General features: G+C 71.3%; 51 protein-coding genes, 1 tRNA gene and 1 riboswitch (2 of these 53 cut by a window edge). Of the genes, 30 read left to right on the top strand and 22 right to left on the bottom strand.

Translation table 11 applies throughout. The features are described 5' to 3' along the window. Nucleotides 1-254: the 5' portion of a DUF3043 domain-containing protein gene (locus IEX37_RS06125; RefSeq protein ID WP_188755352.1), read on the bottom strand. It extends 337 nt beyond the left edge of the window; the window shows 254 of its 591 coding nt (coding positions 1-254); its start codon is at nucleotides 252-254; its stop codon lies beyond the left edge, outside the window. A 43-nt stretch (nucleotides 255-297) separates the two neighbouring features. Between IEX37_RS06125 and IEX37_RS06120 the strand changes: the two genes are divergently transcribed. From IEX37_RS06120 to ctaF, 5 genes are all read left to right on the top strand, one after another. Then, a complete protein-coding gene (locus IEX37_RS06120) occupies nucleotides 298-1,692 on the top strand; it encodes a dipeptidase (RefSeq protein ID WP_188755351.1) in 1,395 nt (464 codons plus the stop codon). A gap of 107 nt (nucleotides 1,693-1,799) precedes the next feature. After that, nucleotides 1,800-2,183: an iron-sulfur cluster insertion protein ErpA gene (gene erpA / locus IEX37_RS06115; protein WP_188755350.1), complete on the top strand. Its 384-nt coding sequence runs from the start codon at nucleotides 1,800-1,802 to the stop codon at nucleotides 2,181-2,183. 179 nt (nucleotides 2,184-2,362) lie between these two features. Then, nucleotides 2,363-3,277, top strand: coding sequence for an aa3-type cytochrome oxidase subunit II (gene ctaC, locus IEX37_RS06110; RefSeq protein ID WP_188755349.1), 915 nt, complete (start codon nucleotides 2,363-2,365; stop codon nucleotides 3,275-3,277). Nucleotides 3,278-3,279: 2 nt separating this feature from the next. Continuing rightward, nucleotides 3,280-5,025, top strand: a complete 1,746-nt coding sequence (gene ctaD / locus IEX37_RS06105) for an aa3-type cytochrome oxidase subunit I (RefSeq protein WP_188755348.1) — start codon at nucleotides 3,280-3,282, stop codon at nucleotides 5,023-5,025. Further along, on the top strand, nucleotides 5,025-5,447 hold the full coding sequence (gene ctaF, locus IEX37_RS06100; protein WP_188755347.1) for an aa3-type cytochrome oxidase subunit IV: 423 nt from the start codon (nucleotides 5,025-5,027) through the stop codon (nucleotides 5,445-5,447). The genes ctaD and ctaF overlap by 1 nt, the downstream gene beginning before the upstream one ends. 76 nt (nucleotides 5,448-5,523) lie before the next feature. Here ctaF and IEX37_RS06095 read toward each other — a convergent pair whose 3' ends face one another. Beyond that, entirely contained in the window at nucleotides 5,524-7,434 is a 1,911-nt protein-coding gene (locus IEX37_RS06095; RefSeq protein ID WP_229663104.1) for an ABC transporter ATP-binding protein, read from the bottom strand. 73 nt (nucleotides 7,435-7,507) lie between these two features. Here IEX37_RS06095 and IEX37_RS06090 point away from each other — a divergent pair, with 73 nt between their 5' ends. Further along, nucleotides 7,508-8,098 carry a TetR/AcrR family transcriptional regulator gene (locus IEX37_RS06090; RefSeq protein ID WP_188755346.1) on the top strand — a complete coding sequence of 197 codons (591 nt, stop codon included), beginning with the start codon at nucleotides 7,508-7,510 and terminating at the stop codon, nucleotides 8,096-8,098. Nucleotides 8,099-8,189: 91 nt separating this feature from the next. Here IEX37_RS06090 and qcrB read toward each other — a convergent pair whose 3' ends face one another. The 4 genes from qcrB to ctaE are packed head-to-tail and all read right to left on the bottom strand — an operon-like array spanning nucleotide 8,190 to nucleotide 12,504. Beyond that, nucleotides 8,190-9,932, bottom strand: a complete 1,743-nt coding sequence (qcrB, locus tag IEX37_RS06085; protein WP_188755345.1) for a cytochrome bc1 complex cytochrome b subunit — start codon at nucleotides 9,930-9,932, stop codon at nucleotides 8,190-8,192. Next, on the bottom strand, nucleotides 9,929-11,002 hold the full coding sequence (gene qcrA, locus IEX37_RS06080) for a cytochrome bc1 complex Rieske iron-sulfur subunit (RefSeq protein WP_188755436.1): 1,074 nt from the start codon (nucleotides 11,000-11,002) through the stop codon (nucleotides 9,929-9,931). Before qcrA ends, qcrB begins: the two co-directional genes overlap by 4 nt. 47 nt (nucleotides 11,003-11,049) lie before the next feature. Continuing rightward, nucleotides 11,050-11,853 carry a cytochrome bc1 complex diheme cytochrome c subunit gene (gene qcrC, locus IEX37_RS06075; protein ID WP_188755344.1) on the bottom strand — a complete coding sequence of 268 codons (804 nt, stop codon included), beginning with the start codon at nucleotides 11,851-11,853 and terminating at the stop codon, nucleotides 11,050-11,052. Between the two features lie 21 nt (nucleotides 11,854-11,874). Continuing rightward, nucleotides 11,875-12,504, bottom strand: a complete 630-nt coding sequence (gene ctaE, locus IEX37_RS06070) for an aa3-type cytochrome oxidase subunit III (RefSeq protein ID WP_188755343.1) — start codon at nucleotides 12,502-12,504, stop codon at nucleotides 11,875-11,877. Nucleotides 12,505-12,648: 144 nt separating this feature from the next. Between ctaE and trpD the strand changes: the two genes are divergently transcribed. Genes trpD through IEX37_RS06055 form a run of 3 tightly spaced genes read left to right on the top strand, consistent with a single transcriptional unit; the run spans nucleotide 12,649 to nucleotide 16,024 of the window. Beyond that, nucleotides 12,649-13,728 (top strand): anthranilate phosphoribosyltransferase, encoded by a 1,080-nt coding sequence (gene trpD / locus IEX37_RS06065; protein WP_188755342.1) that lies wholly within the window; start codon nucleotides 12,649-12,651, stop codon nucleotides 13,726-13,728. A 59-nt stretch (nucleotides 13,729-13,787) separates the two neighbouring features. Next, nucleotides 13,788-14,780 (top strand): PHP domain-containing protein, encoded by a 993-nt coding sequence (locus tag IEX37_RS06060; RefSeq protein WP_188755341.1) that lies wholly within the window; start codon nucleotides 13,788-13,790, stop codon nucleotides 14,778-14,780. Then, nucleotides 14,777-16,024 carry an MFS transporter gene (locus IEX37_RS06055; RefSeq protein ID WP_188755340.1) on the top strand — a complete coding sequence of 416 codons (1,248 nt, stop codon included), beginning with the start codon at nucleotides 14,777-14,779 and terminating at the stop codon, nucleotides 16,022-16,024. Before IEX37_RS06060 ends, IEX37_RS06055 begins: the two co-directional genes overlap by 4 nt. Before the next feature lie 21 nt (nucleotides 16,025-16,045). Here the strand turns inward: IEX37_RS06055 and IEX37_RS06050 are convergent, their stop codons facing one another. The 6 genes from IEX37_RS06050 to imuA' form a co-directional block, all read right to left on the bottom strand. Further along, entirely contained in the window at nucleotides 16,046-16,963 is a 918-nt protein-coding gene (locus IEX37_RS06050; protein ID WP_188755339.1) for a 5'-3' exonuclease, read from the bottom strand. A gap of 49 nt (nucleotides 16,964-17,012) precedes the next feature. Beyond that, a complete protein-coding gene (locus IEX37_RS06045; protein WP_188755338.1) occupies nucleotides 17,013-17,747 on the bottom strand; it encodes a PKD domain-containing protein in 735 nt (244 codons plus the stop codon). A 131-nt stretch (nucleotides 17,748-17,878) separates the two neighbouring features. Continuing rightward, nucleotides 17,879-18,394 carry a hypothetical protein gene (locus IEX37_RS06040; RefSeq protein WP_188755337.1) on the bottom strand — a complete coding sequence of 172 codons (516 nt, stop codon included), beginning with the start codon at nucleotides 18,392-18,394 and terminating at the stop codon, nucleotides 17,879-17,881. Nucleotides 18,395-18,446: 52 nt separating this feature from the next. Then, nucleotides 18,447-21,851, bottom strand: coding sequence for an error-prone DNA polymerase (locus IEX37_RS06035; RefSeq protein ID WP_188755336.1), 3,405 nt, complete (start codon nucleotides 21,849-21,851; stop codon nucleotides 18,447-18,449). 52 nt (nucleotides 21,852-21,903) lie between these two features. Further along, the gene (locus tag IEX37_RS06030) at nucleotides 21,904-23,547 is read right to left on the bottom strand and encodes a DNA polymerase Y family protein (RefSeq protein WP_188755335.1); all 1,644 of its coding nucleotides are present in this window, start codon (nucleotides 23,545-23,547) and stop codon (nucleotides 21,904-21,906) included. Continuing rightward, nucleotides 23,544-24,341 carry a DnaE2-dependent mutagenesis accessory factor ImuA' gene (gene imuA' / locus IEX37_RS06025; RefSeq protein ID WP_188755334.1) on the bottom strand — a complete coding sequence of 266 codons (798 nt, stop codon included), beginning with the start codon at nucleotides 24,339-24,341 and terminating at the stop codon, nucleotides 23,544-23,546. The genes IEX37_RS06030 and imuA' overlap by 4 nt, the downstream gene beginning before the upstream one ends. A 190-nt stretch (nucleotides 24,342-24,531) precedes the next feature. Between imuA' and IEX37_RS06020 the strand changes: the two genes are divergently transcribed. Beyond that, the gene (locus IEX37_RS06020; protein ID WP_229663103.1) at nucleotides 24,532-24,894 is read left to right on the top strand and encodes a helix-turn-helix domain-containing protein; all 363 of its coding nucleotides are present in this window, start codon (nucleotides 24,532-24,534) and stop codon (nucleotides 24,892-24,894) included. A gap of 86 nt (nucleotides 24,895-24,980) precedes the next feature. Next, on the top strand, nucleotides 24,981-25,298 hold the full coding sequence (locus IEX37_RS06015) for a helix-turn-helix domain-containing protein (protein WP_188755332.1): 318 nt from the start codon (nucleotides 24,981-24,983) through the stop codon (nucleotides 25,296-25,298). 21 nt (nucleotides 25,299-25,319) lie between these two features. Here the strand turns inward: IEX37_RS06015 and IEX37_RS06010 are convergent, their stop codons facing one another. The 3 genes from IEX37_RS06010 to IEX37_RS06000 form a co-directional block, all read right to left on the bottom strand. Further along, on the bottom strand, nucleotides 25,320-25,625 hold the full coding sequence (locus IEX37_RS06010) for a hypothetical protein (RefSeq protein WP_188755331.1): 306 nt from the start codon (nucleotides 25,623-25,625) through the stop codon (nucleotides 25,320-25,322). Nucleotides 25,626-25,738: 113 nt separating this feature from the next. Beyond that, nucleotides 25,739-26,818: a hypothetical protein gene (locus IEX37_RS06005; RefSeq protein WP_229663102.1), complete on the bottom strand. Its 1,080-nt coding sequence runs from the start codon at nucleotides 26,816-26,818 to the stop codon at nucleotides 25,739-25,741. Nucleotides 26,819-26,870: 52 nt separating this feature from the next. Beyond that, nucleotides 26,871-27,563, bottom strand: coding sequence for a phosphocholine cytidylyltransferase family protein (locus IEX37_RS06000; protein WP_188755330.1), 693 nt, complete (start codon nucleotides 27,561-27,563; stop codon nucleotides 26,871-26,873). A gap of 191 nt (nucleotides 27,564-27,754) precedes the next feature. On the opposite strand from IEX37_RS06000, the gene IEX37_RS05995 reads away from it, so the two are divergent. The 3 genes from IEX37_RS05995 to IEX37_RS05985 are packed head-to-tail and all read left to right on the top strand — an operon-like array spanning nucleotide 27,755 to nucleotide 30,919. Next, nucleotides 27,755-29,080 carry an ABC transporter ATP-binding protein gene (locus IEX37_RS05995; RefSeq protein WP_188755329.1) on the top strand — a complete coding sequence of 442 codons (1,326 nt, stop codon included), beginning with the start codon at nucleotides 27,755-27,757 and terminating at the stop codon, nucleotides 29,078-29,080. Further along, a complete protein-coding gene (locus IEX37_RS05990; RefSeq protein WP_188755328.1) occupies nucleotides 29,056-30,627 on the top strand; it encodes a hypothetical protein in 1,572 nt (523 codons plus the stop codon). Before IEX37_RS05995 ends, IEX37_RS05990 begins: the two co-directional genes overlap by 25 nt. 25 nt (nucleotides 30,628-30,652) lie before the next feature. Beyond that, nucleotides 30,653-30,919, top strand: coding sequence for a DUF3039 domain-containing protein (locus tag IEX37_RS05985; protein WP_188755327.1), 267 nt, complete (start codon nucleotides 30,653-30,655; stop codon nucleotides 30,917-30,919). A 19-nt stretch (nucleotides 30,920-30,938) separates the two neighbouring features. Here IEX37_RS05985 and IEX37_RS05980 read toward each other — a convergent pair whose 3' ends face one another. After that, nucleotides 30,939-32,270, bottom strand: coding sequence for a nicotinate phosphoribosyltransferase (locus tag IEX37_RS05980; protein WP_188755326.1), 1,332 nt, complete (start codon nucleotides 32,268-32,270; stop codon nucleotides 30,939-30,941). A gap of 107 nt (nucleotides 32,271-32,377) precedes the next feature. Here IEX37_RS05980 and murI point away from each other — a divergent pair, with 107 nt between their 5' ends. From murI to rdgB, 3 genes are all read left to right on the top strand, one after another. Further along, nucleotides 32,378-33,199, top strand: a complete 822-nt coding sequence (gene murI, locus IEX37_RS05975; RefSeq protein WP_188755325.1) for a glutamate racemase — start codon at nucleotides 32,378-32,380, stop codon at nucleotides 33,197-33,199. A 65-nt stretch (nucleotides 33,200-33,264) separates the two neighbouring features. Further along, entirely contained in the window at nucleotides 33,265-34,002 is a 738-nt protein-coding gene (gene rph / locus IEX37_RS05970) for a ribonuclease PH (protein ID WP_188755324.1), read from the top strand. Further along, the gene (rdgB, locus tag IEX37_RS05965; RefSeq protein WP_188755323.1) at nucleotides 34,002-34,595 is read left to right on the top strand and encodes an RdgB/HAM1 family non-canonical purine NTP pyrophosphatase; all 594 of its coding nucleotides are present in this window, start codon (nucleotides 34,002-34,004) and stop codon (nucleotides 34,593-34,595) included. The genes rph and rdgB overlap by 1 nt, the downstream gene beginning before the upstream one ends. Nucleotides 34,596-34,625: 30 nt before the next feature. Here rdgB and IEX37_RS05960 read toward each other — a convergent pair whose 3' ends face one another. Then, nucleotides 34,626-35,252: a LysE family transporter gene (locus IEX37_RS05960; RefSeq protein ID WP_188755322.1), complete on the bottom strand. Its 627-nt coding sequence runs from the start codon at nucleotides 35,250-35,252 to the stop codon at nucleotides 34,626-34,628. 71 nt (nucleotides 35,253-35,323) lie between these two features. Next, a riboswitch (guanidine-III (ykkC-III) riboswitch) is annotated at nucleotides 35,324-35,389 on the top strand. 9 nt (nucleotides 35,390-35,398) lie between these two features. On the opposite strand from IEX37_RS05960, the gene IEX37_RS05955 reads away from it, so the two are divergent. Both IEX37_RS05955 and IEX37_RS05950 read left to right on the top strand, forming a co-directional pair. After that, nucleotides 35,399-35,725 carry a DMT family transporter gene (locus tag IEX37_RS05955; protein ID WP_188755321.1) on the top strand — a complete coding sequence of 109 codons (327 nt, stop codon included), beginning with the start codon at nucleotides 35,399-35,401 and terminating at the stop codon, nucleotides 35,723-35,725. A gap of 106 nt (nucleotides 35,726-35,831) precedes the next feature. Beyond that, nucleotides 35,832-36,752, top strand: coding sequence for a cation diffusion facilitator family transporter (locus IEX37_RS05950; protein WP_188755320.1), 921 nt, complete (start codon nucleotides 35,832-35,834; stop codon nucleotides 36,750-36,752). A gap of 24 nt (nucleotides 36,753-36,776) precedes the next feature. On the opposite strand, the gene IEX37_RS05945 is transcribed toward IEX37_RS05950, so the two are convergent. Continuing rightward, entirely contained in the window at nucleotides 36,777-39,305 is a 2,529-nt protein-coding gene (locus tag IEX37_RS05945) for an ATP-dependent DNA ligase (protein ID WP_188755319.1), read from the bottom strand. A gap of 78 nt (nucleotides 39,306-39,383) precedes the next feature. Here IEX37_RS05945 and ku point away from each other — a divergent pair, with 78 nt between their 5' ends. Continuing rightward, nucleotides 39,384-40,283 (top strand): non-homologous end joining protein Ku, encoded by a 900-nt coding sequence (gene ku, locus IEX37_RS05940; protein ID WP_188755318.1) that lies wholly within the window; start codon nucleotides 39,384-39,386, stop codon nucleotides 40,281-40,283. A 52-nt stretch (nucleotides 40,284-40,335) separates the two neighbouring features. Here the strand turns inward: ku and IEX37_RS05935 are convergent, their stop codons facing one another. Further along, entirely contained in the window at nucleotides 40,336-41,082 is a 747-nt protein-coding gene (locus IEX37_RS05935) for a DedA family protein (protein WP_188755317.1), read from the bottom strand. 93 nt (nucleotides 41,083-41,175) lie between these two features. Beyond that, a tRNA-Leu gene (locus IEX37_RS05930) sits at nucleotides 41,176-41,257 on the bottom strand. A gap of 151 nt (nucleotides 41,258-41,408) precedes the next feature. On the opposite strand from IEX37_RS05930, the gene IEX37_RS05925 reads away from it, so the two are divergent. From IEX37_RS05925 to IEX37_RS05890, 8 genes are all read left to right on the top strand, one after another. Beyond that, entirely contained in the window at nucleotides 41,409-47,882 is a 6,474-nt protein-coding gene (locus tag IEX37_RS05925; protein ID WP_188755316.1) for a Spy0128 family protein, read from the top strand. A gap of 86 nt (nucleotides 47,883-47,968) precedes the next feature. After that, nucleotides 47,969-49,141, top strand: coding sequence for a TadA family conjugal transfer-associated ATPase (locus IEX37_RS05920; protein WP_229663101.1), 1,173 nt, complete (start codon nucleotides 47,969-47,971; stop codon nucleotides 49,139-49,141). Continuing rightward, the gene (locus IEX37_RS05915) at nucleotides 49,138-49,998 is read left to right on the top strand and encodes a type II secretion system F family protein (protein ID WP_188755315.1); all 861 of its coding nucleotides are present in this window, start codon (nucleotides 49,138-49,140) and stop codon (nucleotides 49,996-49,998) included. Before IEX37_RS05920 ends, IEX37_RS05915 begins: the two co-directional genes overlap by 4 nt. Next, a complete protein-coding gene (locus IEX37_RS05910) occupies nucleotides 49,995-50,939 on the top strand; it encodes a type II secretion system F family protein (RefSeq protein WP_188755314.1) in 945 nt (314 codons plus the stop codon). Before IEX37_RS05915 ends, IEX37_RS05910 begins: the two co-directional genes overlap by 4 nt. A 122-nt stretch (nucleotides 50,940-51,061) precedes the next feature. Continuing rightward, entirely contained in the window at nucleotides 51,062-51,262 is a 201-nt protein-coding gene (locus IEX37_RS05905; RefSeq protein ID WP_188755313.1) for a hypothetical protein, read from the top strand. Nucleotides 51,263-51,296: 34 nt separating this feature from the next. After that, complete coding sequence (locus IEX37_RS05900; RefSeq protein ID WP_188755434.1) at nucleotides 51,297-51,701, top strand: TadE/TadG family type IV pilus assembly protein; 405 nt, start codon at nucleotides 51,297-51,299, stop codon at nucleotides 51,699-51,701. Nucleotides 51,702-51,738: 37 nt separating this feature from the next. Further along, on the top strand, nucleotides 51,739-52,182 hold the full coding sequence (locus IEX37_RS05895; protein ID WP_188755312.1) for a TadE family protein: 444 nt from the start codon (nucleotides 51,739-51,741) through the stop codon (nucleotides 52,180-52,182). Continuing rightward, complete coding sequence (locus IEX37_RS05890; RefSeq protein ID WP_229663100.1) at nucleotides 52,179-52,607, top strand: pilus assembly protein TadG-related protein; 429 nt, start codon at nucleotides 52,179-52,181, stop codon at nucleotides 52,605-52,607. The genes IEX37_RS05895 and IEX37_RS05890 overlap by 4 nt, the downstream gene beginning before the upstream one ends. Nucleotides 52,608-52,628: 21 nt before the next feature. Here IEX37_RS05890 and IEX37_RS05885 read toward each other — a convergent pair whose 3' ends face one another. Next, on the bottom strand, nucleotides 52,629-53,942 hold the full coding sequence (locus IEX37_RS05885) for an MFS transporter (RefSeq protein WP_229663099.1): 1,314 nt from the start codon (nucleotides 53,940-53,942) through the stop codon (nucleotides 52,629-52,631). A 74-nt stretch (nucleotides 53,943-54,016) separates the two neighbouring features. Between IEX37_RS05885 and prfB the strand changes: the two genes are divergently transcribed. Continuing rightward, a complete protein-coding gene (gene prfB, locus IEX37_RS05880) occupies nucleotides 54,017-55,126 on the top strand; it encodes a peptide chain release factor 2 (RefSeq protein ID WP_188755311.1) in 1,110 nt (369 codons plus the stop codon). A gap of 28 nt (nucleotides 55,127-55,154) precedes the next feature. Here prfB and IEX37_RS05875 read toward each other — a convergent pair whose 3' ends face one another. Further along, a complete protein-coding gene (locus IEX37_RS05875) occupies nucleotides 55,155-56,285 on the bottom strand; it encodes a hypothetical protein (RefSeq protein WP_188755310.1) in 1,131 nt (376 codons plus the stop codon). 135 nt (nucleotides 56,286-56,420) lie between these two features. Between IEX37_RS05875 and IEX37_RS05870 the strand changes: the two genes are divergently transcribed. Further along, nucleotides 56,421-56,701 carry the 5' portion of a DNA polymerase III subunit gamma/tau gene (locus IEX37_RS05870; protein WP_188755309.1) on the top strand. Its footprint extends 232 nt past the window's final position, so the window shows 281 of its 513 coding nt (coding positions 1-281); the start codon lies at nucleotides 56,421-56,423; its stop codon lies beyond the right edge, outside the window.

The raw sequence follows: 56,701 nt of genomic DNA, 5'->3' as shown, positions 1-56,701 counted from the left end.
TTGTCGCGCGGGGGCAGGTAGCGCTCCTCGCCGTTGGCCATGCCGCGCCGGGCGCGGTCCTGTCGCTCGCGCAGCTCTGCGCGGGCGCGTGCCTTGGCTTCCTTGGTGTCGGCGACCAGGGGACGCCTGCGTGCCGCCTCGCGCTCCGCGCGGGTCGGCGTCGGGCGGCCCTTCCCAGAGGTGCGGACCTCGCCGGTGACCTCGCCGTTCAGCGCGTTGCCGTCGGGCGGGGTGGGGGTCTTTCTCACGGTCATGCACCTCGAATCGGCGAACGGTTATCCCCATAAGATTACCCGCATGACTTCGGAGCCTTCTGTGGACGACCGGTTGCTCGAGGCAGCGGAGGGCGGAATCCCCGCGGCGCTCGCGGACCTCGGCCGCCTCGTGCGGATCCCCGGCATCGCCTGGCCTGCGTTCGACCAGGAGCAGCTCCGCCTCAGCGCGCGCGCGATCGCGGACCTCGCGTCCGGGGCCGGAGTGTTCGACGAGGTGCGCGTGCTCACGGCCGAGATCCCGGGATCCGGCGAGCAGGGGCAGCCGGCGGTGCTCGCGACCCGACGCGCGCGGCGCGGCCGGCCCACCGTCATGCTCTACGCGCACCACGATGTGCAGCCTCCGGGCGACGAGTCCCTGTGGGACACGCCGCCGTTCGAGCCGACCGTCCGAGACGGACGGCTGTACGGTCGCGGCGCCGCCGACGACAAAGCGGGGGTCATGGCGCACATCGCGTCCTTGCGGGCGCTGCGCGAGGTGCACGGCGACGACCTGGACCTCGGCCTGGTGCTGTTCGTCGAGGGGGAGGAGGAGTACGGCTCCCGTTCGTTCGGCCGGTTCCTCGCCGACAATGCCGACGCCATGCGCAGCGATGTGATCGTCGTGGCCGACTCGGGTAACTGGGACAGCGACACGCCGGCCGTGACGGTGTCGCTGCGGGGGAACGCGAAGTTCCACCTGACCGTGCGGACGCTCGATCACGCGTCGCACTCGGGCATGTTCGGCGGGGCCGTTCCCGACGCGATGCTCGCGACGATCAAGCTCCTGTCCACGCTGTGGGACTCCTCGGGCGCCGTGGCCGTGCCGGGTCTGGCGGTGCGTGACGCCGACACGCCCGAGTACTCCGAGGAGAAGCTGAGGGACGAGACGGGTCTGCTCGAGGGAGTCCAGCCGATCGGCGAGGGCAGCATCCTCTCGCGCATCTGGAACAGGCCCGCGATCACCGTCACGGGCATCGATTTCACGAGCGTCGCCGCCGCGTCCAACACGCTTTCGCCCGAGGTGACGGTCGTCGTGAGCGCGCGTGTGGCCCCCGGGCAGGACGCACGAGAGGCCTATGCGGCGATCGAGGCGCACCTGCGCGCCCACGCCCCGTTCGGCGCGCAGCTGACCTTCAGCGACGTCGACTGCGGCGACGGCTTCCTCGTCGACACGAGCGGATGGGCCGTCGCCGAGGCGCGCGAGGCGATGCGCGACGGTTACCGCAGGGATCCCGTCGACCTCGGCGTGGGCGGCTCCATCCCGTTCATCGCCGACCTCGTGCGGCAATTCCCCGGATCGCAGATCCTCGTCACGGGCGTCGCGGATCCGCACTCCCGCGCGCACAGCCCCAACGAGTCGCTGCACCTGGACACGTTCCGCAACGCCGTGCGGGCGGAGACGCTGCTGCTCGCACGGCTGAACGGCCGGACGGTCTGATCCTCGACCGCCGGATCCGCCGCCCCGGTGCGCTCCCCGGCCGGTAGAATCGTGGCATTCGCCGCATCGTCCCGTTCGCGGGGCGGCCGCACCCCGTAAGGAGCGTCATGACCGACACGACAGTCGCCACCGAGAACTCGGTGGCCGCCGACACCGCCACGCGCGAGCACGGCGTGAGCCTGACGGATGCCGCCGCGGGCAAGGTCAAGAGCCTGCTCGAGCAGGAGGGTCGCGACGACCTGCGCCTGCGCGTCGCCGTGCAGCCGGGCGGCTGCTCGGGCCTGATCTACCAGCTCTACTTCGACGAGCGCTACCTCGAGGGCGACGAGACCGTCGACTTCGACGGTGTCGAGGTCATCGTCGACAACATGTCGATCCCGTACCTCGACGGCGCCACGATCGATTTCAAGGACACGATCTCGGAGCAGGGGTTCACGATCGACAACCCCAACGCCTCGGGCAGCTGCGCCTGCGGCGACAGCTTCCACTGAGCGGTCCGACGAGGAGCCCCGCGCCGACGGTGCGGGGCTCCTCGTCGTGCCCGCGGGGAAGGGCGCGTGGACGTCCGCGCGAGGCCGCTGAGGCGGCGCGCGCTGGGTGCATGGCCTGAAAGGGGTGAGAGGTTGCCCTAGACTGGCATACGCCCCATCCACGTTCGAAAGGTGAATTCGTGCCCTCGAAACGCCGTCTCCGCTGGGCAGCGATTCCGGTCGCCGCAGCCGCAGCCGTGGCCCTCGCCGGATGTACTCCTCGTGAGCTGCACGGTTATCTTCCCGGTTTCCAGGAGGACGGCGTCCCCACCACGGACCAGGTCGAGACCATCGCGGCGCTGTGGACCAGCTCCTGGATCGTCCTGCTCGCCGTCGGCGCGATCACGTGGGGCCTCATGCTGTGGGCGATGGTCGCCTACCGCCGCCGGAAGGGCCAGACCGGCCTGCCCGTGCAGCTGCGGTACAACATGCCCATCGAGATCTTCTTCACGACGGTGCCGCTGATCCTGGTCATCGGCCTGTTCGCCTTCACGGCGCGCGATCAGGAGATCATCGAGACGCAGTGGGAGGACCCCGACGTCGAGATCGTCGCGATCGCCAAGCAGTGGGCGTGGGACTTCCAGTACAACGGCGAGCAGGAGGACAACTCCGACGCCGTGTGGACCATGGGCATCCAGGCGCAGCCGGACGCTGACGGCAACATCGACGAGTCGCAGCTGCCGACGCTGGTGCTCCCCGTCGACCAGCGGGTGACGATCCACCTCGAGTCGCGCGACGTGATCCACTCGTTCTGGATCCTCGACTTCCTGTACAAGAAGGACATGTACATCGGCCGCGACAACTCGTGGTCGTTCACCCCGACCCGCGAGGGGACCTACGCCGGCAAGTGCGCCGAGCTCTGCGGCGAGTATCACTCGATGATGCTCTTCAACGTGGAGGTCGTCAGCCAGGCCGAGTACGAGCGTTACCTCACCGAGCTCGAGGCGCGCGGCAACACCGGCGACATCAACAAGGCGTACCACCGCCTCGCGAACGCTCCCGGCAACACGAGCGGCGGGCCCGACACCTCTGAGATCGAAGGAGAAGGGCACTGACCATGGCGACGACCCTTCAGGAGCACCGTCCCACTCTTCCGGCCCGCCAGGCCGCTCTGCTCAGCGCGTCGCGCACCGAGCAGAAGGGCAACATCGTGGTCAAGTGGATCACCTCCACCGACCACAAGACGGTCGGGTACCTGTACCTGATCGCCTCGCTGATGTTCTTCGCGCTCGGCGGCGTCATGGCGCTGATCATCCGCGCCGAGCTGTTCGCTCCCGGCATGCAGGTCCTGCCGACCAAGGAGCAGTACAACCAGCTGTTCACGATGCACGGCACGATCATGCTGCTGATGTTCGCGACGCCGCTGTTCGCGGGCTTCGCGAACGCGCTCCTGCCGCTGCAGATCGGCGCCCCTGACGTCGCGTTTCCCCGCCTGAACGCGTTCGCCTTCTGGCTGTTCCTGTTCGGCTCGACGATCGCCGTCGCGGGCTTCCTGACCCCGTCGGGCGCCGCCTCGTTCGGCTGGTTCGCGTATCAGCCACTCGCCAATGCCACGTTCTCACCGGGCATCGGCGGCAATCTCTGGATGCTCGGCCTCGGTCTGTCCGGTTTCGGCACGATCCTCGGCGCGGTGAACTTCATCACCACGATCATCACGATGCGCGCCCCGGGCATGACGATGTGGCGCATGCCGATCTTCACGTGGAACACGCTCATCACGAGCCTCCTGATCCTCGTGGCGTTCCCCGTGCTCGCCGCCGCGATCTTCGCCGCGGCCGCCGACCGCGTGCTCGGCGCGGACATCTACAACCCGGCCGCCGGCGGCGTGCTGCTGTGGCAGCACCTGTTCTGGTTCTTCGGGCACCCCGAGGTGTACATCATTGCGCTGCCGTTCTTCGGCATCGTGTCCGAGATCTTCCCGGTGTTCAGCCGCAAGCCGATCTTCGGGTACAAGACGCTCGTGTACGCGACCATCGCGATCGCCGCCCTGTCGGTGGCGGTGTGGGCGCACCACATGTACGTCACGGGCGCCGTGCTGCTGCCGTTCTTCGCGCTCATGACGATGCTCATCGCGGTGCCGACCGGCGTGAAGATCTTCAACTGGATCGGCACGATGTGGCGCGGATCGATCACCTACGAGACGCCGATGATCTTCTCGCTCGGCTTCCTCATCTCGTTCGTGTTCGGCGGGCTCACCGGCATCATCCTGTCGTCGCCTCCGCTCGACTTCCACCTGTCCGACTCGTACTTCGTCGTGGCGCACTTCCACTACGTCGTGTTCGGAACCGTCGTGTTCGCGATGTTCGCGGGCTTCTACTTCTGGTGGCCGAAGTGGACGGGCCGCATGCTCAACGAGCGCCTCGGCTACGTGCACTTCTGGATGCTGTTCATCGGCTTCCACATGACGTTCCTCATCCAGCACTGGCTGGGCGTCGACGGCATGGTCCGCCGCTACGCGGACTACTCGGAGGCGGACGGCTGGACCTGGGAGAACCAGCTCTCGACCGTCGGGGCGATGATCCTCGGCGCATCGATGCTGCCGTTCCTCCTGAACGTGTGGATCACGGCGCGCCACGCGCCCAAGATCGCGGTCAACGACCCGTGGGGCTACGGCGGCTCGCTCGAGTGGGCGACCTCCTGCCCGCCGCCGCGCCACAACTTCACGTCGATCCCGCGCATCCGCAGTGAGCGCCCGGCGTTCGACCTGAACCACCCCGAGGCCGGCATCCCGGTGGGTGTGGGCCCGGCGAAGGACGCGCCTGACGCACCGGTCATCGACGCGGCGGACGGAGAGGTCAAGTAATGCGCTCGCACATCGGCATCTGGTGGCTGCTGGCGGTCTTCTTCGCCGTCCTGACGGTCGGCTACACCGTCTGGAACCTCATCTCGCACGGCGAGGTCGAGTGGGTCGGCACGATGGCGCTGCTCTTCTCGATCTTCATGGCGGCGATGGTCGCGTTCTACGTGCAGCTCGTGTACCGCGCTCAGAAGGGTGTGGAGCTGCCCGAGGACCGTGACGACGCCGACATCGACGACGGGGACTCCGAGATGGGCGAGTTCAGCCCCTGGTCGTGGTGGCCGATCGTGCTCGCCGGAAGCGCCGCGGTCGCGATCGTGGCCATCGCCGTGGGCGCGACGTTCCTCCTGCCGATCGGCATCGGCGTCCTGGTCATCGCGATCGTGGGCTGGGTGTACGAGTACTACCGCGGTTACTTCGCGCGCTGACATCGCGCTCTGACGGCCCCGGCTGGACCTCTCGGTCCACCGGGGCCGTCGTGCGTCTCGCCGGGGTCGTCGTGTCCTACGTCCCGGCGGCGATGCGCAGCGCGGAGACGAGGTCGCGGTACAGGCTGTCTTGTTCCAGGAGCTCGGCGTGCGTACCGCTCGCGCGCACCTCGCCAGCCTCCATGACCACGATGTGGTCGGCATCGATCACCGTGGAGAGCCGATGAGCGATCGTGACGACCACCGCCCGCTCCGCGATGTCGGCGATCGCCTCCTGGATGGCCGCCTCGGTGACCCCGTCGACCTGCGCGGTCGCCTCGTCCAGGAGGAGGATCTCGGGTCGCGCGAGGAGCGCCCGGGCGACGGCGATGCGCTGACGCTGCCCTCCCGACACGTTCGTATCGGTCAGCCGGGTGTCCAGCCCGTCGGGGAGCTCGGCGATCTTCTCGGCCAGCTGCACGCGTTCGAGCACCGCTTCGATCTCGTCCTCTCGGGCGTCCGGATTGGAGAACAGCAGGTTCTCTCGGATGGTCCCCGGCACGACCGGCGTCTCCTGCTCGACGTACGCGAAGGCGGAACGCGTGGCGGCGGGGGAGAGCTCGCCATAGGGCACACCTCGCAGACGCAACTCGCCCGACTCAGGTTCGAGGAAGCGCAGCATCAGCGACAGTGCCGTCGTCTTGCCCGCCCCGGAGGGGCCCACCAGAGCCACATGGCCGCGACGTGGGATGCTCAGGCTGACCTCGCGCAGGGCGGCTTTCGCATCCGGTGCGTAGCGGGCGGTCACAGAGCGCAACTCCACGGCAGGTGCCTCGTTGGCATCCCGGTCACGCGGTGGCGCGCTGGCCGGTCGTGCGAGGTGCTGCTCGGCCAGGCGCACCCGCGCGTCGTCCCGTCCGCCGGCCACGCGAATGTCCGCGCCGCCGGACTCGACCTCCAGCTGCTCGATCTGCGCGATGCGCCCGGCTGCCGCCATCCCGGACTGCAGAGCGGTGAGGTTCTGCGTGAGCTCCATGAGGGGCCCCGTCAGCCCCCACACGTACAGGAGGAAGGCGACCAACGCGGAGACCGTCATCTCGCCGGTCGAGATCCGGTAGGCGCCGATCGCGAGCACCATGATGACCGCACCGTCGAGGCCGATGCCCGCGATGGTCCAGGCCCCGGCCTGGATGCGCACCGACCGAAGACTGAAACGGCGGGATTCTGCGACGTGCTCCATCAGTGAGCCGAAGCGGCGCGCCTCGGCCGACGAGGACTTCACCGTCTTGATCGCGCGGACGGTGCCTTCCAGCTCGGAACCGAGGTCGCTGAGCGCCGCTTGCGCCTTCTCCTCGACCTGGGAGATGCGCGGCATGAGCACCGCGAAGAGCGCGAAGACCACGACCACGGCAGCGAGCGTCGCGCCCAGGAGCAGCAGATCGAGCTGAGCCATGAGCACCAGGGAACCGACGATCATGACCACACCGTTGATGAGCCCGATGAGCGAGGACGAAGCGGCCTGATTGAGCAGCACCGTGTCGGACGTGACGCGGGTGACGAGCTCGCCAGGCCCCCGCGACAGCAGAGCGAAGACGCGCGCGCCCAGATAGCGCAGCATCATCCGCTTGCGGGCGTCGTAGACGATGTCCTCGGCAAGCCGGCCGAGCATGACCCATTGGAACCATCCGACGACCGCGCCCAGGACGAGCAGCCCGACGAGCACCAGCACGGGGTCCCGCAACGAGCCACCGAGGGCGAGGGTGTCCAGCACCCACTTGGTGACCATCGGGCTGGCGAGACCCATCGCGGAGACGGCGAGGGAGAGCGTCAGCGCGAGGGCGAGGACGTGAAGGTAGGGACGCGCGAAGGACCACAGCAGCGCGAGCCTTTCGGCGGTGGAGGCGGGGGAGGCGGGGGAGCCGGTGGAGGCGGCGGAGGCGGGGGAGCTGGAGTCCGCGGACTCAGCTCCACCCGAGGTCGCAGCCGCGCCGTAGCGTGAATCTCTCATGACGCCTAGTGAAACACCAGTGTCCTATCACGGCAAGCAGGCGTTCATAGCAGGACAGGTGTAGAGTGCCAGCATGGCTGAACGCCCCACCGTCCGCGAACGAACTCGACAGGCTCTGCTGCGTGCAGGGATCCAGGTGCTGTCCGCGGATCCCTCGGCGCCCCTCGGGGAAGTGGCGACCCGAGCCGGTGTCTCCCGGAGCACGCTGCACCGGTATTTCCCGGAGCGGCGCGCGCTGACCCTTGCGATCGGCTCCTTCACGGTGGAGAGCTATCAGGAAGCCTTCGTGGTCGCCAGGACGGAGGACGGCACCGGGCTGGAGGCCTTCCGCCGGCTCTGCCTCGAGCTGATGGAACGGCTCGACGTGCTCGCCTGGTGGATGGGGCCGGGCCTGTCCGCCGCGGGCGAGGATGACGGGACCGCCGCGGACGTCCCAGGGCCGAGCGACGACGACGATGAACGGCTTCACCGCCTCGTCGCGCGGGGCCGCGAGGACGCGAGCATTGACCCACAGCTGAGCGCAGAGTGGGTGGAGAACCTGATGTGGGCGACGCTGTACGCGGCTCAGCACCTGCCGCCGACGACCATGCCGGCCCACGACGTCCGCTCCCAGGCGCTGCGGAGCCTGCTGAAAGCGGTCGCCGCCGATCCTGCCGCGGTCTGAGGGTCGCCGGGCGCACGCGCCGTCGGGCGGCCGAGGAAACGACGAAGCCCCGGTCGAAGAATCGACCGGGGCTTCGCGTGCGGACTCAGTCCTACTCGGTGTCCATCCGGGGCTCGTCCTGTGTGCGGCGACCGCCCTGCGTGCTGCCGGGGGAGCGCACGTCGTCTCCCGACTCGAGCGCGTGGCCGTCGTGACCGCCGTCGTACTCGGCCAGCGCGTGGTGCTGGTGCGCGACGGCCGCGTCGAGCTCCGTCTGCGTCAGCGGCGCCAGACGGTCCTCGAAGAACCAGCGCGACATCGACGCACGCAGACGCTCGCCGAGCGGGATCTTGCCCTGCGCGTTGGGCCGGACCACGAGCGGCGCGTAGGTCTCGACGTCCACGAGCTTCCAGCGCTCGTACTCGTCGACCGGGCGGTGCACCTCGCGGTACTCCCCGCCGGGCATCCGGACGATGCGGCCCGACTCGTAACCGTGCAGCGCGATCTCGCGGTCCTTCTTCTGCAGCGCGAGGCACACGCGCTTGGTGACGAAGTAGGCGACGATCGGGCCGAAGATCAGCAGCGCCTGGAGCGAGTGGATGACCCCCTCCATCGTGAGCATGAAGTGCGTCGCGATGAGGTCCGAGGACGCGGCGGCCCACAGCACGGCGTAGAACACGACGCCGGCGGAACCGATCGCGGTGCGGGTGGCGGCGTTGCGCGGACGCTGCGCGATGTGGTGCTCGCGCTTGTCGCCCGTGACCCACGCCTCGATGAAGGGGTAGATCGCCACCAGCACGATGAAGATGCCCAGCACGGCCATCGGCAGCAGGATGCCCATCGACCACGTGTAGCCGAGGAAGTAGAAGTCCAGGTTCGGCGGAGCAAGACGCAACGCGCCGTCCGCGAAGCCGATGTACCAGTCGGGCTGCGTACCCGCGGACACGGGTGAGGGGTCGTACGGTCCGTAGTTCCAGACCGGGTTGATCTGCACGAGCGACGCGATCAGCACGATCGCCCCGAACACGATGAAGAAGAACCCGCCCATCTTGGCCATGTAGACCGGCATCATCGGGTAGCCGACGACGTTGCCGTTGGTGCGGCCGGGGCCGGCGAACTGCGTGTGCTTGTTCACGATCAGCAGCACCATGTGCAGCGCGATCAGGCCGATCACCATGAGCGGCAGGATCAGGATGTGCAGCGTGTACAGGCGGCCGACGATGTCAGTGCCGGGGAACTCGCCGCCGAACAGCAGGAACGAGGTCCAGACGCCGATCACGGGGATGCCCTTGATCATGCCGTCGATGATGCGCAGGCCGTTGCCCGAGAGCAGGTCGTCCGGGAGCGAGTAGCCGGTGAAGCCCTCGGCCATCGCGAGGATGAACAGGAGGAAGCCGATCACCCAGTTCAGCTCACGCGGCTTGCGGAACGAGCCGGTGAAGAACACGCGCAGCATGTGCACGCCGATGCCGGCGACGAACACGAGCGCCGACCAGTGGTGGATCTGGCGGACCAGCAGGCCGCCGCGCAGGTCGAACGAGATGTGCAGCGTCGACTCCATGGCGGCCGACATCGCGATGCCGCGCATGGGCGCGTACGCGCCGTAGTAGTGGGTCTCGACCATCGAGGCCTGGAAGAAGAACGTCAGGAACGTGCCCGAGAGGAGCACGACGACGAACGACCAGAGCGCGATCTCGCCGAGCATGAACGACCAGTGGTCGGGGAAGACCTTGCGGCCGACGGCCTTGACGAGCCCGGAGACGCTGGTGCGCTCATCGATGTAGTTCGCGGCAGCGCCGACGAAACGTCCGCCGAGGGGCTTCTGCGTCTCTTCGTTGACGGTGGCGGTGCTCAATGACGCTCCCAGTAGCTCGGGCCGACGGGTTCGGTGAAGTCGCTCTGCGCGATGAGGTAGCCCTCATCGTCCACGGTGATGGGCAGCTGCGGCAGCGGGCGCGCGGCGGGGCCGAAGATGACCTTCGCGTGCTCCTTGACGTCGAACTGCGACTGGTGGCAGGGGCACAGCAGGTGGTGGGTGTGCTGCTCGTACAGGGCCACCGGGCAGCCGACGTGCGTGCACACCTTCGAGTAGGCGACGATGCCGTCGTACGACCACGACTTGCGGTCCTCGTCCTCGATGAGCTGCTCGGGGAGCAGGCGCATGAGCAGCACGATCGCCTTCGCCTTCTCCTCGAGGTAGCCGTCGTGGTGGCTGAGGCTCGCAAGCGACTCCGGGATGACGTGGAACGCCGAGCCGAGCGTCACGGCGGACGCCTTGATCGGGGTGCCCTCGGGGTCCAGCGCCAGGCGCTCGCCCTGCTTCCACATGGTCTGCGTGAGCAGCTGGTACGGGTCGCCCGCCAGCGGGTCGTCCTCTGAGGAGTGCGGCGCCAGGCCGCGGAACAGCGTGATGCCGGGGATGATCGACGCCGCCAGAGCCGCGAACAGCGAGTTGCGGATCATCTTGCGGCGGCCGAAGCCGGATTCCTCGTTCGCGGTCGCGAAGGCATCGACGACGGCGGCGCGGGTCTCCACGCTGCCGCGGGTGTCGTGGCGCTCCTCGACGTACTCCTTGTCGCTCATGAGCGCCTTGGACCAGTGGATCGCGCCCACGCCGATCGCGAGCAGCGCGAAGGCGATGCCCAGACCGATGTAGAGGTTGTTGTTGCGGATCGACAGCATCGATCCGTCCTCGATCGGGAAGAGCATGTACGCGGCGACCGCCCAGATGCTCGCCGCCACCGACAGGTAGAACAGCGTGTAGACCGTGCGGGCCGCGGCCTTCTCGGCCTTCGGGTCCTTGTCGGTCATGCGCGCACGGTGCGGCGGCAGTCCCGGGTTCTGCACGGGGTCGGCCACTGAAACGGCGAGGCCAAAGGAGGGCTTGTAGGCCTCCACCGCCTGCGTGTCCTTCTCGTGCGCCATGGTGCTCCTCGTCACGTCCTCTTCGTTCGTCATGCCCAGTTCGCCGCTCAGTTGGACTTCGCGGTGATCCACACGGTGATCGCGATGAGCCCGCCGATGCCGAAGATCCAGATGAACAGACCTTCCGACACGGGGCCGAGCGAACCGAGCGTGAACCCTCCGGGCGCGGGCATCTCCTGCTGATAGAGCAGCGCCGAGATGATGTCGCGCTTGTCCTCCGGCGTGAGGTTCATGTCGTTGAAGACCGGCATGTTCTGCGGGCCGGTCACCATGGCGGCGTAGATGTGCAGCGCGCTCGTGTTCTGGATGTCCGGCGCGTACTTGCCCTCGGTCAGAGCGCCACCGGCAGCCGCGACGTTGTGGCACATGGCGCAGTTGATGCGGAACAGCTCGGCGCCGCGCGACACGTCGCCGCCCCCGTCGAGGTAGTGGTCCGCGGGGAAGTCGGGCCCCGGCGCGACGGACTGCACGAAGTTTGCCATCGCGAGGATCTGCTCATCCGTGAACTGGACGGGCTTCTGCGGCGCCTGCACGTCCTGGCGCTGCATGGGCATGCGACCCGTCGCCACCTGGAACTCGACCGACAGTGCGCCGACGCCGTACAGCGCGGGACCGTTGTCCGTGCCCTGCAGGTCCAGTCCGTGACAGGTGGCGCAGTTCGCCTGGAACAGGCGCTTGCCGTCCTCGAGGGTCAGGGTGCTCTGGCTCACGCTCGTCTCGGTCGACGCTGCGACGGCGGCGGACGCGCCGGCGTAGACGCCTCCGGTGATGAGCAGGCCGATGCCGATCAGAGCGGCGGCGGCGAAGGGGCTGCGTCGGCCGTGCGAGCGGCGCTTCTTCTCTCGTGCCATAAGGGTGATGTAGCTCCGCTCTTACTTCAGGAAGTAGATGACAGCGAACAGCGCGATCCACACGACGTCGACGAAGTGCCAGTAGTACGACACGACGATCGCCGTCGTCGCCTCCTTGTGGCGGAATCGCTTGACCGCGTACGCCCGGCCGATCGTCAGGAGGAAGGCGACGAGCCCGCCCGTCACGTGCAGGGCGTGGAAGCCGGTCGTGAGGTAGAAGGCCGAGGCGTAGGGGTCCGCGCTGATCGGCATGCCCTCCGCGACGAGCGTCGCGTACTCCCAGATCTGGCCCGAGACGAAGATGCCGCCCAGGGCGAAGGTGATCCAGAACCACGGCACCATGCCGAGGGTCTTCCAGCCGGTGCCCTTCACGTTGTAGGGCTGCATGCGCTCCGCCGCGAACACGCCCATCTGGCACGTCACGCTCGACAGGATCAGGATCAGCGTGTTGACCAGCGCGAACGGGACGTTGAGCAGTTGAGTGCGGTCGGCCCACAGCTCCGGGGACGTGCTTCGCAGCGTGAAGTAGATCGCGAACAGGCCGGCGAAGAACATCACTTCGCTGCCGAGCCAGACGATCGTGCCAACGGCGACCGGGTCGGGTCGCTTGACTGTTCTCGGTGCCGGGGCAAACGTTGCTGGAGTCGTCACCCGTCCATTATTGCCGATTCGAAGGCGTGGTTTTCGCAACTTCGACAGCGCGTCGAAGTTAGGGCCGCCTTACCGAGCGCTGGGATGAGGGCGGGAGACGACCGGGAATCCGCCGTGGATAGGGCCGTGGATAGGATCGTGGGCATGGCGGAGACGACCTGGCCCGAAGTGCTCACGAGTGTCCTCGCGGGGCGCGATCTGAGCGTGTCGGAGGCGACGTGGGCCATGCGCCAGGTGATGCAGGGCCGCGCGACGCCCGCGCAGCTGGGCGGCTTCCTCCTCGCACTGCGCGCCAAGGGCGAGACGGTCGAGGAGATCATCGGCTTCCGCGACGCGATCCTCGAGGCCGCGGTGCCGCTCGACGTGGACCCGAACGTGCTCGACATCGTCGGCACGGGCGGCGACCAGGTCGGCACCGTCAACATCTCCTCCACCGCGTCGATCGTGATCGCGGCGGCCGGGATCCCGGTGGTCAAGCACGGCAATCGGGCGGCCAGCTCGAAGTCGGGCTCGTCCGACGTGCTCAGCGCGCTGGGGATCGATCTGCGGCTTCCGCCCGAGGCCGTCGCGGGCGTGCTCGACCGCGCGGGCATCACGTTTGCGTGGGCGGCCGCCTTCCATCCCGGTTTCCGCCACGCGGGCACGGTGCGCGCCGAACTCGGCGTGCCGACCGTCTTCAACTACCTCGGCCCGCTCGTGAACCCCGCGCGCGCCGAGGCGAACGCCGTCGGCGTCGCGCGCCTGGAGGCGGTCCCGCTCATCACCGGTGTCTTCCGCACGCGCGGCGCGACGGCGCTCGTGTTCCGCGGCGAGGACGGGCTGGACGAGCTCACGACCACCGGCTACAGCCGGATCTGGGAGATCTCCCGCGGCGACGTCCACGAGTTCGACATCCATCCCCGCGACGTCGGCCTGCCGACCGCGCACCTGGAGGACCTGCTGGGTGGGGACCCGGAGCACAACGCCGGCGTGCTGCGCCGCACGCTCGAGGGGGAGACGGGAGCCGTGCGCGACATCGTGCTGCTCAACGCGGCCGCCGGAATCGTCGCGTACCGCCTGTCGCAGGACCCGGGGCAGATCCACCGGGGGATGATCGAGAGGCTGACCGAGGCCGTCGGCGAGGCGGCTGCGGCCATCGACGACGGTCGCGCGAGCGCGAAGCTCGACCGGTGGATCGCGGCATCGCGCGAGCTCGGGAGCAACCAGGACGCCGCCGCCCGCTAGCTCCGCGCGGCAGACGCACGAGGCTCGCCAGCAGCAGCCAGGAGGGGAGGCGGCCGCGGATGGATCCCATCGAGGCGCTCGACGAGATCGCCTACCTGCTCGAGCGCGAGCGGGCGTCGAAGTTCAAGGCGAAGGCGTTCCGCACGGCCAGCGCGGCCGTCGCCGCGCTCGATGCCGAGGCGCGCCGCGATCCGGAGCGGCTGCGGCGCACCCGGGGGATCGGATCCTCGACGTTCGCGGTCATCGAGGAGGCGCTGGCCGGCGAGGTGCCCCGCTACCTGCGCGATCTGCGCGAGCGGTCGGGGGTCGAGCGGCGCTCCCAGCTGCGCGGGATGCTGCGGGGCGACCTGCACTCCCACAGCGACTGGTCGGACGGCACGACGCCGATCGAGACCATGGCGGAGGCCGCACGGGGCCTCGGGCACGAGTACCTCGCCCTGACCGACCATTCGCCCCGGCTGAAGGTGGCGCGCGGTCTGTCCCCCGAGCGGCTGCGGCAGCAGCTCGAGGTGGTCGCGGGCCTGCAGAACGACGGCTTCACCCTCCTGAGCGGGATCGAGGTCGACATCCTCGAGGACGGGGGCCTCGACCAGGAGCCGGGGCTGCTGGACGAGCTGGACGTCGTGGTGGCGTCCGTCCATTCCCAGTTGCGCATGGAGGCCGCCGCCATGACGCGGCGCCTCGTCGCGGCCGTGTCCAATCCGCGCGTGACCGTGCTCGGGCACGTGACGGGGCGACTCGTCTCGGGGTCGCGGGGCACGCGCCCGCCCTCGACGTTCGACGCCCGCGCCGTGTTCGAGGCGTGCGCGGGCAACGGCGTCGCGGTCGAGATCAACTCGCGCCCGGAGCGGGAGGACCCGCCCGACGAGCTCATCCTGCTCGCGCTCGAGCTCGGGTGCCTCTTCGCGATCGACTCCGACGCGCACGCGCCCGGCCAGCTCTCGCTGATCGATCACGGTGCCGAGCGCGCCGAGCGGCTCGGCGTTCCCGCCGACCGGGTCGTCACGACCTGGCCCCTCGGGCGGCTGCGTGCCTGGGCATGGGGCGCATGAGCGGCGCCGCACTGCGCCGCTCCGCGTTCCCGTGGCTCGTCATCGCGGGCGTGCTGGTCGCAGCGCTGAGCCTGCGCGGGCCGATCCTGTCGGTCACCCCGGTGTTGCGGGACATCGAGCGCGCGTACGGGCTGGACGCAGCCACCGCCTCCTTGCTGACGACGTTCCCCGTGCTCATGTTCGCCGCGATCACGCCGGTCGCGGCGGTCGTGATCCGCCGGGCCGGAGCCGAGCTCGCGCTCCTGGCGTGCCTGGTCGCCGTGGCGGTCGGCACGCTGATCCGGGCGCTGCCCGGCTTCGGGTGGATGCTGGCCGGGATGGTCGTGATCGGTGCCGGCATCGCGGTCGGCAACGTGGTCATCCCGGTCATCATCGGCAGGGACGTCCCGCCCGGCAAGGTGGCGACCGTGACGGCCGCCTATACGGCCGCGCTCAACGGCGGCTCGTTGCTCACCACCCTCACGACCGCCTCGCTCGCCGAGCTCACGGGATGGCCGCTCGCGTTGCTGCTGTGGATCGTCCTGACGCTCCTCGGCCTCGTGCTGTGGGGCCTGCATCTGTGGCGCGACCGCATCCCCGGCGTGCGCTGGGACGAGCGGTTCTCGGGGGAGGCGCCGCCTGCCACGGGCGCGGTGTCGCTCACGGGCCCCATCCCCGTCGCGCCCGCGCGCAGGTCCGTGGTGCGCAACCCGGTGGTCTGGCTGCTGGTGGGCGCGTTCGCGTTCCAGTCGAGCGGCTACTACGGCTTGTCGACGTGGCTGCCCGCGATGGCGGGCGACCTGACGGCCGCGGATCCTGCGCTCGCGGGCGCGCTCGCGTCGGTCTTCCAGGGCGTCGCGATCGCGGGCGCGTTCGTCGTCCCCGCCCTCGCCCGCTATTTCCCCCTCGCGGTCCCGGCCGCCGTGGTGAGCGCGTGCTGGGTCACGCTGTCTGCGGGCATGCTGCTCGCGCCCGAGCTGTATCCGCTGTGGGTCACGGTGGGCGGGATCGCCCACGCGGGCGGCTTCGTCGTGATCTTCACCGTCATGGTCGGCATCGCGCGCTCCGACGCCGAGGCGGCGTCGATGTCCGCCCTCGTGCAGGGCACCGCCTACGTGGCGGGAGCCGCCGGCGGTCCGATCCTCGGCGCGGTGCACGACGCCACGGGCGGCTGGGTCGCGCCGTTGGCCGTCACGCTCTCGCTGGCGGCGGGCTTCTCGGCGTGCGTCCTCACGGCCGTGGCACGCGCGCGCACGCCGCGCTGAGCCTCGCCGCGGCCGCGCGTCTCAGCTGAGCGCCGCGATCGCGCGCTCCATCGACGAACCGAGGTTCCAGCGCTCGGCGAAGGAGCGCGCGGCGGCGACGTCTGGGTCGGCGAGCTGGGGCAGTCGCGCCTCGAGCGGCTCGAGGTCCAGGTCGCGCGCGACCGCCACGACGCGGGGCGCGACGTCGAGGTAGTCGGCCGCGGCGGCGAGCTTCGCGCGCACCCCGGCCGACATGCCCTCCCCGGCCGCGGCGGCCGCGCGGATACCCGCGAGGTCGCCGTGTGCGACCAGCAGCGTGGCCGCGGTCTTCTCCCCGACGCCCTTGACGCCCGGCAGGCCGTCGGAGGCGTCGCCGCGCATCGTGGCGAAGTCGGCGTACTGGGCGGCGTGCACGCCGTACTTGGCGAGCACGACCGCGTCGGTCACGATCTCCAGGTTGCTCATGCCGCGGGCCGTGTAGACGATGCGGACGTCGCGCTCGTCGTCGACGAGCTGGAACAGGTCGCGGTCTCCGGTGACGATGTCGACGGGGTGCGGCGACCTCTCGGCGAGCGTGCCGATGACATCGTCGGCTTCGTAGTGGGCGGCGCCGACGACCGCGAGACGGAGCGTCGCGAGCGCCTCGCGGATGAGGGGGATCTGCGTCTCGAGCGGGTCCGGGATCTCCTCGACGTCCGGGGCGGTCTCCCGGGCTTCGACGACGCGGTGGGCCTTGTACGAGGGGATCAGGTCGACACGCCACTGCGGGCGCCAGTCGTCGTCCCAGCAGGCCACGAGGTGTGTCGGCTGATACATCGTCACGAGCTTCGCGATCATGTCGAGCAGCCCGCGCACCGCGTTGACGGGGGTGCCGTCGGCCGCGCGTACGGTGTCGGGCACGCCGTGGAAGGCGCGGAAGTAGAGGCTGGCGGTGTCGAGCAGCATGAGGCGCGAGGTCACCGGATCAGTGTCCCAGATCCGCGGCCTGGGGCGCGGGGTGCGGGGCCGGTCAGCAGCCGGGACCCGCGGGTTGCTCCATGCACGTGCGACTCACCAGGGCCGTGTGGACCTCGACGACGCGCACCGGCTGGCCCGGTGCCGTGGACGCGACCTCGCCCAGCACGGGATAGGTGCCCCACTCACCGAAGTCGACGACCGCCGTGTACAGCGCCGTGACCGTGACGGTGTACTCGCCGCGCGCACGGTACGTGTGGCTCGTCGGCGTCGGAGTGAACTCGGGCTGGCCGAGGGTCGCCCATGACGCGCCGCCCGTGTCGACCGTGCGCACCGTGCCGTCGCCGAAATCGTGTCGGAACCCCGCGGGGGTGAACCGCACCGACACCGGGAGCCCGAACAACTGCCCCTCGACCGTGTGTGCCGAGGAACCGGTCACCGTGTTCATCGGCATCCCCACTGCGGCGATGCCCGCCGGCTCGGTCGTGACCGCCGGGGGAACGGGCAGGAACGACGCGATGTCCGCCGCGGAGATCGGCGGGATCGCGGGAACCTCCTCGTCCTCGGCCTCCTCGGCGGGCGTCGCGCGCTCGCCGCAGGGAGCGGGGCGGGTCTCTACGTTGTAGAAGAAGTTCTGCTCGCAGGGGGTGAGCTGGATGGGCTGCGTCGACTCGCGCGGCGCGGACTGCTCGCCCGGAGCGGTAGGGGGCGCGCCGCCTCCCCGCGCTGCTCCCGACCCGGCGCCCCCGCCGGGGCTCCCGGGAAGCTCGACGACACCCCCGACCTCCACCGACGAGCCGGTGTTCTGGGCGCAGACGCCGAGGATCTTCTCTTGGGGGGAACAGAGCCCTGTCCTAGTGGCAACGGCGTGCGGCGCGAGTTGCCCGCCGACGGACAATGCGACGACTACAACCGCGATTCTCAGCATGGGGCGTCCTGGTTCGAGGTGCTTTCAGCGATCAATAGACCAGCGCGAGTGCTCATGAACTCGACATCGAGGGCGTAGATATCTTCAGCATCCGTTTCGACAGTTCCGCCGTCGCGATTGACTACGCGTCGGTCTGACGAGTCCAAGCAGACCGTTGCTGTCACGTAGGTCGCCCCTTCGAGAAGCGTCGCCTGTCGGGCGGTGAACGAGAGGATACGGAGTTCTCCGAGAAGGGTCAGGTTCTCGTCACGCATGTGGGCGAGAGCCCTGTCTTCGCCTTCTAATGCGCTGCCCGTCAGAAGAGCACGCGGATCGTTTGATTGGTTCCCGTTGTAGTAGTCGTTCACTGCCTCGACGTACATCCGGTAGGTGTCCTCGGCGGCGGCGAAGGCCTCCTCCTCGCTCGAGAAACCGCTCGGCGTCGGTGCGGGGTCGGGGCCGGGGGCGCAGGCGGTGAGGGCCGCGAGCGTGACGACGGTGAGGAGCAGGGGAGCTCGGCGCCAGGTCATGTGTCACACGGTAATCAGGGCAGGCGACGCGCGAGGGCCTTTATCCACAGCGTCAGTGGAAGTCCCGGGACGCGTGCTTGACGCCGACGCGAAGATCCTCGAAGGCATCGGCCACGAGGTTGGTCACGCCCTCGGGGGAGCGCTCCAGGATGCCGCGGGCGATGAGCGCGGGACTGTCGCGCACGACGCGGCGGTAGCGGTTCCAGACTCCGACCGAGCAGATCACGTTGACCAGGCCGTGCTCGTCCTCGAGGTTGAGGAACGTCACTCCGGACGCGGTCGCGGGGCGCTGCCGGTGGGTCACCAGCCCGGCGACCTCGATGCGGCGGCCGGTCTCGTGCGAGCGCAGCCGCGCCGAGGGCAGCACCCCTCGCGCGTCCAGGTCGGGACGGAAGTGGGCGAGCGGGTGGTCCGTGGTCGACAGTCCCGTGGCCCACAGGTCGGCGGCGAGTCGTTCGTAGCTCGTCTGATCCGGGAACAGCGGGGGCTGCACCGCGGCGACCGTGTGGGGGAGGAACTCCGGGCGATCCTGCGCCGCGGATCCGGCGAGCCACAGCGCCTCGCGCCGCGACAACCCGAGGCATTCGAACGCGCCGGCCGTCGCGAGGGCCTCCAGGTGCGTCTGCGCGATCCCGGTGCGCCGCACCAGCTCGTGCAGGTCGCGATACGGGCCGCACCGCTCACGCTCGGCGACGATGCGCTGCGCCGTCTCGGCGCCGATGCCGGTCACCCCCGACAGCCCGAGCCGCACGGCGAACGCGCCGTCGCGGCGATGCGCGTCCGATTCGTCCGGAGCGTCCGGGTCGAACGCACCGGGAGCCGGATGCACGCGCGCGAGACAGGAGCCCTGCCCCGTGGGGCCTCCGTCTCCCTCGGTCAGCGGCTCGAGGGTCTCCGTCGCTCCCGAGCGGTTCAGGTCGGGGCGGCGCACCTCCACGCCGTGTCGGCGGGCGTCGGCCGTGAGCGAGGCGGCCGAGTAGAACCCCATCGGCTGGGCGCGCAGCAGCCCCGCCAGGAACGCGGCGGGGTAGTGCAGCTTGATCCAGGACGAGGCGTACACCAGCAGCGCGAACGACAGCGAGTGGGACTCGGCGAAGCCGAAGTTCGCGAACGCCTGGATGCGCGCATAGATGCTGTCGGCCAGCTCTCCCGTGATGCCGTTGTGCGCCATGCCGGCGTAGAGCTTGTCGCGCAGCCTGTCGATCTTCTCCTTGCCGCGCTTGGATCCCATCGCCCGCCGCAGCAGGTCCGCGTCCTCGCCCGTGCAGTTCCCCACGGCCACGGCCATCTGCATCAGCTGCTCCTGGAAGACCGGGATGCCCAGGGTGCGCTCGAGCACCGGCTCCAGCTTCGGATGGTCGTACGTGACCTTCTCGGCGCCCATCTTGCGCCGCACGAACGGGTGCACGGCGCCGCCCTGGATGGGGCCGGGGCGGATGAGCGCGATCTGGATCACGAGGTCGTAGAAGCGCCGCGGCTGCAGGCGCGGCAGCAGCCCCATCTGAGCGCGCGACTCCACCTGGAACACCCCGATCGAGTCTGCCCGGCACAGCATGTCGTAGACGGCGGCCTCCTCCTTGGGCAGTGTCGCGAGCGTCCACTCCTCGCCCGTGGAGTCCCGGATGAGGTCGAAGCAGTGCTGCAGCGCGGCGAGCATCCCGAGCCCCAGCAGGTCGAACTTGACCAGTCCCATCCAGGCCGCGTCGTCCTTGTCCCACTGGATCACGGTGCGCCCGGGCATGCGGGCGTGCTCGATCGGCACGACCTCGCCCACCGGGCGTTCGGTGAGCACCATCCCGCCGGAATGGATGCCCAGGTGCCGCGGCGCCTTCAGCAGCTCGGAGGCGTACTCGATCACCTGGTCCGGGATGTCGTGATCCGGTCCCGTCTCCAGGCCGGCTCCCCACCCCTCCACCTGCTTGGACCACGCGTCCTGCTGACCGGGGGAGAAGCCGAGCGCGCGGGCCATGTCGCGCACAGCGTTCTTGGGGCGGTACTGGATGACGTTCGCGACCTGCGCGGCGCGCTCGCGGCCGTAGCGCTCGTAGACCCACTGGATGATCTCCTCGCGCCGGTCCGAGTCGAAGTCGACGTCGATGTCGGGCTCCTCGTCGCGCAGGGTCGACAGGAAGCGCTCGAACGGCAGGTCGTAGGCGATCGCGTCCACGGCGGTGATGCCGAGCAGGTAGCAGACCGCGCTGTTGGCGGCCGAGCCTCGCCCCTGGCACAGGATGCCGCGGCGCTTCGCCTCGGCGACGATGTCGTGGACGATCAGGAAGTAGCCGGGGAAGTCCTTCTGCTCGATGACCGCCAGCTCCCGCTCGATGCGCTGCCGGTCCTTCTCCGCCAGCTCGGGATAGAGGCGCGGCACGGCGCCCCACACGAGCGTCCGCAGGTAGGACATGGGGGTGTGACCTGTGGGCACCTCCTGTTTCGGCAGGGCCGGTCGCATGCGCCGCAGCGGGAAGGCCAGCTCGTCGGCGAGCTCCACCGTGCGGGCGACCGCCCCGGGATAGCGGGCGAATCGCTCCGCCATCTCCTCCCCGGAGCGCAGATGGGCGGAGGCGTGCGCGGGCAGCCAGCCGTCCAGCTCGGCCATGCTGCGGTTCGCGCGCACGGCGGCCACGGCGGCGGCCAGCCGCGCCTTCTCGGGTGACGCGTAGTGGACGTTGCCGGTTGCGACGACCGGGAGCCCGCGCTCGGCGGCGAGCGCGGCGAGGGCGTCGTTTCGCCAGGTGTCGAGCGGATCGCCGTGATCGGTCAGCTCGACCTGCACGCTGTCGCGTCCGAACAGCTCGACGAGCCGGTCGAGCGCGGCCGCGGCCTCCTCCGCGCCGTTCGTCCCGCCGCGGGACAGGGCGCGCCGCACCGTTCCCTTCCGGCATCCCGTGAGGATCGTCCAGTGCCCGTCCGCCCGTGCGGCGAGGTCCTCGAGGTCGTACCAGGGGCGCCCCTTCTCGGCGCCCCGGAGCTGCGCGTGGGTGATCGCCCCGGAGAGGCGATGGTAGCCCTCCTCGCCGCGGGCGAGCACGAGCAGATGATCCCCCGCGGGGTCCGGGACGCCGTTCTGCGGCGAGGGCAGGCCCAGCGACAGCTCGGCCCCGAAGACCGTCTTGACGGACGTCGTCTCGGCTGCCTCGGCGAAGCGGACGAGGCCGTAGAAGCCGTCGTGATCGGTCAGCGCGAGCGCGTGGAGGCCCAGCCGCTCGGCCTCCTCCACGAGCTCCTCGGGGGAGGAGGCGCCGTCGAGGAACGAGAACGACGAGTGCGCGTGCAGCTCCGCGTAGGGCACGGTCGCCTCGGGGCGGCGGATCGGGGGCGCCTCGTACGCGCCGCGCTTGCGGCTCCAGGCGGGGCTGTCGCCGCCGTCCGCGCCCGCGGGACGGGAGTCGGGGCGGCGGCCGCTGAGCGTGCGCTCGAGCTCCGACCACGGGATGGGCGGGTTGCGCCACCCCATCAGCCACGCTCCGCTTGGCGAGGAAGGGGGAGCCGCTCCGGGGCGAGGGCGATCATGTGTAGCGCCCCTCGGCCCACCAGCGGCCGTCCTCGAGCACGAGCAGCCAGGCGGACTGGTCGGCGTCGACCAGCTGGAACCGGTACGCGCGCCGTGCCTGGCCTCCGTCCCACTGACGTTCGATCACGGGCCACGGTCCCGCCCAGGCCGTGACCCGTCTGCCGTCGAGCAGGGCCGGGGGAGCGGAGACGCGTCCCCGCTCGTCCACGACGACGGTCCCGCCGTCGGGAGAGACGACCGACACGGGGCGGGGCTCGCGGAAGACCTCGCTGGGGAGCGGGGAGGGCAGGCTGCCCGGCCAGGGGAGGTCCCGCGACCGGGCGGGTCGCTCGGCGTCCCCCCAGGGCACCCGTCGCTCGCGTTCGCCGAGCCAGCGTCCCCCGGCGAGAAGCGGCGTGACGACCCCGCGGTGGCCGAGCATGGCCTGCACCCGGGACATCGCGTGATGCAGGCGCTCATCCGGCCCCTGGCCGAGCAGTGCGGGCTGGTGGTGTGCGCTGTCGTCGACGGCCTCGGGCTCGATCCGCACGAGCGCGACGCCTCCGCTGAGCCGCTGTGCCGGGGAGGCGCCGGTGGCTCCCTCGCCCTCGAGGGAGGCCTGCAGCTGCCAGCGCACGCGATCGACGAGAGCAGGCGCGTCGAAGCACGTGGGGTGGAGCCAGACCCGCTCGCTGCGGCCGCCGCGATCGTCGAGCAGGGTGATCCGCGCCTCCGTGCACACCAGCCCGGCCTCGTCGAGACCCGTCATGACGTCGTCGGCCGTGGTGCGCACGGCGAAGGCGACCTGATCGGCGAGCTCGAGAGGAGGTTCGAACGCGACCTCCCTGGCCAGTTCGGGCGGCGGCACGCGCGGCACCACGCGGCGGGAGTCGGATCCGCCGGCCAGCGCGTGCAGACGCGCCCCCTGCTCGCCCAGCCGGTCGTGCACGGCCGCGGGGTCGAGAGCGGCGAACTCGCCCAGGGTCTGCACCCCCAGCCGTACGAGCAGGGCGACGAGATCGTCGCCGCCGGCGGAGACCGCCGTCGCGATGGTCGCCACGGTGAGCGGCGACAGGAAAGCGGCCGAGGCGCCGCGCGGCACGATCGTGATGCGCCGTCCGGGGCCCACCGAGCCGGGGCTCAGGAGACGGGCCGCCTGCTCCGCCGTGAACAGGCCGTCGGCGATCCCGGCCCGCGCATCCGGGAGGCCGCAGTCGTCGAGGACATCGAGCAGGGCGCTCGCCGCGTGCTCCTCCCCGCCGTAGAAGCGGGCGGGGCCGCGGGCGCGCACCGCGCACAGACCGGGGCGCAGCGGCTGGATTCCCGGCGTCAGCTCCTCCAGACGGGACAGGACGGGGAGGAAGGCGCGCTCGTCGCGGGAGGGATCGGCGGCCTCGATGCGCAGCGCAGGGCACACCCCCTGCGCATCCCGCCGGCGCTGTCCTCGCCGTACGCCCTCCCTCCGCGCCGCGGCGGAACAGGCCACGACCCGGTTCGCGTGCATGATCGCGATCGCGGCGTCGGGGGTCGCCGGGGAGGGGTCTCCGGTGGCAGCGGGCGCGCCGATCGCCGCCCGGGCCTCGCTGCGCAGCAGCGCGGTGACGGGCCAGTCGGGGAACCACAGCACGATGGCGCGCGTGGGAGGCGATGACGCGCTCATCCGGCCGCCGCCTCGGCAAGGCCGGGCCGCTCACGCCCCGGCTCCCGATGCTCCGCCTCGAGCCTGCGCAGGGTGCGCCACTGCCGCGCCGGCCGTCGGGCCGTGTCGGGAGCTCCCAGGGGCCCGGGCAGTTGCACCCGCACCGAGCGCGGCACGGGAAGGCGGCGCCCCGTCGCGGTGATCGTGACCTCGCGTGCGGTGAGCAGACCGTGCCCCTGGCCCAGCCCGGTCCATTCGGGATCGTGCAGACGCAGCGCCGCCTCCGCCTGGGGCCAGGACCCCTGGACCAGCAGCACGCCGCCCCGGTCGCGCAGCTTCGCGGCGATGCGGGAGGTCTCGGCGTCGCGCGCGCTGCGCGGCGGGCGCACCGCGACCACGGGGAAGACCTCGGCGACCGCGGCCGTGACCGCGAGCCAGCGGTCCCCCGGGGCGGGGACGAGGGCGAAGCGTTCGAGGTCCACGCCGTGGCCTTCTGCCGCCTCGGCCGCCAGCTCGGGCATCCCGATGGCCGCGCACCATGAGCCCGAGCGCGAGGGTGCGGCAAGCAGCGCGAGCAGCAGGCTGGCCGCGTGGTCCAGGGTGTAGACGGCGCCCGGACGCAGGCCGCCCTGGGGGAAGAGGGAGGCCAGAGCGGGATGCACGGGAAGCGTCTCGACGCGGGCGCTGCGGCGCTGCATGCGCGTGATCTGAGCGCGGAGGCGCTGGACCTCCGCAGCGGCCGGAGCGTTCGCGGCCACGGGAGCGACGTTCAGGCCGTCCCATCGGGAGGCGGTCTCGTGATGTGCCATCCCCATCCCTCGAGACTAGAAACTATGTTCGATGAAATCAATCTCGAATCGAACGCTAGTTCGTACATCCGACATCCCGCCGTGAGTCCGCTGGAAGGCATGCGTGCGGCTCGCGAGGCTGCGATCGCCCGCATGCGTAGGGCTCGGAACGGCCGGGGGAGAGCTCCCCATATGTCATATGGGTATATCGCGGAGCATGAGCAGCATGGAACAGTCGATCCCCGCAGTCCGCCTGGTGGACCCGCATTCCCCTGCCGCGGCGAAGGTCGGAGAGTCCATCGCGAGGCTGCGGCGTCGCGCTCGGCTCAGCCGTCCGACGCTCGCCGACTGCGCCGACCTCGACGTGCGCCACCTCCAGCGCATCGAGCGCGGGCACGGCAATCCGACCCTGCTCAGCCTGATGCAGATCGCCGTCGCCCTCGAGGTCCCGCTGGCGCAGCTCGTCGAGGGGCTCGCACCCGAGGACATGCCGGCCGGGCGCCGTCCGTATGGCTACTCGACGCGCGACACCCAGACCCGCCGACGCTACTTCGCGGGGAACGGCGCGCTCGAGGCCTGAGCGGAATCCGTGCATGTATGCACTAGAGTTCATGCATATGCCCAGATGCTTATCATGTTCGTGCGGGGCGGGAATATGCAGGACGCATGGGTTCTACGGCCGCTTCCACCGAGCTCGCCCGTCGCGTGCGCGAGCTGCGACACAAGACCGGCAAGTCGCGTAAGTGGATCGCGGAAGCGGCCGACATCGACATCACCCACCTGACCCGGATCGAGTCCGGCACCGGTAATCCGACGCTGCACAAGCTCATCCAGCTCGCCGTGGCCCTCGAGGTCGACCCGAGCGAACTCGTGTCGGGGCTCGGGGCGGACGACGTCCCGCAGGAGAACCGCCCGCACGGCTACTCGGAGCATCACCTCTATCGTCGGCGGCCGCGCCGCGCCACCGACGACGTCGAGGGCTGATGCCCTCGACGGGCTGCGCTCTCACAGCACAAACGACCAGAGGTACTCGCGCGGGTCGTCCGGGCGGAACCAGGCGAGCGTGATCGTCGTGTCATCGAGATCGCAGCCGCACAGGCACAGCTCGCGCGTCTCTCCGGGCGAGAGATGTCCCCAGGACTCCATGTCGGGGGCGCCCGTCTCATCCGCGATGTAAGCCCGCACGTACTGCAGCGGCTCGGCGCTGTCGTTGCTCAGCAGGGGGTGCGCGGGGTCGCGTCGATCGGCGTGCCAGGGCACATGGTACGGCGCCGGCGGCGGTGCATCCTCGGGATCGATGGCTCGTAACATGCCGGTGACGCTACGAGCAGCCGGCGACGGCGGGACGCCGGGAGGGCGTCGTCGGCGCGGAAGTGGGGATAAGCGGGCCGAAACACGTGCTCAGGACGAAGGGTGACCCGGGGTCAGTCCGTGCGCGCCGGGGATGCCGCCGCGTCGGGCAGGGGGATGTCTCGCGTGTCGGCCCGAGCGAGGAAGGCCGCCTCGGAGGCCGGGTCGTGGGCCGGCGCGTCCGCGGGGGCGGCCGGCTCGGGTTCGGAGGGGCGTGTCTGCGATCGGCCGCCCGGGAGCGCCCGTCCGGCGAGGCGCCCGGCGCGCCGGCCGGCGCCGCCGAGCGCCCGCCCCGCCGCGCCGACGCCGTGCGCGGCCGACCCGGCGGCCCAGGCGATGGCCGATCCCGCGCGTTTCGCGCCGCGCAGGGCGGTACGCTGCAGGGGCTCCGCGCCCTCGCGCGGCTCGAGATCGGCGGGCAGTGCGGCTGGCGCCGCTCCGAACGCCTTCCGAGAGGCCACCACGACGCGGCGTCCCAGGATGTGGTTCCCGGCGCCCCCGATGGCCGCACCCACGCCGAAGGGCAGCGCCTTGCCCACGAAAGACGCGCCGCCCCGGGTGGCGAAGTGGTGGATGAAGGCCTTCTTGAGCCGATCCACCAGCGGGCCCACCGCGGCGCGGGGGAGCGAGGTGGTGACGAGCTCGCCCCAGTAAGCCGACCTCGTGCTCTTGCCGACCGCCTGGCGCGCGAGCTGCCGCACGAGGTTGACGCCCTCGTCGCCGAGCATGAGCGCGAGCACGAGCGCGCGTCCGCGGTCGGGCGACTCCACGGCGATCCCGTGGACCTCTGCCAGCGACTGCGCGAAAAGGGTCGTGGCCTCCAGGAACCCCACCGTCTCCGCCCCCGAGAGCCCGAGCGTGACAGCCGTGCCGATGCCCGGGACCACGGCCGTCGCACCCACGGCCGCGCCCCCGGTGGTGACGGCGGTCAGGTAGCGCTTCTCGAGGATCCTGACGATCTCGTCCGGCGTGGCGTCCGGATGCCGCAGGCGGATCGAGCGGATGTGGCTGACGACGGCCGGCCGCTGGACGCGGATGACGCGGTCGAGCACGCGCACGAGCATCGGATGCTCGCGAGAGCCCGCGGGCGGGAGCCCGCCGTCCCACGGAGCGTCGGCGGGAAGCGAGTGGATCCGGTGAACCTTGTCGGACACGGGCGCGATCCTAGGTCGTCAAGACGGGATCCGGCTGGAAGGCGTCAGCCGATCAGACGAACTCGTTGGCCCGTTCCAGATCCTCGGCGAAGTCCACCTCGACCGCGTAGAGATCGGAGATGTCCAGCGGCAGCACGCGGACGCCGTCCTCCGCGATCGCGAGCTCGAGGCCGCGCTCGAAGTAGTCCTGGTCGTCGACACGCGCGAGCTGGCGCACGAGGGCGCGCTTGTCGTCGCGCGAGATGTAGTTGATCCCCACGGCCTCGCCGATCCCGCCGACGACGGTCTTCGACAGCTGGTCGATGTGGCCGTCGGTGCTGAGGGTGTACTTGACCTCCTCGTCGCTCACCTTGGCGGTGTTGACGGTCACGAACGAGCGGTCCTCGTCGATGAGCGCGAGCGCCCGGCCGAGTACCCGGGGGTCGAAGACCACGTCCCCGTTCATCCAGAGGACGCCCTTCTTGCCGGTCGCCTGGAGGGCGCGCAGCAGGCTCTTGGAGGTGTTCGTCTGGTCGTAGCGCTCGTTGTAGACGTAGTTGCCGTCGGGGAAGGCCTCGACGATCGTCTCGGCCCGGTAGCCGACGACGGTCGTGATGCGCGCGTCGGAGCCGAACGCCGCGCGGATGTTGTCGCGCTGCTGCTGCATGATGGAACGGCCGTCGCCGAGCTCCGTCAGCGGCTTCGGGAGCGCACGTCCGAGCCGCGAGCCCATGCCCGCGGCGAGAATGACGATCTGGTAAGACATCTGTCGGCCCCCTGACGTGCATTGTTCCCGATCTGTTCACCGATCGGTCACCTAGATGTGCGTCCATCATGCTAGCGAGCCGCTCCTGTGAACGGACAGTGACGCGGCGGGGGTTGCTTTTCGCGCGGGGGATCCACTACTTCCTGGCGCGTATCGGGAACAGCCCCGGGTGGGGTTGCTACCGTGAATCGATGATCTCCTCTCCTCAGGATGACGAAGCCGCGCCGCCCGCGACCGACGAGAATCCGACGGGATCGGGAACCGCGAAGCGCCCGGCCGGCAAGAGGCCGGCCGCGAAGCGTCCCGCGTCTGCCGCGAAGGTGCGCTCGGCGAGTCAGGCGGAGGAGGACCGGGGCGGCACGCCCGCGGGCGACGGCTCGGCGGCGGGCCCCGGCACGGCGGTGACGAAGAGGCCGTCCTCCCCACGCAAGCCCGCGTCCGCGCGGAAGTCGCCGGCGAAGCGGCCTGCGAGCAGCGAGGCGAGGGCAGAGGATGCGGGGCCGGCGGAGGCCGAGATCGCGGCCGCGACCGGCGGGGCGGAGTCCGACGCTCCCGCCACCACTCCCGTCGCCCTGGTCGCCCCCGTCCCGGCGCGCGAGCGCGAGCCCGAGCCCGTGCCCGTGCCTGAGCCCGAGCCCGAGCCCGAGCCCGAGCCCGAGCCCGAGCCGGAGCCGGAGCCGGAGCCGGTGCAGGAGCCAGAGCGCCTGCCCGAGGCTGAGGAGCCGGCGTCGGTGCCCGCGGCAGGCCCGGCCGACGCCGCTCCCGCGCTGTCGCTGCGCGGAGTGTCGCGCGCCTACGGGGGCACCACGGCCGTGGCGGGCATCGACCTGACCGTGCCTGCGGGGTCCTTCTACGGTCTCGTCGGCCCCAACGGCGCGGGCAAGACCACGACGCTGTCCATGATCGCCGGGCTGCTGCGACCGGATCGCGGCGAGATCCGCGTGGGCGGCGTCGACATGGCGCAGAACCCTCGTGCGGCGAAGGCGCAGATGGGCGTGCTGCCGGACCGGCTGCGCACGTTCGACCGCCTCACGGGGCGTCAGCTGCTCTACTACTTCGGGGTCCTGCGCGGGCTCAAGCCGGCCGTCGTCGCGCAGCGCACCGCCGATCTTGCGCGCGCGTTCGACCTCACTGACGCGCTGGGCCGCGTGGTGTCGGACTACTCGGCGGGCATGACGAAGAAGGTCATGCTCGCGGGCGCCATGATCCACTCCCCGCGATTGCTCGTGCTCGACGAGCCGTTCGAGGCGGTGGACCCCGTCTCGTCCGCGAGCATCCTGGACATCCTCACGGCCTACGTGTCGCGCGGCGGCACCGTGCTGCTCTCCAGCCACGGCATGGACCTCATCGAGCGCGTCTGCACGCGCGTCGCCGTGATCGTGGCCGGGCAGCTGCTCGCGGAGGGCACGGTCGACGAGGTGAAGGGCGAGCTCACTCTCGAGCAGCGGTTCGCGGAGCTGTCGGGCGGCGTGAGCAGCATGGAGGGCCTCGAGTGGTTGCACACGTTCTCCGACTGAGGCTCGCACTCCTGCTCGGCGCGCTGCGGGGTCCCGTGGTGCGCACGGCATGGCGGGCCGCAGGGGTCGTGCTGCTGGTGGTGGTGGTCGCCGCCGTGTGCACCGGCACGCTCTCCCTCGTCGACGCGTCGACACCCGTCGCGTTCGCTCTCCTCGTGCTCGCCGGGGCCGCCATCGTGGTGTCGTTCGCCGTGGGCCCCGTGGTCGCGGGGGCCGTCGATCCCCTCGACCCGCGCCGCTTCGCGGTGCTCGGCCTCCAGCCGCGCCCGCTGGCCGGAACGCTCGCGCTCGCCAGCCTCGTGAGCATGCCCGCGCTGGCCGTCATCGCCTTCGACGTCTGCGCCGCCATCGTGTGGTCGGCGCACGGCGTGCCGGTGTTCGTGAGCGTCCTCACCGCGATCCTGCACGTCGCGACGTGCGTGCTGCTGGCACGCCTGAGCATGGCTTTCGGCGCATCCGTGCTGCGCACTCGTCGCACCCGGGAGCTGTCGGGGCTGTTCGTGCTGGGGGTCGTGGTGGTCCTCGTGCCCGTCGTGGTCTTCCTGTCCTCCCTCGAATGGGGCGGCCGGGTGCCCTCGGCGCTCGCGACCGCCGCCGACGTGCTCGCGCTCACCCCGCTCGGAGCCGCTGCGGCGCTCCCCGGGGCGCTCGCGCTCGACGACGGCTCGGCCGCGTGGCTGGCCGCGCTCGTCGGCGTCGCAACGCTGGCGCTCTCCGCCGGAGGCTGGATCGCGACGGTCGAGCGGGCCCTGACGACGACCGAGAACCCGGTCGAGACGCGGGCCCGGGGCGGGCTCGGCTGGTTCGCGCTCGTCCCGGGAACGGCGGCGGGGGTCGTCGCGGCGCGCAGTCTGGTGTACTGGCTGCGCGACAGTCGTTACCTCGTCAACATCGCGATCATCCCGATCGCGGGCCTGCTGCCGACGATCCCCCTCCTCGTGGCGGGCGTGCCGCCCCAGATCGTCGCCCTCGTGCCCGTCCCGATCATGGCCCTGTTCTTCGGATGGCTGCCGCACAACGATGTCGCCTACGACTCCACCGCCATCTGGGTGCACGTCGCCAGCGGCGTCCGCGGCCTGGCGGATCGGGCGGGGCGGCTCGTCCCCGTCGCCTTCATCGCGATCCCGGTGCTCGCCCTCGCCATTCCGCTCGCGGTCGCGATGTACGACCGGTGGGCGGTGCTCCCCGCGATGGTCGGGGTGAGCGCCGCTCTCTTCCTCATCGGTCTCGGGCTGTCGAGCGTCGCATCGGTGCTGGCGCCGTATGCGGTGTCCCGCCCCGGGGACAGCCCCTTCCAGCAGCCGCAGCGCTCGGAGTCGAGCGGGGTCGCGGCGCAGACGGCGGTCATGATCGGCACCGTCGTGCTGAGCGCCCCCACGCTGTGGCTCGGCTGGCTGACGATCACGGACGACGTGTCGTGGGCGCTGCCGGCCCTGTGGACCGGGCTGGGCAGCGGTGTCGGCGTTCTGCTCGCGGGGCTCACGGCCGGATCCTGGCTGTTCGAGCGGCGGGGGGAGCGGATCATGGAGTTCGCCGGCACGACCTGACGCGGCGGGGCTAAACTGGGCCGCTATGAGCACCCCGCTTGACAGCCCCGACCAGGGCGGTACCGCCCTCCTCGATCGCGAGCTCGAGGAGCTGCTGCGCGAGGAGACGAGCGAGCCCGGCGATCACGAGCGCTTCTCGCACTACGTCAAGAAGGACAAGATCCTCGAGTCCGCGATCACGGGAAAGCCCGTGCGGGCGCTCTGCGGCAAGAAGTGGACCCCCGGCCGCGACCCCGAGAAGTTCCCCGTGTGCCCGACGTGCAAGGAGATCTACGAGTCGCTCAACTCGTGACCGCCGCGCCGGTCGCCGCTCAGGAGTCGCCGGCGTCCACGTAGACGGTGGGGATGGCCGGGTCGGAGCGGCTGAGCGCCAGCGCGCGGATCGGGAGCTCTTCGCGCACGCGCAGGTGGTGCTCGCGCGCGGCCGCGACCCCCGCCGGTCCCTCGTGTTCCGCGACGGGTTCGCCGTCGATCACGAGCGGGACCTGCAGCGGGCGGGCATCCGGGTAGGCCGACGGCTGAGCCGCCTGTTCGAAGCCGTCGGAGACCTCGATCAACTCGCTCTGCGCGACCCCGTCGGTCCGGCGACGGAACGCGGTCTTGCGGCCGCCCTGGGAGCCCTTGCCCTCGGCTGTCTTGGCGACCGAGACCCAGCCGCCGTCGGCTCCCTGACGCGCGACGAGCTTGTAGACCATCCCGGCCGTGGGGTGGCCCGACCCCGTGACGACCGACGTCCCGACCCCGTACGCGTCCACGGGGGAGGCCGCGAGCGCGGCGATCGCGTACTCGTCGAGGTCGCTCGTGACGGTGATCCGCGTCTTCGTCGCCCCCAGCCGGTCGAGCTGGGCGCGGACCGACGCGGCGACGGCGGGCAGGTCGCCCGAGTCGATGCGTACGCCGCCGAGGCCCGTCCCTGCGACCGCGATCGCCGTCTCCACGCCCCGCTCGATGTCGTACGTGTCCACGAGCAGTGTGGTGCCCGGACCGAGCGCGTCGACCTGCGCGCGGAACGCGTCCTCCTCGCTGTCGTGCAGCAGCGTCCAGGAGTGCGCCGCCGTCCCCATGGTGGGGATGCCCCAGCGGCGCCCGGCCTCGAGGTTGCTCGTCGCGCTGAAGCCGGCGACGTAGGCCGCGCGCGCGGCGGCGACGGCCGCGGACTCCGACGCTCGCCGCGAGCCCATCTCGGCGAGCGGCCGGTCCCCGGCGGCCACGCTCATGCGGGCGGCGGCCGTCGCGACGGCGGAGTCGTGGTTCATGACGCTCAGGGCGATCGTCTCGAGGATCACGGCGTCCGCGAAACTGCCCTCAACGGTCAGGACGGGGGAGCCCGGGAAGTACAGCTCGCCCTCGCGGTACCCCGTGATCGAGCCGGTGAACCGGTAGCCCTCCAGATACGCGACGGCCTCCGGGCTCACGACCCGCTCGTCGCGCAGGTAGCGCAGTTCGTCCTCGCCGAAGCGGAACTCCCGCAGCAGCCCCAGCAGCCGACCCGTGCCGCCCACGACGCCGAAGCGACGACCGCCCGACAGCCGCCGGGCGAACAGCTCGAAGAGACAGTGGCGACGGGCCGTGCCGTCCCGCAGCGCGGCGTCGAGCATGGTCAGCTCATAGCGGTCGGTCAGCAGAGCCGTCGAGGCACTCATAGGGGCAACCCTAGCCCCGCCCCGCGCGCGCAGGACCGACCGACACCACGCGGGCGTCGTGTGCCTGGCGGAGGGGTGGTGAGGCGGCGCGGGTACGCTGGGGCATCATGAACGACGCGCCGATCGGGATCTTCGACTCGGGGGTGGGCGGTCTCACGGTCGCGCGGGCGATCGGCGACCAGCTCCCCCGGGAGTCGATCCTCTACATCGGAGACACGGCGCACTCGCCCTACGGCCCGAAGCCGATCGCGGACGTCCGGCGCTACGCCCTCGAGGTGCTCGACACGCTGGTGGAGCAGGGCGTGAAGATGCTCGTCATCGCGTGCAACACCGCCTCCGCGGCGATGCTGCGGGATGCCCGTGAGCGGTACTCCGTGCCGGTCGCCGAGGTGATCGGCCCGGCCGTGCGCACCGCGATGTCCACCACGCGCAACGGGCGGATCGGCGTGATCGGGACCGAGGGCACGATCGGTTCCGGGGCATACCAGGACATGCTGGGCGTCAACGCGGCGCTCGAGGTCTTCACGGCCGCGTGCCCCCGCTTCGTCGAGTTCGTCGAGGAGGGCAGGACCGATTCTCCCGAGGTGCTCGCGGTCGCCGAGGACTACCTCGCGCCGCTGCGGCACGCGGATGTGGACACGCTCGTGCTGGGATGCACGCACTATCCGTTCCTCAAGGGCGCGATCAGCTACGTCATGGGTCCGGACGTCTCGCTCGTCTCGAGCGACTCCGAGACCGCGAAGGACGTCTACCGCCAACTCGTCAGCCGCGACCTGCTGGCGGGGCCCGACGCCGTGCCGCGCCACGAGTACGAGGCCACCGGGGCCGCGACCGACGACTTCGCACGGCTCGCGAACCGCCTGCTGGGACGCGAGGTCCGCGACGTGCGCCTGGTGCGCACGGGCGCGATCGACCTCACATCGCTCTGACCGATCTTCCGCACCCGATCTTCCGCACCCGACCGATCTTCCGCACCCGACCGAACGAGGAGCCCATGACCATCACGCGCGCGGACGGCCGCACCCCCGACCAGCTCCGGCCCATCACGATCGAGCGGGGGTGGAGCGCCCAGGCGGAGGGTTCGGCGCTGATCAGCTTCGGCGGCACGAAGGTGCTGTGCACCGCGTCGTTCACGAACGGCGTGCCGCGCTGGCTCACGGGCCAGGGCAAGGGATGGGTCACGGCCGAGTACGCCATGCTCCCGCGCGCCACCAACTCCCGCAACGACCGCGAGAGCGTGAAGGGACGCATCGGCGGTCGCACGCACGAGATCTCGCGGCTCATCGGACGGGCACTGCGCGCGGTGGTCGACACCAAGGCGCTCGGCGAGAACACGATCGTCATCGACTGCGACGTGCTGCAGGCCGACGGCGGCACGCGCACGGCGGCGATCACCGGCGCGTTCGTCGCGCTCGCCGACGCGATCGAGTGGGGCCGCCAGAAGAAGTTCATCGGCCAGAAGGCCCAGGTGTTGCGCGATTCCGTGGCCGCGGTGTCGGTCGGCGTGGTCGACGGCGCGCCCCTGCTCGACCTGGCGTACGTCGAGGACGTGCGCGCCGACACTGACATGAACGTGGTCGTCACCGGCCGCGGGCTGTTCGTCGAGGTGCAGGGAACCGCCGAGGGCGCGCCGTTCGACAAGGCCGAGCTCGACGCCCTGCTCGAGCTCGCGGTCGCCGGAGCCGCTCAGCTGAGCGCGCACCAGCGGGCTGTCCTGGGCGAGGGGGCGTGATGTCGCGGATCGTCCTGGCGACGCACAACCCGCACAAGGTCGCGGAGTTCCAGGGGATCGTCGCGCGCGTCCGGCCCGACCTGGAGGTCGTGCCGTACGACGGCCCGGAACCCGTCGAGGACGGCACGACGTTCGCCGAGAACGCGCTCATCAAGGCACGTGCGGCGGCCGTGCACACGGGACTGCCGGCGCTCGCCGACGACTCCGGGGTCTGCGTGGACGTGCTCGGCGGATCGCCCGGGGTGTTCTCGGCCTACTGGGCGGGCCACGCGAAGGACGACGCCGCCAATCTCGCTCTGCTCCTGGATCAGCTCGCCGACGTCCGCGATCCCCATCGCGGAGCCCACTACAACTCCACGATCGCGCTGGTGACGCCCGCAGGGGAGGAGCACACGGTCGAGGGGATCTGGCCGGGGCGACTGGCCCGGGAACCGCGCGGAGAGGGTGGCTTCGGGTACGACCCCGTCTTCATCCCCGCCGGTCAGGACGGCCCGGAACGCACCGTGGCCGAGTGGAGCGCGGCGGAGAAGAACGCCGCTTCGCATCGCGCTCGCGCGTTCATCGCGCTCGAGCCGCTGCTCGCCGCGCTCTGACCACGCGGCCGCCAGCGACGGCACGGGCCGTCAGTGGACGGCGGCGAGCAGCACGCCGACACCGACGAACAGCGAGCCGAAGAGGCGTCCGAGGAACTTCTGTCCCGATGCGCTCGTCGTCAGGCGGGCCAGTCCGCGTGCCGCGGTGGCGAAGAAGAACCACATCACCGTGACGTCGATGACCACGACGGTCGCGGCGAGCACGGCGTACTGCGTCAGCAGCGGCTGGTCGGGCCGGACGAACTGGGGCACGAAGGCGACGAAGAACACGATCGCCTTGGGGTTGGTGAGGTTCACGAGCAGGCCCCGCCGGAGCATCGGCAGGGCGCGCTCCGGCCGGGGCGGAACCGTGACGCCGTCCGCTCCGACGACCGGGCGCGCAAGGAACTGCCGGACGCCGAGGAAGATCAGGTACGCGGCCCCGAGGTAACGGATGACGTCGAACAGAAGCGGCGAGCTCGCCACCAGCACGCCGACACCGGCGGCGACGATAACGATGTGCACGAGCAGCGCGAGTTGCTGCCCGAGGATGCCCCAGAGCGAGCGGCGCCAGCCGGAGGCGATCGAGTTCGCCATCGTGTTGACGGCGCCCGCGCCCGGCGTCAGGGAGATGACGATCCCCGCCCCGACGAGGGTGAGCCAGAGCGAGAACGACACCAGAAGATCCTAGGCGTGTGACGAACCCGTGACCTGCCTTGGTGGTGCTCAGGGTGAGGCGGCATCATGGAAGAGAGCTGCGGGATGCGGCTCCCGGACGATGGTCAAGTACCCGGTGCGCGACAAGACTTGCCAAGGAGCAGGCCATGTCATGGATCGTCCTCATCCTCTCCGGTGTGCTCGAGGCCGTGTGGGCCACGGCGCTCGGACGCTCGCAGGGGCTGACGAAGCTCTGGCCCTCGGTCGTCTTCGCCGTCGGGCTGGTGGCGAGCATGGCCGGGCTCGCCTGGGCGATGCGCGAGATCCCCACGGGCACGGCGTACGCCGTGTGGGTCGGGATCGGCGCGGCGCTCACGGTCGCCTATGCGATGGCCACGGGCGCCGAGCCCGTCTCCTGGATCAAGACGCTGCTGATCCTGGGCTTGGTGGCGTGCGTGATCGGGCTGAAGCTCGTGACCGACCCCGGGCACTGACCCGGCCGGCGCCCCGCACGGGGGCTCCGCGCGACTGAGAATCGGCATCGTTCCCGAGTTCCGGAATCGGGCCTGACCGGCACAACGGCCGCCGTAGCCTGGGGGCATGCACGACCACGCGATCCCCCGCGGTGTCCGCAGCGGCGACAGCCGCCGCCTGCTCGCGATCTCGCTCGCCATCACCGCGAGCGTGTTCGTGGTGCAGGTCGTCGGCGCGCTGCTCACCGGGTCGCTCGCGCTGCTCGCCGATGCCGCGCACATGCTCACCGATGCCGCCGCGCTGCTCATCGCACTCGTCGCGAGCACGGTGGCCGCCAGGCCCGCCGACGACCGCCGCACGTACGGCTACCAGCGCGCCGAGGTGTTCGGCGCACTGGTGAACGCCGTCGTGCTGATCGCGCTGTGCGGCTGGATCGCGTTCGAGGGCGTCACGCGGTTGCTGGCCCCGGGGGAGGCGGAGATCGCGGGCGGCTGGATGCTCGCGGTCGCGCTCGCCGGACTCGTCGCGAACGCGGTCGCGGCGTGGCTGCTCAGCCATGCGCAGAAGCGCAACATGAACGTGCGGGGCGCCTACCTGGAGGTGCTGGGCGACCTGGCGGGATCCGTGGCGGTCATCGCCGCCGCGGTCGTCATCCTCCTGACGGGATGGACCCGGGCCGACGCCGTCGCGTCGCTGGTGATCGCGGCGTTCATCGTGCCGCGCGCGATCGGGCTGCTGCGCGAGGTCGTATCCGTGCTGTCGGAGTCCGCGCCGCGGGGCACGGAGGTCGCGGACATCCGCGAGCACCTGCTCGGGGCTCCGGGCGTGCGCGAGGTGCACGACGTGCACGTGTGGCAGCTCACCCGGGGCGCGCCCGTCTTCACGGCACACGTCGTGGTCGAGCGCGACGCTCTCGCGGAGGACGGGGGATCCCGTCTCCTCGCCGAACTGCAGGGCTGTCTCGCGGATCACTTCGACGTCGCCCACTCGACGATCCAGCTCGAGCCCGTGGGGCACGAGGACCGGGACAGCGCACCCCACCGCTGAGTTCGCGCCGGCGTCGCTGCGGCGTCAGGGCTCACGCACGACGTCGCCCGGAGCCTTGTCCGGGCGCAGGCCCCGCCAACGGGCCTGGCGGAGGTTTCCGCCCGGTGTCCACTCCGCGAACTCGACCTCGCCGACGAGCTCGGGCCGCACCCAGTGCGCCTCGCGGGCGTCGGGCGCCGGCACCCCGTGGAAGGGGTTCGCTTCCGCGCGCAGGGGCTCGAGCGTGGCGGACAGCTGGCGCAGGGCGCGCTCGCTGAACCCCGTCCCGACGCGGCCCACGTAGGCCAGCCCTTCATCGTCCGGCACGCCCAGCAGGAGGGATCCGATCGTGCCGCTGCGTCCCCCGCGGCCCGGACGGACTCCTCCGATCACGACCTCCTGCGTACGGGTCAGCTTCAGCTTGAGCCACCGGTCGGACCTGCCGGAACGATAGGGGGAGCGCGGGTCTTTCGCCACGACGCCCTCGAGATCGTGCTCCCGCGCCACGGCCAGCGCGTGCTCGACATCGTCGAACACCGGGGGCACGGCGATCGCGTCGCCCGCTGCCGCGGCGATGCGCTCCAGCACGCCCCTCCGGTCGGCCAGCGGACGCGAGACGAGATCGGCGCCGTCCGCCGACAGCACGTCGAAGAGGTACAGCCGCACGGGCGTTCGGCGCATCTCGGCCGCGATCTCGTGATCCCGGCTGAGGTGCATGCGGTTCTGCAGCAGCGAGAAGCTCGGCCGTCCCCCGCCGTCGAGCGCGACGACCTCGCCGTCGACGACGGCGTCGGCCGCCTCGAACCGCGCGGCACCGGGAGCCGTGAGCTCCGGATAGCGTTCCGTGATGTCGGTGCCGCTGCGCGCGAACAGCCGCAGGCGTCCGCCCCGCCACACGCCCAGCGCGCGCACGCCGTCCCACTTCATCTCGGCCCACGCGTCCGCGCCCATCGAGCGCGCGAGCCCCGCGGACCCGTGCGCGGCGAGCATGGGTGCGGGCGGACGCGATCCGGCCCCCTCGGGCTTCGAAGGCTCGGACTCGGCCGGCGCGGGATTCGCATCCGCCGGATCCGCCGGATCCGCGGACGATGCAGCACCGTCCGCGGAGAGGGCCTGGGCCTGCGACGCGGCGGGCGCCGACCTGCCGGGCTGCTCTTTCGTGCGGTGCAGGAGCCACTGGGATTTCTCGCCCTGGCCGCTCGTGCGGATCAGGGCGAGCCGCGCGGACCCCAGCGGGCCGCCGGGACGGCCGTGCAGCGTGAGGATGAGCTCGTCGTCGCGCCACTTCTCGAGCTCGTAGGCGCCGGCGTCCCAGATCGTCATGCGTCCGGCGCCGTACTCGCCGCGGGGGATCTCGCCCTCGAAGGTCGCATAGGCCAGGGGGTGGTCCTCGGTCTGTACGGCGAGGTGATTGCGCCCGCTCGTCTCCGGCACGCCCTTCGGAACGGCCCAGCTCACCAGCACGCCGTCGCGCTCGAGCCGCAGGTCGAAGTGGAGCCGCCGAGCCTCGTGTCGCTGGATCACGAACCGCGGGTGCTGTCCGCTCGCCGCCGGGGCGGCGTCCTCGGGCATGGGCTCCGGCGTCCGGGCGGGGTCGCGCTTCGCGGCGTACGCGCGCAGCGCGCCCGGCTCGCCGCCGGTGCCGGCCGCCAGGGCCGCCAGGGGGTCTCCCATCCGTTCGACTCGGTCGAGCACCTCGTCGAAGCGGAGGTGGCGCAGCTGCGGGTCCTCCAGCTCCTCCCACGTGCGGGGAGCGGCGACCCACGGCTTGGGGCGCCCGCGCAGGGAGTAGGGCGCGATGGTCGTCTTCTTGCCGTTGTTCTGGCTCCAGTCCACGAGCACGCGACCCGGTCGGACGGCCTTGCTCATCGAGCTCACCACGAGCTTCGGGTGGTCCGCCTCCAGAGCTTGAGCGAGGGCCTTCGCCACGGCCGAGACATGGGCGCTCGTCTGAGAACCGGGAAGCCGCGCGTACAGGTGGATGCCCTTGCTGCCGCTCGTCACCGGCAGCGGGTCCAGACCCATGCCGTGCAGGATGTCGCGAGCCAGCCGCGCCACCTCCGCGCACTCGGGCAGCCCCATGCCCGGCCCGGGATCCAGGTCGAGCACGAGCCGGTCGGGCAGCCCCGGCGCGCCGCCGTCCGGCCCGGAGTGCCCGGTGTCGGCTGAGGCGGCGATGCGCCACTGCGGCACGTGCAGCTCGAGGCTGGCGACCTGCGCGAGGTACACGAGCGTGGCGGCGTCGTCGACGAGAGGGTAGGCCTTGCCCCCGGTCGAGTGCTCGATCGTCACACGCGGGATCCACTCGGGCGCACCGCGCTCGAGGTCCTTCGCGAAGAAGGACGGCAGGGGATCCGCGACCGTGCCGACCCCGTCCACCCAGCGCTTGCGCGTGACCGGCCGCCCCGCCACGTGCGGCAGCAGCACGGGGGCGATGCGCCACATGTAGTCGATCACCTCGCCCTTGGTGGTGCCCGTCTCCGGGTACATCACCTTGTCGAGGTTCGTCACGCGCAGGCGGCGCCCTCCGACGCGCACCGTCTGTGGTGCGGCGTCGCGCTCGGAGGGTGACATGCACTCAGGCTATGGCGTGTGGCAGCGGTGGAATCAAGCCCCTGGCCGTGACGGGTGTGACGGGTGTTGACTGGGCTCATGAGGTCGATCTGGAAAGGTGCGCTCACCTTCGGGCTCGTGAACGTGCCCGTGAAGGTGTACGCGGCGACGGAGGACCACGACGTGTCGCTTCACCAGGTGCACAACGCGGATGGCGGGCGCATCCGGTATCAGCGTCGCTGCGAGGTGTGCGGGGAGATCGTGGCGTATGCGGACATCGACCGCGCGTACGATGACGGGGACCGCACGGTCGTCCTGACCGACGAGGACCTCAAGTCGCTTCCCTCCGAGCGCAGCCGCGAGATCGACGTCGTGGAGTTCGTTCCGAGCGAGCAGGTCGACCCCATCACGTTCGACAAGTCGTACTTCCTCGAGCCCGACTCGGCGTCGCCCAAGGCCTACGTGCTGCTGCGCCGCACGCTCGAACAGACGGACCGCACGGCGATCGTGCGCTTCTCCCTCCGGCAGAAGACGCGTCTGGCGGCGTTGCGCGTGCGCGGCGACGTGCTCATGCTCCAGACCCTGCTGTGGTCCGACGAGGTGAGACAGGCGGCGTTCCCGTCGCTGGAGACCGACGTGAAGATCTCGAAGAAGGAGCTCGAGCTGTCGGCGAGTCTCGTCGAGAGCTTCTCGAGCGACTTCGACCCCGACGAGTACGTGGACGAGTACCAGAAGGAGCTGCGCACGCTCATCCAGGCCAAGCTCGAGAAGGGCGACGCGATCGACACGGACGCGACCTTCGGCGAGGAGAGCGAGGAAGGCGGCGAGGTCATCGACCTCATGGAGGCGCTGCGCGCCAGCGTCGAGCGATCCCGGGCCTCCCGCGGCGGAAAGGCCGACGGGGAGAAGGACGCGGACGGCGGCGAAGCGGATGCCGGCGAGGCGCGTGACGGCGACGCGGACAAGCCCAAGCGGAAGCGCTCCAAGAAGGCGTCCTAGCCGGGCCTCCCCGGATGTCGGCGCCGTGGCGTCCGGCGGTCAGAGGTCGAGGTCAGAGGCGGATGTCCGGGCGTCCGTCGCCGTCGAGGTCCGCGCCACGTTCGAAGACCTCCGGCTCGAGCACGAGCTCCTCGGCGGGCGGCGGCGCGACGACGGTCTTCGCCTTGCGCCGCTCGGCCAGGTAGTGCCACAGCGTGACGAGCACCGTCCCGCCGACGGCCGCGATCAGGATGACGTCGATGTACTCGGTGACGACGTCGCTCACGAACGGGATGAAGGCGATCAGGTAGCCGAGCATGGTCAGCCCGAAACCCCACAGCAGGGCCCCGATCAGGTTGTAGAGCGTGTATCGCCGCCACGGCATGTGGCCGACCCCGGCCGCGACCGGTGCGAACGTGCGCACGATGGGCACGAAGCGGGCGACCACGATCGTGAGCCCGCCGAACCTCTCGAAGAACGCGTTGGTGCGCTGGACGTTCTTGGTGCTGAACAGGCCCGATTCCTTGCGCTCGAACACGGCGGGCCCGCCCTTGTGACCGATCATGTATCCGACCTCGCCGCCCACGAACGCCGCCAGTGCGATGAGGCCGCTCGCCACCCAGATGTTCACGCCGAACACGTTGACGGTGTTGGTCAGCACGCCCGCGATGATCAGGAGCGTGTCGCCGGGCAGCAGGAAGCCGACGAGCAGGCCCGTCTCCGAGAACACGATGAGGCACACGACGAGGAGGGCCCATGGACCTGCCGCCTCGATGATGGATTGCGGGTCCAGCCAGGGGATGAGTGCGGTCGGGCGCAACGGGGGTCTCGTCTCGGGTGATGGCGTGTGCTGCGTGGGGTCGCGGGGAGGGGCTTTCGGACGAGCATGCTCGTCCCGGCTCTCGACCGGCCGTGCGGAAGGTGGGACTTGAACCCACACGCCCGGAGGCACAGGAACCTAAATCCTGCGTGTCTGCCAATTTCACCACTCCCGCGTGACGTTCAGTGTAACGACCGCCGCGCCGGCCGCCTTCGCCATATCGGCATGCCTGTTGGCCGGTGACCCTGTTGCTGACATGCATCTGTGAGTATCGTGTGCGGCAAGTGTCAACACGCCCGCGCGGGGGGACGAGCGAGGAGACCTGCATGGATCAGCCCATACGTCGTCGACGTCCACGGATCGCGGAGGCGAGGCGCGGCGTGCCGCGCCGGATGCTCGCGGGGGCGTTGACCACGCTCCTCGCGGTCGCCGGGCTCGTCGTGGTTCCCGCTCAACCGGCCGCGGCCGCGCCGCCCACGGTCGAGACCGTGAACAACCCTGCGGGCGTCACGATGACGATGTTCGACTACTGGGTCACGGGCACGCAGTCGTCTCCGGACACCGCGATGGCGGGGTGCGATCCGTCGTACTACCGCGCGGGCATCAACGGCGCACCGGCCGGCAGCGACTTCTTCCCGACCGGACACGTGCTGAAGTTCGGCAAGCAGATCAAATGGACCGACTGCTACAACCGAGACCTCGGTGTCTACAACACGCTCAGCATCAACAAGACGATCCCGAACGGCAACCGAGGCGACATCCAGAACGTCGGTACGGGAACGGTCGAGCCGAGCCTGTCGGATTACGGCATGCCGGTCGTCGCCGCCCGTTCGGACCGCTTCGGCTCCAATCCGCGCGAGTCGCTCGGGTACCTCTTCGACCCTGCGGTGGAGAACCCGGGCAAGGCGTCGTACGACGTGAACAACCCGAACCTGTTCCAGTACGACTACGACACCGGCTTCCTGCGCTATGACTCGGCGGAGAACTACGCGTGGTTCGACGACGCGAACGGCCGCTTCGAGGTGTACGACCGGCCTTCGGCCATGCGCCCGAGCGGCAGCGGGCAGACGGTGGGCCAGTTCTTTCCCTTCAACTCGCCTGACGAGGTGTTCGCGGGCGAGACGCCGATCAACATGTCCGTCGAGGATCCGCGCCTGAACCACTACTTCGGCATGGCGATGCGCGCGTCGTTCTACCAGCCGCCGGGCGGCCGGGTGCAGACGCCCCAGGGAACGACCGAGGACATGGTCTTCAACTTCTCGGGCGACGACGACGTCTGGGTCTTCGTCGACGGGCAGCTTGCGATGGACCTCGGCGGAACGCACGGCATCGCGAACGGCTCGATCAACTTCGCCACGGGCGTCGTGACGACGTCCGTGGAGGGCGTGTCGGGGCAGCGCACGTCGACGCTTCCCGGCTGGAACGAGGGCGCGTTCGGCGACAACACCGTGCACGAGCTGGCGTTCTTCTACCTCGAGCGCGGCAACTACGTCTCGAACATGTCCCTCGAGTTCAACCTCAACACGTTGCCCGTCTCGACCGGGCACAAGGTCACCGAGGACGGTCAGCCGCTCGCCGGCGCCTCCTTCGCCCTCTACAACACCGGCTCCGACTATCAGGTCACGGGCGATGAGCCGCTCTGCACCGACGCGCCCGCCGCTCCGTGCCTCATCGGCGAGTACACCACGAGCAGCGCGCCGGGATCCGTGGGCGATTTCCCGCTGTTGCACCCCGACGGCAGCATGGTGGACTTCGGGGAGTACGAGACCGAGTACTTCGTGCTGCGCGAGACCGCGACGCCGATCGGATACCGCGCGCTGTCGAACGACGTGCAGATCCGCTATTCCGAGCTGCTCGACGACGTGGCCGGCTCCAACGGGCTCGAGGTGGTCAACTACGCCCAGACGGGCGTGTGGATCTCGTTCGACACCTGGGTGCGGCCCGCGTCGAACGTGGTCGACATCGTGACCGCAGACGGGACCGCCGTCGGGGACCTGGACATGCGGGAGGTCACTGCCTCCAGCCCGGCCGACGGGGGCAACGGCATGTACGCCCTGGTCGCGGCGATCGGCCCGGACGGCACCTATCACCCGCTGACGGGCAGCCATGACGACGGCTGGGCGTACGCCGACGGCTCGTTCGAGATGGCGGCCGGAAACGCGCTCACCACCAATGCGCAGGGCGTCATCACGGGCGGGCTCGACGGCGTCGACGCGCAGTGGCTGCACCCGGACTCGGGCACGTACCGCGCCGAGCTGGACGACCTGCCCGGCCTGCTGCGCGAGTACTGGACGCCAGGGGCCGACAACAGCGGGGCGAGATACGTCCTCCTCGTGTACATGCAGGACGGCGACGAGCGCCGCCTCCTCGACACGGCGGACTTCCAGCGCAACCGGGTCGCCGACGTCCGCATCCCGAACCGGTCGTTCGATCAGCTTCACCTGCGCAAAGTCGACGCGAGCGGAGCCCCGCTCGCCGGCGCCTCCTTCACGGTGTTCGGCGAGATCGAGTGCGAGGACGGCACGCGGGCGTGGACGCAGGGGTCGAGCACCCTGACCACCGATGCGTCCGGTGAGCTGACCCTCACGCCGGCCGACATCGCCCCGTACGTCGCGCCGGAGGGCTGCACGCGCACGGGTGCGCTGGAGATCCGGGAGACGCAGGCGCCCGAGGGCTACCTGCCGGTGCACCCCATTCCGGCGTGGCTCGACCGGAACGGCGTGCGCATCGATGCGGGCGACGAGGTGACCGACCCCCTCGACAGCGTCGCCGTCGAGCACGTCGTCCGCCGCATCTCGCAGCCCATCATCGGGCGCGGCATGAACGACGCGATGACGCGCGTGTCCGGTCTGGCGGACCTCAGCGCGGTGCGGGCCGCGCTCGTCACCGCCGATTCGCCGACCCCCGACTCCTGGTCCGCCCCGGTCGCGGAAGCGGACCTGCAGTACGACCAGGCGGCCGACGACGGAACCTATGTGGGGCTGGACGGCGATCCGGTCGTGCTGCGCACGGAGCACGGCTACAGCGATGTGCCCATCTATCCGGCGCAGGACACGGGCGGCGTCACGGCCGACACGGACATCTCGGGCTCGTTCAGCATCGACCAGACCGTCGTGATCACCGACCACCGCTCGGCGCTGGAGATCTCGAAGTCGGTCCAGGAGCCCGCCCCCGGCTACCTTCCGGACCTCGGCGAGCGGGAGTTCACGTTCGACGTGGCGGTCGACGGGCTGCCCGACGGTGAGTACCGCGTGGCGTACGTCGACGCGGCGACGGGCGCCGAGACGCGCGCGGAGATGGTCGCGTTCGCCGGCGGCGTCGCCCAGATCGTGCTGCATCACGGGGAGACCGCGCGCATCTACGACCTCCCGCTGGGCGCGGCGTTCACCGTCACGGAGACCGGGCTGCCACCGGGCTACTCGGTCGCGAGCCCGAGCGGCGGCACCGCGACGGGCACGATCCCGCCGGATGCGGCGGACGGCGCCGCCACCGTCGCCTTCGTGAACGAGTACGCCACGGAGGCCGAGTTCGTCATCCCGGCGACGAAGTCCCTGAGCGGACAGCCGCTCGACGCGGGGGACTTCACCTTCGTCATCACGCCGCAGAACGATCCGTCCCGCACCCTGGCGACGGGCACCAACGCGGCGGCCGCCGCGGGGGAGCCGGGCGCGATCCAGTTCGATGCCGATCCGTCCACGCCCGGTGACCAGCCGCTGCGTCTGACCACCGCGGAACTCCTCGAGGCGGTGGAGCAGGGCTGGGCCACGCGCAGCGGCAACATCGTCATCCTGCGGCTGCGTGTGGCAGAGGTCACTGACAACCTGCCGCCGGGGGTGACGCCGGGGCGCACGGTCGAGAACGTCTGGGTGCTGATCCGCGACAACGGCGACGGGACGGTCGACGCCGAGCCCTATCTCGGCGGCCGCCCGGCGGTGGAGTTCACGAACACGTATGCGACCGATGACGTGCCGGTGCCGTTCTACGCTCTGAAGACGCTCCAGAACGCTCCGGGCACTGCGCTGGCCATCGGCGAGATCGAGGGGGACTTCACCTTCGTGCTGCGCCCCGTGGGTGAGTTCGCCGCTATCGCGCCGATGCCGGACGGGACGCAGGGGGTGGGAGCCGACCGCTTCGTCGAGGAGGTGAACGACGCCGAGGGACTGGTCGACTTCGGTTCCGCGACGTTCTCGCTCGACCTGCTCGGCGGGGAGCCGACCCGCACCTTCACGTACGAGGTGACCGAGCGCCGCACGGAAGCGGGCGCGGCGCCGGGCGTGAGCGTGGACAGCGACCCGCAGACCTTCACGGTCACCCTGACCGACAACGGCGACGGCACGCTCGCGGTCGCGATCTCCGGCGACCCGCGTTTCGACTTCGTCAACACCTACTCGGTGGAGCCGGTCTCGGACGCGTTCGGCGTCGAGAAGGACCTCACTGGGCGCCCCTGGCAGGGTGGGGACGCGTTCACGTTCGTGCTGGAGGCGACCGGGCCCGGCGCGGCGAGCACGCCCATGCCGGGTGGCGCGAGCGGCACGCCTCCGACCGCGACGGTGACGATCGATGCCGACACGCCGGGGCTGGCGGCATCGTTCGGCGACATCGTGTACACGCAGCCGGGCGTCTACACGTACGTCATCTCCGAACAGCAGACGGGAGTCGGGGACGGCGTCGCCTTCTCCCAGGCCCGGTACGAGGTCGTCGTGACGGTCGCCGACAACGGCGACGGCACGATGACCCTGGACCGGCAGGTCACCCGCGTGGTCGGAGATGCGGGCGAGACGACGTCCGAGGCCGTGACCGGGAACGCGCTGTTCACGAACGCGTACACCGCTGCGCCGGCGGTCCTGGACGGCTTCGAGGCGACGAAGGGGCTGGACGGGCGCGCGCTGCGCGACGACGACCGCTTCGACTTCGTGCTGGTGCCGACCGGTCCGGCCGCCGCCACGACGCCGATGCCGGGCGACGCGGTCGGAGGCGAGGCCGCGGCATCCGCGGTCGCGCCCGACTGGACCGCTGTCTTCGGCGACATCCGCTACGGCACCGTGGGCACCTGGACGTACGAGGTCTTCGAACGTGCGCCCAGCCCCGGCGCGGAGGGCGTGACGTACTCGCAGGCGCGCTATCAGATCACGGTCACGGTCGCCGACGACGGCGCCGGATCGCTGACCGCGACGAGCGAGATCGTCCAGCTGCTCGACGACGCAGGCGGGACCGTCGGCGCACCGGCCTCGGACATGGCGTTCACGAACACCTACACGCCGCTCCCGGTGCGCGACGCGTTCCCCGTGGCCAAGGCCTTCGTGGACGCGGACGGCGTGGACGCCTGGACCGCGGACGACGAGTTCACGTTCGACCTCCGCCCGATCACAGCCGGAGCGCCGATGCCCGCCGACGCCGTGGGCGGCGTCGCGTCCGTGACCGTGGGCGCCGAGTTCCAGGGGACCGAGTTCGGCCAGATCGAGTACGCCGAGCCGGGCCTGTACCAGTACGAGATCGTGGAGCGGCCGCCGGCCGATCCTCTCGCCGGCGTGACGTACTCGCAGGCGCGTTACGTCGTGAGCGTCCTGGTGCAGCGCGAAGATGATCGGCTCACCGTGTCCCACGAGATCACGCAGGCGACGGCCGACGACGGCAGCGGCGACACGGTGCCGGGCGATCACCCGACGCCCGTGTTCACCAATCTGTACGAGGAGCCGACCGTGACGGCCGACATCCCCGTGCAGAAGGTGGTGACCGGTCGCGAGTGGAGCCGGGACGACGCGTTCATCTTCACCCTCACCCCGACCGGGCCGGAGGCGGGCACCGCCCCGCTCCCGCCCGGAGCCCAGGGCGGCATCGCCTCGGTCACGATCACGAACGCCACCCCCGACCACACGACGACGTTCGGCGAGATGGTCTTCACCGGGCCCGGCACCTGGACGTACCTGGTGGCGGAGGAGGTTCCCGACCCCACGGGCCCGGGCGAGCGCTGGTCGCTCGCCGAGTATCTCGTCACGGTCACCGTGACCGAGGCCCCGAACGGCGCCCTGTCCGCGCAGACCACGATCGAGCAGACGGTGGCGGACGACGGCGGCCCCGGGACGGGCGCCGCCGAGACGCCCGTGTTCACGAACCGGCATCTGCCGCCGGCGGAGGTCGAGATCCCCGTCGAGAAGCGGATCGAGGGCCGGGACTGGACGGCGGACGACGCGTTCGTGTTCACGCTCACCGCGACGGGCGACAACGCGGCGACGGCGCCTCTGCCGGATGGCGCGGTCGGGGGCGTCGCCACGGTCACGGCGACGGCCGACCAGCGTGCACCCGTGTTCCCGGCGATGGAGTACGTGGACATCGGCACCTGGACCTATCGCATCGCGGAGGTCGTGCCGTCCGCTCCGAGCGACGGCATGACGTACTCGCAGGCCGTGTACGACGTGACCGTCGAGGTCGCCGAGGCGGCAGGTGGGCTGGTCACCGAGGTGTCGTACACACAGGCCGCCGACGACGGCGGCGCGCCGACCGGAACGCCGGCGGACGCCGTCGTGTTCGTGAACACCTGGGTGCCCGAGGAGCCGCCGGGGCCGCCCCCGACCACCCCGCCGCCGACGGACCCGGGCACGCCTCCGGGGGCCGGCGGGCCGGAGGACCCCGGTCCTCTCCTGCCCGGGCGCCCGCTGCCGGCGACGGGGAGCGAGATCGCCACGTGGACGATCGCCGGGGCGGCCATCGCGCTCCTGCTCGGCGCAGCGCTCCTGCTGGCGTCGCGGCACCGCCGGCGCACGCGAGAGGCGGGTTCCGAGCCGGGCGCGCAGGACGAGTGACCCCGGCGGGGTAGCAGGCGCGCAACCGCAGGCGGCCCTGTGGACAACTTCGGCGGAGGGGATGCGCGCGTTGCGATCATGACGGCGTGACGCATCCTCTCCACGAAACCGGTCGCGCGACGGCGACCCTCGTCGAGCGTGTGCGCGAACGGCTGCGGGCCGACCGCACGGACCCGTCGGGTTCGCCCGAGGCGGTCGCCCGCGTGGCGCGCTCCGAGCTGCGGCACCACAACGATCTCGCCCTGGCGCGGGGCCTGGCGCCCCTGGAGGACGAACCCGCGCGCGTGCGCGAGGTCGTGGCGGCCGTGACGGGCTACGGGCCGCTGCAGCCGTATCTGGACGATCCGACCGTCGAGGAGCTGTGGCTGAACGCCCCGGACCGGGTCTTCGTCGCGCGGGGCGGCGTGTCCGAGCGCGTGCCGGTCGCGCTCACGGACGCCGCTGTGCGCGATCTCGTCGAGCGCATGCTGCACTCCACGGGGCGCCGCGTCGACCTGAGCCAGCCGTTCGTGGATGCGTCGCTACCCGACGGCTCCCGTCTGCACGTCGTGATCGGCGGCATCGCCCGGAAGCACTGGGCCGTCAATATCCGGAAGTTCCTGCCCGGCTATCGCTCTCTCGACCGGCTTGTGCAGCTCGGCTCGCTCAGCCCGGAGGCGGCGGGGTTGTTGTCCGAGGCGATGCGGGACGGGCGCAGCGTGCTGGTGTCGGGGGCGACGCACGCGGGCAAGACGACGATGCTCGGCGCGCTCGTGGGGGCGTGCCCGCCCCAGCAGCGGATCATCACGGTGGAGGAGACCTTCGAGCTCGGTGTCGACGCCCCGGATCTCGTGGCGCTGCAGGGACGGCAGCCGAGTCTCGAGGGCACGGGCGAGATCACGTTGCGGCGCCTGGTGAAGGAGGCGTTGCGGATGCGTCCCGACCGTCTGGTCGTGGGCGAGGTGCGTGACGCCGAGGCGCTCGATCTCCTGCTGGCTCTCAACACCGGCGTGCCCGGCGCGGCGACGATCCACGCCAACTCCGCGGTGGATGCGCTGGGCAAGCTCGCCGCGCTCCCGCTGCTCGCCGGACGCAACATCGATCGCGGCTTCGTCCTCCACGCCGTGGCGTCGAGCGTGGATCTCGTCGTGCACTGCGAGCGCACCGGATCCGGCGAGCGCCGCGTGGCGGAGATCGTGCGGACCACGGGACGCATCCTGGGCGAGCTGCCGGAGACGGAGACGCTCTACCGAGCCCCGTACCGGGAGGCGAGCCGATGACCGTCCTGTGGGGAGCCGTGCTCGCGGCGGGGCTGCTGCTCACGCTCTCGCCGTGGCTGTGGCCGCGGCGTCCCCGTCCGCCTCGACGGAGCCCCGGTGCGAGCGCGCTCGGGCGGCTCCTGGCCTCGGCGGGTTTCGCGCACGTTCCCGAGCGGGTCCTGCTGCTGGGCTGCATCGCGGCAGGACTCGTCACGGCCGCGGTCGCCTGGCTGGCGACGGGCGTCCTGGCCCTCGCGGTGCTCGGGCTCGCGGTGGGGGGCTGGGCGCCGATCGCCTGGCTCCGCGCCCGTCGCTCGCGCCTGCTTCGGGCCCGACGCGCGCTGTGGCCGGATGTGTGCGACCTCCTGATCGCGTCCGTCCGCGCGGGGATGTCCCTCCCGGATGCCGTCGCCAGCCTGGCCGTGTCGGCACCGCCGAGCCTGCGGCCCGCGTTCGCAAGGTTCGAACGGGACATCGCGGCCTCGGGTCACTTCGACTCCAGCGCGGATCTACTCAAGGCCGCCCTCGCCGATCCGATGGCGGATCGCATCGTGGAGACGCTGCGCATGGCACGCCAGGTGGGCGGCACCGAGCTCGTGCCGGTCCTGCGGGCGCTGTCCGCGTCGGTGCGCGCCGATGCGGCGCTGCGCGGAGAGGTCGAGTCCCGGCAGTCGTGGACGAAGGGCGCCGCCGTCCTCGGGGTCGTGGCGCCGTGGGTCGTCCTGGCGCTGCTCGCGCTGCGACCCGAGGGCGCGGAGGCGTACTCGAGCCCCGAGGGCGTCGCGCTCGTGATCGGCGGCGCGGCGGTCTCGTTCGTGGCGTACCGCGTCATGATCCGCATCGGGCGGCTCCCCGAGCCGCGGAGGTGGTTCGCATGACGTGGATCACCGACGGCGCCGTCGCGATGCTGCTCGGGGGCGGGTTCGGCGCGGGCGTGTGCCTCCTGCTCGTGCTGGTGCCCCGCATCGGCGCTCCGTCGTTGTCCCGCCGCATCGCGCCGTACATCCGCGAGGTCACCGACCCGGCCGGCACGACCGCGTGGCCCCTGATCCCCGACGCGCCGCGAGCCGGAGCGACGAGCTGGTCGGTGCTGGCGGCACGGGCGGCGGGAGGAATTGTCCGAGCGATCGGATCCTCGGAGACGCTCGCCACGCGCCTGGCGCAGGCGGGCAGACCCGTGGATCCGGTCGCGTTCCGCGCCACACAGCTCGCCTGGGGCGTCGGCGGGGTGGCGGCGGGGGCGGTCCTCGTCGCCGCGCTCGCGATGGCGGGCGCTTTCGCGGGCCCGAGCCTCCTCTTGCCGCTGCTGTCCGGAGCGGCCGGGGTGCTCGCGTGCGACGCGATCCTGACCGCACGCGCCCGGGCCCGCGCCGCGCGGATCGCGGACGAGCTGCCCACGGTGCTGGAGTTCCTCGCCCTGTGCCTGGCCGCGGGGGAGGGGATCCTCGACAGCCTTCGCCGCGTGGGCGCGCTCGGGTCGGGCGAGCTCACCGCCGAGCTGCGCGCGGCGTTGCTCGACGTCGGCACGGGCTCGAGCCTGCCCGACGCCCTCACGGCGATGTCGCGGCGCCTGCGTGTCCCGGCCCTGTCTCGGGCCGTCGAGCACATCGTCGCCGCGCTGGATCGCGGCGCGCCGCTCGCCCAAGCGTTGCAGTCCCAGGCCGCCGACGCTCGCGAGGAGGCCAAACGCGCGCTCATCGAGACCGCCGGGCGCAAGGAGATCCTGATGCTCCTTCCGCTGGTGTTCGGCCTGCTCCCGCTCAGCGTCCTGTTCGCCGTCTTTCCCGGGGTGTTCATGCTCCGGCTCGGGGCGGGGTGAGCCCGGGCGACGGTACCCGGGACGAGAGAGCATCGCGCCGAAGCCCTGGTGAAGACGAGGACCTGGAAGACGAGGACCTGGAAGACGAGGACCTGGTGAAGACAAGCAGGAGGGGGAAGAAGATGGAACGTGAAGGCTCGCGGCTGCTGCGGCGCGTCCGCACGGCATGGGGCGACATCTGCGCCGACGAGCGCGGCGACGTCCCCGGCTGGGTGCTGATCACGCTCATGACGGCGGGGCTCGTCGTGCTGATCTGGGCGCTCGCCGGTCCCGCGCTGTCGGGACTGTTCGAGCAGGCGATCTCGCGCGTCACGGGACTATGAGAACCGGTCCCGCGAACGGGGGCGACTCGTGAGCATCCCGGGGCCGAGTTGCCGCGCAGCGCGCGAGGCCGAACGCGGGTCCGGGCCGGCGGAGTTCGTGCTCGTCGGGGGACTGCTCACGCTGCTCACCCTCGCGGTCCTCCAGCTGGGCCTGGCCGTGTACGTCCGCAACGTCGTGCACGACGCGGCCGTCGAGGGCGCGCATCATGCGGCTCTCGCGGACGCCGTCCCGGCGCAGGGGGTGGAGCGCGCTCGCCGGGTGATCGAGCTCGCCATCGGCTCCGAGTACGCGCGGGACGTCACGGCGACGCGCGAGCTCGCCGCGGGCGTCCCCTCGATCGCGGTGACGGTGCGCACGACGCTTCCCGTGATCGGGCTGCTCGGGGTGCCTGAGGCGTTGGAGGTGACCGCGCGTGCTCCCGTCGAAGCACTGCCGTGACGCGGTGCGAGCCCGCCTGCGCGCCAGTACGTCTCGCGTGCGGGCCCGACTCGCGCGCGCCCACGCGGACGAGACGGGCTCCGCGGCACTGGAGTTCCTCACGATCGGCCTGCTCACGCTCGTGCCGCTGGTGTACCTGGTGCTCGCTCTCGGCCAGATCCAGTCCCAGGCGCTCGGGGTGGAGTCGGCCGCGCGGTTCACCGCACGCGCCATCGCGGCCGGGAATGCCGCCGCGGGAGCTCCGGACGCCGTGCTGGCATCCGTCGTGCGCGAGTACGGCGTCCGCGAGGCTCGCGTGCGCGTGGAGTGCCTGCCGGCCGCCGGCGACTGTCCCGCTCCGGGAGGGACGGTCGTCGTGACCGTGTCGGCCGACGTGCCGCTCCCGCTCGTTCCGCCGGCCCTCGGGCTCGACCGGGTCGCGCGGGTCCCTGTCGAGGCGACGTCGATCCAGAAGGTCTCGCGCTTCTGGGAGGCGCCGTGAGCCGGGGTCGCGCGCCGCTGCTGGCCGAGGAGCGGGGGAGCATCCTCCCGCTCGCGCTCGGCTACGCCGTGCTCGCGATCGCGCTCATCCTCGTGTGCGCCAACGCGACCTCGCTGTACCTGGCGCAGAAGCGGCTGGACGCGCTCGCCGACGCCGCGGCCCTCGCCGCGGCGGACGGGTTCAGTCTCGTGCTGCAGGACGGCCGTCCGCGCGCCCTGCTCGACGAGCCCCGCATGCGCGAGCAGGCCCGGGCGATCGTCGAGACGGCGCCCGGCGGTGCATCCCTCGTGTCCGTCACGAGCGACGACGGGATCTCCGCGCGCGTGGAGCTGGCCACGGCATGGCGACCACCGATCCTCGCGCCGTTCGTGCCCGACGGCGTGCCGCTGCGCGCGATCGCCACCAGCCGCACGGCGCTGGACTGAACGTGCGACGCGACGCGTGGGTCAGCGATCGTCCCGGCGCGGGTTGGGCACGAAGCGCGGCACCCAGCGGATGAACGCGAGCGCGCCCAGCAGGCCGACGACGCCGATCGCGCCCGTCGCGACCGACAGCGACACGGCCGCGGTCAACCCCGAGACCACCAGCGGGCTCAGCGCGCCACCCGCATCCGTGAGCGTGCGCCAGGCTCCGAGGAACGGCGCGGGGCTGCCCTTCGGCGCGACGTCGGAGCCCAGGGTGAGGAGGATGCCGCTCGAGAGGCCGTTGCCCACGCCGATCACGACGGCGAACACGCCGAACCACATCGTGGCCGAGGACAGGTCGTGCGTGAAGGCCAGCGCGAGGAGTGCCCCGCCCATGAGGACGAGCGCGGGGACGGCGGCCCAGAGACGCCCGAACCGGTCCATCACCTGCCCGCTCGCGTAGAACAGGGCGAAGTCCAGCGCGCCCGAGACGCCGACGACGAGCGCGATCGTGGGCGAGTCGAGTCCGATCGACAGGCCCCACAGCGGCAGGACGGCGGGGCGGGCGGCGCGCACGGCCGACAGCGACGCCGCGGCGAGGCCGAGCCGGGAGAGCACGCGCCGGTGCTCCCAGATGGAGCGGAACACGCCCGTGGGCTGCGCCGTGGGGATCGACGCCGTCACGGCTTCGCCGGTGTCCTCGGCGTCCGCGGGATCCAGCTCGGCGGACCGCTGCTCGCGGGCGGTGCGCTCAGCGTGCGCGGCCTTCTCCTCGGGATCCGGACCGAACGTGACGAGGAGTCCCACGCCCACGAGACACGCGCCGAAGAACCAGATGCTCGCGCTCTCGTCGCCGAACAGGCCGAGCAGCGCGGCCGCGACGAAGGGACCCGTGAACATGCCGAGGCGGAAGGATCCACCCAGCAGCGACAGCGCGCGGGCGCGCAGGGGGAGCGGCACCCGCGTCGTCATGAAGGTGTGCCGCGCGAGGGCGAACGCCGCGGCGCAGAAGCCGATCAGCAGCACCGACGCCATCAGCACACCCAGGTGGCGCGACAGCAGCATGCCCGCGATACCCGCGAGCGACACGACGGCCGCGGCGGTCATGGTGTGGCGCTCGCCGATGCGCGAGACGAGCCAGCCCGCCGGCAGGTTGCCGCACAGCTGGCCCACGACGAGCATCGCGGTCACGAGGGCCGCGGTGGCCAGGTCCGCGCCGAACTCCCTCGCGATGATCGGCAGCAGGGGGAGGATCGCGCCCTGTCCGAGCGAGTACAGGGCGGTGGGGCCGTACACCATGGGCGCGTAGCGCCGGATCGCCTCCGCTGCGGCGCTGCGCGAGGGCTCTTCTGGCATTCCGGTCGTCACGCCTCCCCACGCTACTCCTGGCGCGCCGTGGGAGGGCGCCCGGCGCGATAGGCTGGGGCGTCATGCTTGAATTCGATCCTTCCGCCGAGATCCAGGCGCTGCGCACCACGTTCGCGAACATCCGAGAGGTTGTCGACGTCGACTCGCTGCGTGCGCAGATCGCGCGTCTCGAGGAGGAGGCCGCTGCGCCGGGCCTGTGGGACGACACGGCCAACGCGCAGAAGGTGACCAGCGCCCTCAGCCACAGCCAGTCCGCGCTCAGCCGCGTCGAGAGCGTTGAGCGCCGCCTCGACGACCTGGAGGTGCTCGTCGAGCTCGCGAACGAGATGGGTGACGAGGACTCGGTCGCCGAGGCCAAGCGTGAGATCACCGAGCTCGAGAAGATCATCGGCGACCTCGAGGTGCAGACGCTGCTGGACGGCGAGTACGACGAGCGCGCCGCGGTCGTCACGATCCGCTCCGGCGCCGGTGGCGACGACGCCACCGACTTCGCCGAGATGCTGCTGCGCATGTACCTGCGCTGGGCCGAGCGTCACAAGTACCCCGTGAAGGTCATGGACACCTCCTACGCCGAGGGTGCGGGCATCAAGTCGGCCACGTTCGAGGTCGACGCGCCGTACGCCTACGGCATCCTCTCGGTCGAGGCCGGCACGCACCGCCTCGCGCGCATCAGCCCCTTCGGCTCCGCCGACAAGCGTCAGACGAGCTTCGCCGCCGTCGAGGTCATCCCGGTCATGGAGGAGGCGCAGGAGGTCGAGATCCCCGAGACCGACATCCGCGTCGACGTCTTCCGGTCTTCCGGTCCCGGCGGCCAGTCGGTCAACACCACCGACTCCGCCGTGCGCATCACGCACATTCCGACGGGGATCGTCGTGTCGATGCAGAACGAGAAGTCGCAGATCCAGAACCGCGCCGCCGCGATGCGCGTGCTCCAGACGCGCCTGCTGCTGCTGCAGCGCGAGGAGGAGGCCGCCAAGAAGAAGGAGCTCGCGGGCACGATCACCGCGAGCTGGGGCGACCAGATGCGCTCCTACTTCCTCTACGGCCAGCAGCTGGTGAAGGACCTGCGCACCGGCTACGAGGTCGGCAATCCGGCCACGGTGTTCGATGGCGACCTCGACGGCCTGATCAACGCCGGCATCCGCTGGCGCAAGCGCAAGATCGAGGACTGACCCGCCGCGGCGGATCAGTCCTCGATCGTCACGAGCTCGGCAGCGCGCCGCGGAACACCAGGTCGTGGCTCTCGCTGTAGATGTCCAGCAGGAACGGCCCGTCCGCCGGGTCGACGTCGAACACCGCGAAGCCCTCGGCGACGTCGCCCTCGGCGAGATCGTCGGCCGAGAGCATGCCGTCGAAGTCGAGCTCGCTGTAGTACCACTCGCCCATGCCGTCCGTGAGCTCGAGGAGCTCGTACGCGTCGACGAAGGCGACCTCGCCGTCGACGACCTCCCACGTGACGTCGAGCACGAGGAACGCCTCCGACAGCGGCTCCAGCCCCGTGCCGGGTAGCGGCTCGGACGAGTACGCCATGTCGTTGATGGTCACGACCGAGGTGCCCTCGTCGGTCGTGACCTCGAAGGGCGTGCCCAGGGCGATGGTCTCGGTGGTCGAGTACGGCTCCCTCGGATCCGCGGGAGCGGCCGGGTCGGAGGGCAGGCCCGGGGAGAACGGCGAGCCGGCCCGCTCCGAGGCGGCGTTCGTGAACGATGCGAGCAGCACGGTGGACACCGTGGCCAACAGCCCGCCCGTCAGGAGCGCGAGCGCTCCCAGCACCAGCCCCGTCACGCTGAACCCCTTGCCGGGCTTGCGCTTGGCGAGCGCGTAGATGCTGAGCACGAGCGCGACGAGGGGAACCAGGAGCGCGCCGAAGCCCACGACCGGGATCCACGCCACGGTCATCGCCCCCAGCATGCCCACGATGCCGAGGACGAACGCCGTGATCGCGAGCCCCTTGCTCTCTCCGGGCGGCGGAGTCCCCGGCATGCCGTAGGAAGCCGCGTACGGCGGCGCGCCGGCACCGTGCTGCGGATAGCCGACGGGAGGGGCGTATCCGCCCGGCGGGGGGTACGCGCCGCCCGGCAGCTGGCCGTAGCCGTGCTGCGGGGGAGCGGGAGGGGCCGCGGCCGGCGAGGCCCCGTGACCGCCCGCGGCGTACGGCGGAAGCGCGGGCGAGGCCGTCGTCGGGGGATGCGCCGGACCGGCTGGCCCGCCGGGCGGCGGCGGTACAGGCGGCACGGGAGGCCGCGCGCCGGAGGGCGGCTGCGGGGCGGACGGGGGCTGCGCGTCCGGTGCGCGCGGGGGCTCGGACGGGTACGGGGGCTGATCTGACACGGCTGTCTCCGGAATCTGTCGGTCCTGGCATCATCCCGTGCGTCGGCGCGATGTCCAAAGGGGGACTTCTCACCGAGGCTGGCGTATCGGCGCGGGTCGCCCGCGGATCCGCCGGGTCGCCTCTAGGCTGGCGCCATGAGTTCTGGCGACGACGAGGCGCTGTCCTGGGACGGCGACGACGACCCGACGCTGGCCGCGCCGGGAAGCCGCGCGCGCCGCGGCCGAGACCGGGAGGACCGCCCGGGCGACACCGCGGAACCGGCCGACCCGCCTTCGCCCGACCAGCCGGTCGCGACGGATCCCGCCCCGTCGCATGAGCCGGCCCCATCGCGCGAGCCCGCACCGATGGGGAATGCCGCGCTGGTGTCCTTCGGCGTGATCGGCGGCGTGTACGCCCTCTACGTCGTCGGGTGGGT

The organism is Microbacterium album, assembly GCF_014643695.1.
Classification (GTDB): Bacteria; Actinomycetota; Actinomycetes; order Actinomycetales; family Microbacteriaceae; genus Microbacterium; species Microbacterium album.
Note: the sequence above shows the minus strand (reverse complement) of the source record. Positions and strands in the feature narration are given on the sequence as shown.

Coding starts and splice junctions, on each gene's coding strand:
- IEX37_RS06120 (WP_188755351.1), top strand. CDS start 298: ATGACTTCGGAGCCTTCTGTGGACGACCGGTTGCTCGAGGCAGCGGAG.
- erpA (WP_188755350.1), top strand. CDS start 1,800: ATGACCGACACGACAGTCGCCACCGAGAACTCGGTGGCCGCCGACACC.
- ctaD (WP_188755348.1), top strand. CDS start 3,280: ATGGCGACGACCCTTCAGGAGCACCGTCCCACTCTTCCGGCCCGCCAG.
- ctaF (WP_188755347.1), top strand. CDS start 5,025: ATGCGCTCGCACATCGGCATCTGGTGGCTGCTGGCGGTCTTCTTCGCC.
- IEX37_RS06095 (WP_229663104.1), bottom strand. CDS start 7,434: ATGAGAGATTCACGCTACGGCGCGGCTGCGACCTCGGGTGGAGCTGAG.
- IEX37_RS06090 (WP_188755346.1), top strand. CDS start 7,508: ATGGCTGAACGCCCCACCGTCCGCGAACGAACTCGACAGGCTCTGCTG.
- qcrA (WP_188755436.1), bottom strand. CDS start 11,002: ATGGCGCACGAGAAGGACACGCAGGCGGTGGAGGCCTACAAGCCCTCC.
- qcrC (WP_188755344.1), bottom strand. CDS start 11,853: ATGGCACGAGAGAAGAAGCGCCGCTCGCACGGCCGACGCAGCCCCTTC.
- trpD (WP_188755342.1), top strand. CDS start 12,649: ATGGCGGAGACGACCTGGCCCGAAGTGCTCACGAGTGTCCTCGCGGGG.
- IEX37_RS06060 (WP_188755341.1), top strand. CDS start 13,788: ATGGATCCCATCGAGGCGCTCGACGAGATCGCCTACCTGCTCGAGCGC.
- IEX37_RS06055 (WP_188755340.1), top strand. CDS start 14,777: ATGAGCGGCGCCGCACTGCGCCGCTCCGCGTTCCCGTGGCTCGTCATC.
- IEX37_RS06040 (WP_188755337.1), bottom strand. CDS start 18,394: ATGACCTGGCGCCGAGCTCCCCTGCTCCTCACCGTCGTCACGCTCGCG.
- IEX37_RS06035 (WP_188755336.1), bottom strand. CDS start 21,851: ATGGGGTGGCGCAACCCGCCCATCCCGTGGTCGGAGCTCGAGCGCACG.
- IEX37_RS06030 (WP_188755335.1), bottom strand. CDS start 23,547: ATGAGCGCGTCATCGCCTCCCACGCGCGCCATCGTGCTGTGGTTCCCC.
- imuA' (WP_188755334.1), bottom strand. CDS start 24,341: ATGGGGATGGCACATCACGAGACCGCCTCCCGATGGGACGGCCTGAAC.
- IEX37_RS06020 (WP_229663103.1), top strand. CDS start 24,532: ATGAGCAGCATGGAACAGTCGATCCCCGCAGTCCGCCTGGTGGACCCG.
- IEX37_RS06015 (WP_188755332.1), top strand. CDS start 24,981: ATGGGTTCTACGGCCGCTTCCACCGAGCTCGCCCGTCGCGTGCGCGAG.
- IEX37_RS06010 (WP_188755331.1), bottom strand. CDS start 25,625: ATGTTACGAGCCATCGATCCCGAGGATGCACCGCCGCCGGCGCCGTAC.
- IEX37_RS06000 (WP_188755330.1), bottom strand. CDS start 27,563: ATGTCTTACCAGATCGTCATTCTCGCCGCGGGCATGGGCTCGCGGCTC.
- IEX37_RS05995 (WP_188755329.1), top strand. CDS start 27,755: ATGATCTCCTCTCCTCAGGATGACGAAGCCGCGCCGCCCGCGACCGAC.
- IEX37_RS05985 (WP_188755327.1), top strand. CDS start 30,653: ATGAGCACCCCGCTTGACAGCCCCGACCAGGGCGGTACCGCCCTCCTC.
- IEX37_RS05980 (WP_188755326.1), bottom strand. CDS start 32,270: ATGAGTGCCTCGACGGCTCTGCTGACCGACCGCTATGAGCTGACCATG.
- murI (WP_188755325.1), top strand. CDS start 32,378: ATGAACGACGCGCCGATCGGGATCTTCGACTCGGGGGTGGGCGGTCTC.
- rph (WP_188755324.1), top strand. CDS start 33,265: ATGACCATCACGCGCGCGGACGGCCGCACCCCCGACCAGCTCCGGCCC.
- rdgB (WP_188755323.1), top strand. CDS start 34,002: ATGTCGCGGATCGTCCTGGCGACGCACAACCCGCACAAGGTCGCGGAG.
- IEX37_RS05955 (WP_188755321.1), top strand. CDS start 35,399: ATGTCATGGATCGTCCTCATCCTCTCCGGTGTGCTCGAGGCCGTGTGG.
- IEX37_RS05950 (WP_188755320.1), top strand. CDS start 35,832: ATGCACGACCACGCGATCCCCCGCGGTGTCCGCAGCGGCGACAGCCGC.
- IEX37_RS05945 (WP_188755319.1), bottom strand. CDS start 39,305: ATGTCACCCTCCGAGCGCGACGCCGCACCACAGACGGTGCGCGTCGGA.
- ku (WP_188755318.1), top strand. CDS start 39,384: ATGAGGTCGATCTGGAAAGGTGCGCTCACCTTCGGGCTCGTGAACGTG.
- IEX37_RS05925 (WP_188755316.1), top strand. CDS start 41,409: ATGGATCAGCCCATACGTCGTCGACGTCCACGGATCGCGGAGGCGAGG.
- IEX37_RS05915 (WP_188755315.1), top strand. CDS start 49,138: ATGACCGTCCTGTGGGGAGCCGTGCTCGCGGCGGGGCTGCTGCTCACG.
- IEX37_RS05910 (WP_188755314.1), top strand. CDS start 49,995: ATGACGTGGATCACCGACGGCGCCGTCGCGATGCTGCTCGGGGGCGGG.
- IEX37_RS05905 (WP_188755313.1), top strand. CDS start 51,062: ATGGAACGTGAAGGCTCGCGGCTGCTGCGGCGCGTCCGCACGGCATGG.
- IEX37_RS05885 (WP_229663099.1), bottom strand. CDS start 53,942: ATGCCAGAAGAGCCCTCGCGCAGCGCCGCAGCGGAGGCGATCCGGCGC.
- prfB (WP_188755311.1), top strand. CDS start 54,017: ATGCTTGAATTCGATCCTTCCGCCGAGATCCAGGCGCTGCGCACCACG.